54 protein-coding genes and 1 tRNA gene (1 of these 55 cut by a window edge) are annotated in these 56,544 nt (G+C 70.6%); 30 read left to right on the plus strand and 25 right to left on the minus strand.

Annotated elements, in window-relative coordinates; genetic code table 11:
* The first annotated feature begins 62 nt into the window (after window positions 1-62).
* Window positions 63-902, plus strand: a complete 840-nt coding sequence (locus IO36_RS26160) for an EI24 domain-containing protein (RefSeq protein WP_037623420.1) — start codon at window positions 63-65, stop codon at window positions 900-902.
* A 21-nt stretch (window positions 903-923) separates the two neighbouring features.
* On the opposite strand, the gene IO36_RS26165 is transcribed toward IO36_RS26160, so the two are convergent.
* Complete coding sequence (locus tag IO36_RS26165; RefSeq protein ID WP_037623523.1) at window positions 924-1,820, minus strand: LysR family transcriptional regulator; 897 nt, start codon at window positions 1,818-1,820, stop codon at window positions 924-926.
* Window positions 1,821-2,019: 199 nt separating this feature from the next.
* Here IO36_RS26165 and IO36_RS26170 point away from each other — a divergent pair, with 199 nt between their 5' ends.
* Window positions 2,020-2,832: an NAD(P)-dependent oxidoreductase gene (locus IO36_RS26170; RefSeq protein WP_037623421.1), complete on the plus strand. Its 813-nt coding sequence runs from the start codon at window positions 2,020-2,022 to the stop codon at window positions 2,830-2,832.
* 9 nt (window positions 2,833-2,841) lie between these two features.
* The gene (locus tag IO36_RS26175; protein WP_037623422.1) at window positions 2,842-3,237 is read left to right on the plus strand and encodes a RidA family protein; all 396 of its coding nucleotides are present in this window, start codon (window positions 2,842-2,844) and stop codon (window positions 3,235-3,237) included.
* A 92-nt stretch (window positions 3,238-3,329) separates the two neighbouring features.
* Here the strand turns inward: IO36_RS26175 and IO36_RS26180 are convergent, their stop codons facing one another.
* Window positions 3,330-3,905, minus strand: coding sequence for a TetR/AcrR family transcriptional regulator (locus IO36_RS26180; protein ID WP_037623423.1), 576 nt, complete (start codon window positions 3,903-3,905; stop codon window positions 3,330-3,332).
* A gap of 103 nt (window positions 3,906-4,008) precedes the next feature.
* Between IO36_RS26180 and IO36_RS26185 the strand changes: the two genes are divergently transcribed.
* Window positions 4,009-6,477: a beta-glucosidase gene (locus IO36_RS26185; protein ID WP_051900959.1), complete on the plus strand. Its 2,469-nt coding sequence runs from the start codon at window positions 4,009-4,011 to the stop codon at window positions 6,475-6,477.
* Window positions 6,478-6,574: 97 nt separating this feature from the next.
* Here IO36_RS26185 and IO36_RS26190 read toward each other — a convergent pair whose 3' ends face one another.
* Window positions 6,575-7,549, minus strand: a complete 975-nt coding sequence (locus IO36_RS26190) for an aldose epimerase family protein (RefSeq protein WP_037623424.1) — start codon at window positions 7,547-7,549, stop codon at window positions 6,575-6,577.
* A 10-nt stretch (window positions 7,550-7,559) separates the two neighbouring features.
* The gene (locus tag IO36_RS26195; RefSeq protein WP_037623425.1) at window positions 7,560-8,456 is read right to left on the minus strand and encodes an SGNH/GDSL hydrolase family protein; all 897 of its coding nucleotides are present in this window, start codon (window positions 8,454-8,456) and stop codon (window positions 7,560-7,562) included.
* Window positions 8,457-8,765: 309 nt separating this feature from the next.
* On the opposite strand from IO36_RS26195, the gene IO36_RS26200 reads away from it, so the two are divergent.
* On the plus strand, window positions 8,766-9,260 hold the full coding sequence (locus IO36_RS26200) for a DUF3145 domain-containing protein (protein WP_037623426.1): 495 nt from the start codon (window positions 8,766-8,768) through the stop codon (window positions 9,258-9,260).
* Window positions 9,261-9,455: 195 nt separating this feature from the next.
* Here IO36_RS26200 and fabF read toward each other — a convergent pair whose 3' ends face one another.
* The 5 genes from fabF to IO36_RS26225 form a co-directional block, all read right to left on the minus strand.
* The gene (gene fabF / locus IO36_RS26205; protein WP_037623427.1) at window positions 9,456-10,727 is read right to left on the minus strand and encodes a beta-ketoacyl-ACP synthase II; all 1,272 of its coding nucleotides are present in this window, start codon (window positions 10,725-10,727) and stop codon (window positions 9,456-9,458) included.
* A gap of 127 nt (window positions 10,728-10,854) precedes the next feature.
* A complete protein-coding gene (locus tag IO36_RS26210) occupies window positions 10,855-11,103 on the minus strand; it encodes an acyl carrier protein (protein WP_028800941.1) in 249 nt (82 codons plus the stop codon).
* Window positions 11,104-11,178: 75 nt separating this feature from the next.
* Complete coding sequence (locus tag IO36_RS26215; RefSeq protein WP_037623428.1) at window positions 11,179-12,210, minus strand: ketoacyl-ACP synthase III; 1,032 nt, start codon at window positions 12,208-12,210, stop codon at window positions 11,179-11,181.
* Window positions 12,211-12,221: 11 nt separating this feature from the next.
* On the minus strand, window positions 12,222-13,139 hold the full coding sequence (locus IO36_RS26220; RefSeq protein WP_037623429.1) for an ACP S-malonyltransferase: 918 nt from the start codon (window positions 13,137-13,139) through the stop codon (window positions 12,222-12,224).
* Window positions 13,140-13,228: 89 nt separating this feature from the next.
* Window positions 13,229-14,434, minus strand: coding sequence for a PucR family transcriptional regulator (locus IO36_RS26225; RefSeq protein ID WP_037623430.1), 1,206 nt, complete (start codon window positions 14,432-14,434; stop codon window positions 13,229-13,231).
* A gap of 96 nt (window positions 14,435-14,530) precedes the next feature.
* Between IO36_RS26225 and IO36_RS26230 the strand changes: the two genes are divergently transcribed.
* Window positions 14,531-15,187: a pirin family protein gene (locus IO36_RS26230; RefSeq protein WP_037623431.1), complete on the plus strand. Its 657-nt coding sequence runs from the start codon at window positions 14,531-14,533 to the stop codon at window positions 15,185-15,187.
* Between the two features lie 57 nt (window positions 15,188-15,244).
* Here IO36_RS26230 and IO36_RS26235 read toward each other — a convergent pair whose 3' ends face one another.
* Both IO36_RS26235 and IO36_RS26240 read right to left on the minus strand, forming a co-directional pair.
* Window positions 15,245-16,066: a serine hydrolase domain-containing protein gene (locus IO36_RS26235; protein WP_037623432.1), complete on the minus strand. Its 822-nt coding sequence runs from the start codon at window positions 16,064-16,066 to the stop codon at window positions 15,245-15,247.
* A gap of 9 nt (window positions 16,067-16,075) precedes the next feature.
* Complete coding sequence (locus tag IO36_RS26240) at window positions 16,076-16,555, minus strand: GNAT family N-acetyltransferase (RefSeq protein ID WP_037623433.1); 480 nt, start codon at window positions 16,553-16,555, stop codon at window positions 16,076-16,078.
* A gap of 95 nt (window positions 16,556-16,650) precedes the next feature.
* On the opposite strand from IO36_RS26240, the gene IO36_RS26245 reads away from it, so the two are divergent.
* On the plus strand, window positions 16,651-17,127 hold the full coding sequence (locus tag IO36_RS26245) for a MerR family transcriptional regulator (protein WP_037623434.1): 477 nt from the start codon (window positions 16,651-16,653) through the stop codon (window positions 17,125-17,127).
* Between the two features lie 94 nt (window positions 17,128-17,221).
* Here the strand turns inward: IO36_RS26245 and IO36_RS26250 are convergent, their stop codons facing one another.
* From IO36_RS26250 to IO36_RS26260, 3 genes are all read right to left on the minus strand, one after another.
* On the minus strand, window positions 17,222-18,079 hold the full coding sequence (locus tag IO36_RS26250) for a DUF4429 domain-containing protein (protein WP_037623435.1): 858 nt from the start codon (window positions 18,077-18,079) through the stop codon (window positions 17,222-17,224).
* 66 nt (window positions 18,080-18,145) lie between these two features.
* Window positions 18,146-19,354, minus strand: a complete 1,209-nt coding sequence (locus tag IO36_RS26255; protein ID WP_037623436.1) for an alpha/beta hydrolase — start codon at window positions 19,352-19,354, stop codon at window positions 18,146-18,148.
* A gap of 311 nt (window positions 19,355-19,665) precedes the next feature.
* Window positions 19,666-20,445: a TetR family transcriptional regulator gene (locus tag IO36_RS26260; RefSeq protein WP_078943448.1), complete on the minus strand. Its 780-nt coding sequence runs from the start codon at window positions 20,443-20,445 to the stop codon at window positions 19,666-19,668.
* A 121-nt stretch (window positions 20,446-20,566) separates the two neighbouring features.
* Between IO36_RS26260 and IO36_RS26265 the strand changes: the two genes are divergently transcribed.
* Window positions 20,567-22,186, plus strand: a complete 1,620-nt coding sequence (locus IO36_RS26265; RefSeq protein ID WP_037623437.1) for an MFS transporter — start codon at window positions 20,567-20,569, stop codon at window positions 22,184-22,186.
* 218 nt (window positions 22,187-22,404) lie between these two features.
* On the plus strand, window positions 22,405-22,707 hold the full coding sequence (locus IO36_RS26270; protein ID WP_037623438.1) for a hypothetical protein: 303 nt from the start codon (window positions 22,405-22,407) through the stop codon (window positions 22,705-22,707).
* A gap of 200 nt (window positions 22,708-22,907) precedes the next feature.
* Here the strand turns inward: IO36_RS26270 and IO36_RS26275 are convergent, their stop codons facing one another.
* Together IO36_RS26275 and aceE are read right to left on the minus strand one after the other, a co-directional pair.
* The gene (locus tag IO36_RS26275) at window positions 22,908-23,687 is read right to left on the minus strand and encodes a potassium channel family protein (protein WP_037623439.1); all 780 of its coding nucleotides are present in this window, start codon (window positions 23,685-23,687) and stop codon (window positions 22,908-22,910) included.
* A gap of 75 nt (window positions 23,688-23,762) precedes the next feature.
* Window positions 23,763-26,510: a pyruvate dehydrogenase (acetyl-transferring), homodimeric type gene (aceE, locus tag IO36_RS26280; RefSeq protein WP_037623440.1), complete on the minus strand. Its 2,748-nt coding sequence runs from the start codon at window positions 26,508-26,510 to the stop codon at window positions 23,763-23,765.
* A 465-nt stretch (window positions 26,511-26,975) separates the two neighbouring features.
* On the opposite strand from aceE, the gene IO36_RS26285 reads away from it, so the two are divergent.
* The 6 genes from IO36_RS26285 (at window position 26,976) to IO36_RS26310 (ending at window position 31,599) form a co-directional block, all read left to right on the plus strand.
* The gene (locus IO36_RS26285) at window positions 26,976-27,404 is read left to right on the plus strand and encodes a DUF3052 domain-containing protein (RefSeq protein ID WP_037623441.1); all 429 of its coding nucleotides are present in this window, start codon (window positions 26,976-26,978) and stop codon (window positions 27,402-27,404) included.
* A 251-nt stretch (window positions 27,405-27,655) separates the two neighbouring features.
* A complete protein-coding gene (locus IO36_RS26290; RefSeq protein WP_037623442.1) occupies window positions 27,656-28,114 on the plus strand; it encodes a peroxiredoxin in 459 nt (152 codons plus the stop codon).
* Window positions 28,115-28,228: 114 nt separating this feature from the next.
* A complete protein-coding gene (locus IO36_RS26295) occupies window positions 28,229-28,804 on the plus strand; it encodes a TerD family protein (protein ID WP_037623443.1) in 576 nt (191 codons plus the stop codon).
* Window positions 28,805-28,905: 101 nt separating this feature from the next.
* Window positions 28,906-29,481, plus strand: a complete 576-nt coding sequence (locus IO36_RS26300) for a TerD family protein (protein WP_037623444.1) — start codon at window positions 28,906-28,908, stop codon at window positions 29,479-29,481.
* Between the two features lie 135 nt (window positions 29,482-29,616).
* Window positions 29,617-30,765, plus strand: coding sequence for a DUF475 domain-containing protein (locus tag IO36_RS26305; protein WP_037623445.1), 1,149 nt, complete (start codon window positions 29,617-29,619; stop codon window positions 30,763-30,765).
* 96 nt (window positions 30,766-30,861) lie between these two features.
* A complete protein-coding gene (locus tag IO36_RS26310) occupies window positions 30,862-31,599 on the plus strand; it encodes a Tellurium resistance (protein WP_037623446.1) in 738 nt (245 codons plus the stop codon).
* A gap of 46 nt (window positions 31,600-31,645) precedes the next feature.
* Here IO36_RS26310 and IO36_RS26315 read toward each other — a convergent pair whose 3' ends face one another.
* Window positions 31,646-32,554, minus strand: a complete 909-nt coding sequence (locus tag IO36_RS26315) for a TerD family protein (protein WP_037623447.1) — start codon at window positions 32,552-32,554, stop codon at window positions 31,646-31,648.
* A 180-nt stretch (window positions 32,555-32,734) separates the two neighbouring features.
* Between IO36_RS26315 and IO36_RS26320 the strand changes: the two genes are divergently transcribed.
* From IO36_RS26320 to IO36_RS26330, 3 genes are read left to right on the plus strand one after another with little or no spacing between them, the layout of a single operon-like run.
* On the plus strand, window positions 32,735-33,904 hold the full coding sequence (locus IO36_RS26320; protein ID WP_037623448.1) for an HpcH/HpaI aldolase/citrate lyase family protein: 1,170 nt from the start codon (window positions 32,735-32,737) through the stop codon (window positions 33,902-33,904).
* Window positions 33,905-33,948: 44 nt separating this feature from the next.
* Window positions 33,949-36,465 carry a phosphoribosyltransferase gene (locus tag IO36_RS26325; RefSeq protein ID WP_078943454.1) on the plus strand — a complete coding sequence of 839 codons (2,517 nt, stop codon included), beginning with the start codon at window positions 33,949-33,951 and terminating at the stop codon, window positions 36,463-36,465.
* Window positions 36,465-37,304, plus strand: coding sequence for an HAD family hydrolase (locus IO36_RS26330; RefSeq protein ID WP_037623449.1), 840 nt, complete (start codon window positions 36,465-36,467; stop codon window positions 37,302-37,304). Before IO36_RS26325 ends, IO36_RS26330 begins: the two co-directional genes overlap by 1 nt.
* A gap of 555 nt (window positions 37,305-37,859) precedes the next feature.
* On the opposite strand, the gene IO36_RS26335 is transcribed toward IO36_RS26330, so the two are convergent.
* Window positions 37,860-38,087: an FmdB family zinc ribbon protein gene (locus IO36_RS26335; protein WP_037623450.1), complete on the minus strand. Its 228-nt coding sequence runs from the start codon at window positions 38,085-38,087 to the stop codon at window positions 37,860-37,862.
* Window positions 38,088-38,456: 369 nt separating this feature from the next.
* Here IO36_RS26335 and IO36_RS26340 point away from each other — a divergent pair, with 369 nt between their 5' ends.
* From IO36_RS26340 to IO36_RS26350, 3 genes are all read left to right on the plus strand, one after another.
* Window positions 38,457-40,490 carry a transglycosylase domain-containing protein gene (locus tag IO36_RS26340; RefSeq protein WP_051900960.1) on the plus strand — a complete coding sequence of 678 codons (2,034 nt, stop codon included), beginning with the start codon at window positions 38,457-38,459 and terminating at the stop codon, window positions 40,488-40,490.
* A gap of 90 nt (window positions 40,491-40,580) precedes the next feature.
* Window positions 40,581-41,879, plus strand: a complete 1,299-nt coding sequence (locus IO36_RS26345) for a polysaccharide deacetylase family protein (protein WP_037623451.1) — start codon at window positions 40,581-40,583, stop codon at window positions 41,877-41,879.
* Between the two features lie 171 nt (window positions 41,880-42,050).
* On the plus strand, window positions 42,051-43,187 hold the full coding sequence (locus IO36_RS26350; RefSeq protein WP_037623452.1) for an amidase domain-containing protein: 1,137 nt from the start codon (window positions 42,051-42,053) through the stop codon (window positions 43,185-43,187).
* A 151-nt stretch (window positions 43,188-43,338) separates the two neighbouring features.
* Here the strand turns inward: IO36_RS26350 and IO36_RS26355 are convergent, their stop codons facing one another.
* Window positions 43,339-44,772: a hypothetical protein gene (locus IO36_RS26355; protein WP_037623453.1), complete on the minus strand. Its 1,434-nt coding sequence runs from the start codon at window positions 44,770-44,772 to the stop codon at window positions 43,339-43,341.
* A 546-nt stretch (window positions 44,773-45,318) separates the two neighbouring features.
* On the opposite strand from IO36_RS26355, the gene IO36_RS26360 reads away from it, so the two are divergent.
* Window positions 45,319-45,393 (plus strand) — tRNA-Val (locus IO36_RS26360).
* 417 nt (window positions 45,394-45,810) lie between these two features.
* Here IO36_RS26360 and IO36_RS26370 read toward each other — a convergent pair.
* On the minus strand, window positions 45,811-46,566 hold the full coding sequence (locus IO36_RS26370) for a class I SAM-dependent methyltransferase (RefSeq protein ID WP_037623528.1): 756 nt from the start codon (window positions 46,564-46,566) through the stop codon (window positions 45,811-45,813).
* Between the two features lie 417 nt (window positions 46,567-46,983).
* On the opposite strand from IO36_RS26370, the gene IO36_RS26375 reads away from it, so the two are divergent.
* From IO36_RS26375 to IO36_RS26385, 3 genes are all read left to right on the plus strand, one after another.
* Window positions 46,984-47,361 carry a hypothetical protein gene (locus IO36_RS26375; RefSeq protein ID WP_037623455.1) on the plus strand — a complete coding sequence of 126 codons (378 nt, stop codon included), beginning with the start codon at window positions 46,984-46,986 and terminating at the stop codon, window positions 47,359-47,361.
* A 62-nt stretch (window positions 47,362-47,423) separates the two neighbouring features.
* Window positions 47,424-48,692 carry a VanZ family protein gene (locus IO36_RS43355; RefSeq protein ID WP_051900961.1) on the plus strand — a complete coding sequence of 423 codons (1,269 nt, stop codon included), beginning with the start codon at window positions 47,424-47,426 and terminating at the stop codon, window positions 48,690-48,692.
* Window positions 48,693-49,152: 460 nt separating this feature from the next.
* The gene (locus IO36_RS26385; RefSeq protein ID WP_051900962.1) at window positions 49,153-49,530 is read left to right on the plus strand and encodes a cupin domain-containing protein; all 378 of its coding nucleotides are present in this window, start codon (window positions 49,153-49,155) and stop codon (window positions 49,528-49,530) included.
* Between the two features lie 142 nt (window positions 49,531-49,672).
* On the opposite strand, the gene IO36_RS44895 is transcribed toward IO36_RS26385, so the two are convergent.
* Complete coding sequence (locus tag IO36_RS44895) at window positions 49,673-50,143, minus strand: hypothetical protein (protein ID WP_078943450.1); 471 nt, start codon at window positions 50,141-50,143, stop codon at window positions 49,673-49,675.
* Between the two features lie 164 nt (window positions 50,144-50,307).
* A complete protein-coding gene (locus tag IO36_RS26390) occupies window positions 50,308-50,691 on the minus strand; it encodes a hypothetical protein (RefSeq protein WP_037623530.1) in 384 nt (127 codons plus the stop codon).
* Window positions 50,692-51,052: 361 nt separating this feature from the next.
* On the opposite strand from IO36_RS26390, the gene IO36_RS46995 reads away from it, so the two are divergent.
* Together IO36_RS46995 and IO36_RS48375 are read left to right on the plus strand one after the other, a co-directional pair.
* A complete protein-coding gene (locus tag IO36_RS46995) occupies window positions 51,053-51,436 on the plus strand; it encodes a hypothetical protein (protein ID WP_158997514.1) in 384 nt (127 codons plus the stop codon).
* Between the two features lie 218 nt (window positions 51,437-51,654).
* Window positions 51,655-52,146 carry a hypothetical protein gene (locus IO36_RS48375; protein ID WP_245173493.1) on the plus strand — a complete coding sequence of 164 codons (492 nt, stop codon included), beginning with the start codon at window positions 51,655-51,657 and terminating at the stop codon, window positions 52,144-52,146.
* 179 nt (window positions 52,147-52,325) lie between these two features.
* Here IO36_RS48375 and IO36_RS26400 read toward each other — a convergent pair whose 3' ends face one another.
* The gene (locus tag IO36_RS26400) at window positions 52,326-53,153 is read right to left on the minus strand and encodes a DUF2182 domain-containing protein (protein ID WP_037623457.1); all 828 of its coding nucleotides are present in this window, start codon (window positions 53,151-53,153) and stop codon (window positions 52,326-52,328) included.
* 196 nt (window positions 53,154-53,349) lie between these two features.
* Between IO36_RS26400 and IO36_RS26405 the strand changes: the two genes are divergently transcribed.
* Window positions 53,350-54,003, plus strand: coding sequence for a DUF1326 domain-containing protein (locus tag IO36_RS26405; RefSeq protein ID WP_037623458.1), 654 nt, complete (start codon window positions 53,350-53,352; stop codon window positions 54,001-54,003).
* A 51-nt stretch (window positions 54,004-54,054) separates the two neighbouring features.
* On the opposite strand, the gene IO36_RS47000 is transcribed toward IO36_RS26405, so the two are convergent.
* Window positions 54,055-54,198, minus strand: coding sequence for a hypothetical protein (locus tag IO36_RS47000; protein WP_158997516.1), 144 nt, complete (start codon window positions 54,196-54,198; stop codon window positions 54,055-54,057).
* 201 nt (window positions 54,199-54,399) lie between these two features.
* Entirely contained in the window at window positions 54,400-55,368 is a 969-nt protein-coding gene (locus IO36_RS26410; protein ID WP_245173494.1) for a hypothetical protein, read from the minus strand.
* A 121-nt stretch (window positions 55,369-55,489) separates the two neighbouring features.
* Between IO36_RS26410 and IO36_RS26415 the strand changes: the two genes are divergently transcribed.
* Window positions 55,490-55,828 (plus strand): hypothetical protein, encoded by a 339-nt coding sequence (locus IO36_RS26415; protein WP_037623459.1) that lies wholly within the window; start codon window positions 55,490-55,492, stop codon window positions 55,826-55,828.
* A 283-nt stretch (window positions 55,829-56,111) separates the two neighbouring features.
* Window positions 56,112-56,544: the 5' portion of a hypothetical protein gene (locus IO36_RS26420; RefSeq protein ID WP_037623533.1), read on the plus strand. It continues 206 nt past the right edge of the window; the window shows 433 of its 639 coding nt (coding positions 1-433); its start codon is at window positions 56,112-56,114; its stop codon lies beyond the right edge, outside the window.

Raw genomic sequence — 56,544 nt, forward strand, 5'->3', positions numbered from 1 at the left:
GGGGAAGGCCGCCTCCGTCTCCTGTCTCGTGGTCCGGCACGGCGCCCGGATAGGGTCTGACCATGCGCGATCTTGGGGTGGGTTTCGGCTATCTGCTGCGCGGCCAGCGGTGGGTGGTCCGGCACGGGAAGAGTTTCGGGTTCGGGCTGCTGCCCGGACTCATCACGCTCGTCCTCTACGCGGCGGCGCTCGTCGCCCTCGGGGTGTACGGGGAGGGCTTCGTCACCTGGGCGACGCCGTTCGCCGACGACTGGAGCAGCCCCTGGGCGGGTCTCTTCCGCGGCTTCCTCACCGCCGTCCTCTTCGCCCTGGCCCTCCTCCTCGCGGTCCTCACCTTCACCGCGGTGACCCTGCTCGTCGGCCAGCCCTTCTACGAGAGCCTGTCGGAGAAGGTCGACCGCGACGTCTCCCCGGACGGCACGGCCCCCGAGTCGGGACTGCCGCTCTGGCGCGAACTGTGGATCTCCGCGCGGGACAGCCTCCGCATCATCGCCCGGGCCCTGGTCTGGGGCGTCCTGCTCTTCGGGCTCGGCTTCGTCCCGTTCGTCGGCCAGACCGTCGTCCCGGTCCTCGGCTTCTTCGTCACGGGCTTCTTCCTCACCGAGGAACTCGTCGCCGTCGCCCTGCAGCGCCGCGAGATCGACCTGCGGGCCCGCCTCGCGCTGCTGCGCTCCCGCAAGACGCTCGTCTGGGGCTTCGGCACCCCGCTGGGCCTCGCCTTCCTCGTGCCCTTCGTCGCGGTGTTCCTGATGCCGGGAGCCGTCGCCGGCGCCACCCTGATGGCCCGGGACCTGCTCGGCGAGGAGATCCGCGAGGGCGACGCGGACGACGCCGCCGACGAGGACACCGGCACCGAGTCCGCCCCCGAGGGCGCGTCCGGGGAGCGGAGCGCCACCTCCTGACGGCGCCCGTCGCCCACGCGGTCAGCCGGGAATCCGCGCCGCCGCCTCCCCGAGCGCGGCCAGGAACGCCCGGGCCGCCGGGGTCAGGGACCGCCCCCGCACCGTCGCCGCGTACACCGAACGGGCCGGTGCCGCCTCGTCCAGCACCGGCAGGAGCGCGATGTCCGGACGTACGGACTCGGCGGCGAGCGCCGGGATCAGCGTGACCCCGAGACCCGCCGCCACGAAGCCCTGCTTGGCGGTCCACTCGGCGACGACATGGGCCACCCGCGGCCGGAACCCGTGCCGCAGCGCGGCGTCGAGCAGTGTGCCCTCCGGACGCGGGCTGCCCGCTATCCAGTCGGCGTCGGCGAGCTGCGGCAGGCGCACGGACGGCTGCGCCGCGAGCGGGTGGCCGGCGGGGACGGCGACGTACAGCGACTCGTCGAGCAGGTGGTGCAGGGAGTAGGTGTCCAGCGGGGCGCGGCCCGTCGTCGAGACGACCGCCAGATCGAGCCGGCCGGCGCCCAGCAGGTCCAGCAGGACGGGGGTGAAGTCCTGGTGGCGGGTGAGCCGGACGGCGGGGTGCCGGGCCCGGAACGCGGCGATCGCCCGGGGCAGGAGGCCCGCGTCCGCCGTGGCGAAGGCGCCCACCCGCAGCAGCCCGCCCGCCGCCTCCCGCAGCGCCGCCAGTTCGCGCCCGGCCCCGCGCAGCCGCTCCACCACCGCTTCGGCGTGCGGCACGAGGACCCGGCCGGCCTCCGTCAGCCGGACCCCCCGGGGCAGCCGGTCGAAGAGCGGTGACCCGCCGAGCGCCGCCTCCAGGGCGGATATCTGGCGCGAGACCGCGGACTGCGTCCAGCCGAGCGTCCGGGCGGCCACGGTGAACGAACCGTGCCGTGCGACGTCGAGGAAGACCCGCAGCCACACCGTGGACAGATCGGGGGCGGCGGAGGAGTCCGTGCCAGGCAACTCCGCGTCCCCGCGGCCCACTTCGTCCCGGAGCGGTTCGCCGGGTGCCCCGGGCGCGGTGCCGTGCGGAGCGCGGCCGGGAGCGGAGTCGTCATGCTGATGCGGCATGGCAGGCATGCTAGACATTCGCTTGTCGCATCACGGGGCCGGGTCTAGCGTCCCCCGCATGGAAAAGATCGCCTTTCTCGGACTGGGGCACATGGGGTCCGCCATGGCCCGCCGACTCCTCGGCGCACGGCACCCGTTGACGGTGTGGAACCGCACTCCCGCGAAGGCGGAGGCGCTCGTCGCCGCCGGCGCCGTGCTCGCCGCGTCACCCGCCGAGGCGGTACGGGACGCGGACGTCGTGATCACGATGCTCACCGGTCCCGAGGCGCTCGCCGCGGTCGCCGGGTCCGCCGCCCCCGAACTGCGTCCCGGCACCTGCTGGGTGGAGATGTCGACGGTCGGTCCCGAGGCGATCGCGGAGCTGGCCGCCCGCCTCGGGGCGGGCGTCACCCTGGTCGACGCCCCGGTCATGGGCAGCACCGACAGGGCCGCGTCCGGCCGGCTCGACGTCCTCGCGGGCGGTGACGTCACCCGCGTCGAACCCGTCCTGAGCCTGCTCGGGAAGGTGACCCGGGTGGGACCGGCCGGCTCGGGCGCCGCGCTCAAGCTGGTCCTCAACGCCGCCGTCCTCGGCGGTGTGGCCGTTGTCGCCGAGGCCCTGGTCCTGGCCGGGACCCTGGGCGTGGACGAGGACGCGGCACGCACCGCGCTGGCGGCCGGCCCGCTCGGCGGCGTGGTGGGCCGCGCCTTCGCCGAGGGCGTCCACTTCGCCACGGCGCTCGCGGCGAAGGACCTCGCCCTCGCCGTGGACCGGGCCCCGCTCCCGGCCCTGGAGGCGGCCTCGGGGCACTTCCGGCGCGCCGCCGAGGACCCGTCCCTGGCCGCCGAGGACATCTCCCGGGCCGTCACCCGTATCCGCCGCACCGCCTGAGGGAGCATCATGCGCGTCGCACTCGACAGCCCGGCCTCCGCGCCGCAGCCCGCCAACTCCTACTACTCCCAGGTCGCCCGAGTCGAACTCCCGGGCGGCGGAGCCCTCCTGTACCTCTCCGGCCAGGTCGCCGACGGCCCGGACCTCGCCACCCAGAGCCGGGGCGTCTTCGAGACCATCGCCGCGCTGCTCGGGGCGCACGGCGCCGGACTCGACGACATCATCAACATCCGCACCTATCTCACCGACATCGGCAGGCTCGGCGAATACGGCGCCGTACGCCGGGAGTTCCTCACCGGGACCGCGCCGACCAGCATGACCTTCGAGGCCGCGCGCCTGTTCAAGCCGGACGCCCTCGTCGAGGTCGAGGTCGTCGCGGCGGTGGGCACCCGGGCCGAGGCCTGAACAGGGCCCGTACGTCCTTTGGAGTCCCGAGGCCCGGTCCCCGAGTCCGGTGCTCCGCGAGGGCGCGCCCCCGCCCGCTGCTCCCGGGCGGCTCAGTCCTCGCCCAGCAGGGTCAGGAAGTCCCTGAACGCGGCCGGCATGTCCACCGACTCCGGGTCGAGGAGCCACTGGTACTGCAGTCCGTCCATCACCGCGACGAGCAGGGGAGCGGCGCGCTCGGGGGTGAGTCCGCTCGGCAGCCGTTCCCCGTACTCGGCGCGCAGCGCCTCGGCCATGTGCGCCCGCACCGTCGTGTAACGCCGGGTGAAGAACGCGCGGGCCGGATGCCCCTCCGTGACGCTCTCGCCGAGCAGGGCCGAGAAGGTCTGGATGATCCCCGGCCGCATGGCGTTGTACTCGACCAGCGCGACGAGCAGCTCGGCGCGCCACTCGGTGCCCGGCAGCGCGTCCCACTGGTCCCGTTCCCCGAGGACGGCGACCAGCAGGGCCTCCTTGGTGGGGAAGTGGTGCAGCAGGCCCTGCTGGGTGAGGCCCACGCGCTCGGCGACCGCGGCGAGGCTCGCGCCCCGGTAACCGCGCTCGGCGATCACCTCCAGCGTCGCGCGCACGATCTCGGCGCGCCGCTCCTCGCTCCGGGTCCTGGCCGTCATGGCGTCACCGTACGGCATCCCCTCACCCCGACCGTAACGGCAGGATAACGAAACCTACCGCTCTACAGGTGGGCGATGCACGATGAGGGGGACCGACGGCTTTCAACGAGGAGGTGCCGCCATGGCGGAGACCACGGTGGGAACGGCGAAGGACCATCAGGACGCGCACGCGGAGGCGGACGCGGCCCGCGAGGCGGTCGTCGAGGCGGCTCTCGCCCGGCTCGACCTGGACGCGAAGGCCCGGCTGCTGTCCGGGCGGAACATGTGGACGCTGCCCGCGCTCCCCGTGATCGGGCTCGCGTCCCTGGTCATGTCCGACGGTCCGATCGGCGTCCGCGGCGTCCACTGGAGCGCCGACGACCCCTCCGTCGCGCTGCCCTCGCCCACCGCGCTCGCCGCCGCCTGGGACCCCGAACTGGCCCGCCGCGCGGGCGTGCTGCTCGCCCAGGAGGCCCGCCGCAAGGGCGTCCACGTCCTGCTCGCCCCCACCGTCAACCTCCACCGCTCACCGCTGGGCGGCCGCCACTTCGAGGCCTACAGCGAGGACCCGCTCCTGACCGGGGCGATCGGCGGCGGCTACGTCCGGGGCGTGCAGTCCGGCGGAGTCGCCACCACCGTCAAGCACTTCGTCGCCAACGACGCCGAGACCGACCGCTTCACGGTGAACAACCTCGTCTCCGAACGCGCCCTGCGCGAGCTGTACCTGGCGCCCTTCGAGGCCATCGTCGCCGCGGCCCGCCCGTGGGGCGTGATGACCGCCTACAACTCCGTCAACGGCACCACGATGAGCGAGCACGGCCGCCTCGTGAACGAGGTCCTGCGCGGCGAATGGGGCTTCGACGGGTTCAACGTCTCCGACTGGATGGCCGCCCGCGACACCCGTGCCGCGATCGAGGGCGGCCTCGACGTCGCCATGCCAGGCCCCCGGACCGTCTACGGCGAACCGCTCGCCGCCGCGGTGCGCGCGGGCGAGGTCGCCGAGGCCACGGTCGACGCGGCCGTGCGCAACGTGCTGCGGCTCGCCGCCCGCGTCGGCGCCCTGGAGGGCGCCGAACCCGTCGTGACCGAGCCCCCGGCGACCGTGGACGGGCGGGCGCTGGCCCGCGAGGTGGCCCGCCGCGGCTTCGTCCTCGTCCGCAACGAGGGCGCCCTGCCGCTCCCCGCGGAACACCGGGTCGCCCTCATCGGCGCCGCCGCCCGTGACGCCCGGGTCCTCGGCGGCGGCTCCGCCACCGTCTTCCCCGCCGGGATCGTCTCGCCCCTCGACGGCCTCACCGCGGCCCTCCCCGAAGGGGCGGTGACCTACGCCGTCGGCGCCGACCCGACCGTCGAACTGCCCGCCGCCGGAAAGGGCTTCGAGCTGCGCGCGGTCTGCCGCGACGCGGCCGGCGAGGTGATCGCCACCGCCTCCGCCCCGAACGGCCAGATCCAGTGGATGGGCGACGACCTGCCCGAGGGCGTCACCTACGACAACCTCCACAGCGTCGAGCTCACCGGCACCTTCACCCCGCGCGACTCCGGCGCGCACACCTTCGGCATCAAGGGCCTGGGAGCCTTCACCCTCACCGTCGACGGGACGACGTACTTCGACGACGTCCAGGGCACCGACAAGGACGACCCGTTCGTCACCTTCTTCGGCGCCCCGGTACCGCGCGGCCAGGCCGAACTCGTGACGGGCGAGCCGGTGGAGGTCTCCCTCACCCATGTCGTCGCCTTCCCCGAGGACGTCCCGATGAAGGTCGTCGGCTTCACGCTCGCCCACCAGGAGCCGGTGCGCGACGCCGACGAGCTGATCGCCGAGGCGGTCGCGGCCGCCCGCGCCGCCGACACCGCCGTCGTCGTGGTCGCCACCACCGACCGCGTCGAGTCCGAGGGCTTCGACCGGGCGGACCTCCGCCTCCCCGGCCGCCAGGACGAACTGGTGCACGCCGTCGCCGCCGCCAACCCGAACACCGTCGTGGTCGTCAACTCCGGCTCCCCGGTAGAACTCCCGTGGCGCGACGAGGTCGCCGCCGTGCTCCTGAGCTGGTTCCCGGGCCAGGAGGGCGGCGCCGCCCTCGCCGACGTCCTCACCGGCGCCCACGAGCCCGGCGGACGCCTCCCCACCACCTGGGGCTCCCTGGCCGACGCCCCGGTCACCCGGGTGCGCCCCGAGGGCGGCGAACTCCCTTACACCGAGGACGTCTTCATCGGCTACCGCGCCTGGGAGAAGGAGGGCAGGACCCCCTCGTACCCCTTCGGGCACGGCCTCGGCTACACCGACTGGACGTACGAGTCCATCGAGACCGACGGCAGCACGGTCACCGTCCGCGTCCGCAACTCCGGCACGCGGCCCGGGCGCGAGGTCGTCCAGGTCTACCTCGCCCCCGTGGAACCCGGCACCGAGCGGCCCCTGCGGATGCTCGCCGGCTTCGCCGGGGTCGAGGCCGCTCCCGGCGAGAGCGTGGAGGCCGTCGTGGAGCTTCCGCGCCGCGCCTTCGAGATCTGGGACACCGCGACGGAATCGTGGGCGTTTGTGAAGGGTTCGTACGAGATTCAGGCAGGCCGTTCCCTCACGGACCACCGCCTGCGCACGATCATCGAGGCGTGAACGACGCGCCCCCTTTCGGTCGGCCCCGGCCCGGAACCTGACCTCCGGACCGGGGCTCGCCGTTGCCCGCGTGCACAGCCCCTAGGGCCTGTCTGCCTCAGGGCCGCACCGAGAACCCGTACACCGTCTCGGAGCGGAACACCTCGCCCGGGGCCAGGCGGGTGCTCGGGAACTCCGGGCGGTTCGGAGAGTCGGGGAAGTGCTGGGTCTCCAGCGCGATGCCGTCGTTCGGGGCGAACGGCTCGCCCAGGTGGTCGGCGGTGTAGAGCTGCAGCCCCGGTTCGGTGGTCGCCACCGTCAGCACCCGGCCGGACGCGGGGTCGTACAGCTCGGCGACCTCCACGGGGGCGGCGGTGAGCCCCTTGTCCAGCACGTAGTTGTGGTCGTAGCCCGCGCCGGTCTTGCGGGGCTCGCGGAAGTCGAAGCGGGTGCCCTCGACCGCGTCCAGCTCCCCGGTCGGGATCAGGTCCCCGTCCACCCGCGTCAGCCGCGACGCGTCGAGCCGCAGTTCGTGCCCCAGCGCGCTGCCGGAGCCGCCGAGGTTCCAGTACGTGTGGTTCGTCAGGTTCACCACGGTCGGCGCGTCGGTCACCGCCTCGTAGGCGATCACCAGCGCGCCCCGCTCGTCCAGCGTGTACGTCGCCGAGAGCTCCAGACGGCCCGGGAAGCCCTCCTCGCCGTCCGGGCTGACCCGGGAGAGCCGGACCCCGTGCTCGACCGGCTCCGCGTCCCACACGCGCTTGTCGAAGCCGCCGTCGCCGCCGTGCAGCGAGTTGGGCCCGTTGTTCGGCTCCAGGGTGTACGTCACCCCGTCCAGCGGGAAGCGCGCACCCCCGATCCGGTTCGCGTACCGCCCGACCAGCGCCCCCAGATACGGCTCGGGGTGCGCCGTGTACCCCTCCAGGGCGGGGAAGCCCAGCGTCACGTCCACGGCCCGCCCGTCCCGGTCCGGCACCTCGGCCGACTGCACGATCCCGCCGTACGTGAGCACCCGCACCCGGACCCCGGCGCGCTCCAGCGTCCAGCGGTGCACCCGGGTGCCGTCCGAAAGTGTGCCGAAAAGTTCACTCATGAGAGAAACCCTAGGTCACGGGTTCGCGTGCCGTGACCGTTCGGTAGGCGATCTCCGCGAGCCGGGCCTGTCCGTCCCGGCTCGGGTGGAACCAGTCCCAGTGGCTCAACTGGTCCGTCCCGAAGCGGTAGTCGAAGACCGCGTTCCCGTCGAAGCGGCAGCGCCGGTCCTTGGCGCACACCTCGCGCAGCACCTCGTTGTACGCCTTCACCCGGTCGAACACCCGCCCGCGCCGGAGCGTCGCCGCCGCGTTCAGCGAGTCCGCGTCACCGAGCATCGACGGACAGATGCCGAGCTTCCACACCTGCTTGCCCAGCGGATTGCCGCGCCCCTCCGACCACAGCCGCTTCAGGTCCGGCACGCTCGACACGTACACCTGGGCCTTGGGCAGCGCGCCGCGCAGCGTGTCCATCGCCTCCTGGAACTCCGCGCGGAAGTCGTCCACGGACGTCATCGCCGAGGCGGACGAACGGCAGGCGTCGTTGGCGCCCGCCATCACCGTGACCAGCGCCGGCCCGCGCGTCGCCGCCTGGGCCATCTGCCCGGGAAGGTCGGCCATCCGCGCGCCGGTCACCGCGTAGTTCCAGCTGCGCTCGGCGGCACCCGACGGGCCGAGCAGTCGCACGGCGAGCGAGTCGACCCGCGGATCGCTGCCGGTCGCCCACGACACCTCGGGACAGTCGGACAGCACGCTGCAGGCGTCGAAACCGCGGGTGATGGAGTCGCCGACCGCGGCCATGGAGTCCGGACTGCGGTCCCAGACCGGGGTGGGCCTCGGGGACGGCCGGACCTCCGCTCTCCCGCCGGACGCGGAGGAGCCGCCGGCGTCGCAGGCGGCGGTGCCCAGGAGGGCCGCCGCGGCCGCGGCGGCGAGGACGGCCCGCGAACGGTGGCTGCGATTCCGCATCCCCTGGTCTCCTCGCTCGTTGTACAGGGTTGGTCGGCACCCGCTCCGCGCGGTGGGTCGCACCACGTCGTACACGGCCGGTCGCACCGTGTGTCCCACGGTGCGGCCTGCTCCGCCCGGGAGGCCGGCCCGTACCCCCGACAGGGAGTCCGGACACGTCCCGCCGGGTGAAACCTCGGCGGTTCACGGCGCTCGGACCGACGGTACGTCACACTCCTTGCGCCGCCGCAGGGTAGCCTCGCCACGTGGCCGCCCTGCCACTGCCGTTCCGCTAAGTTACAAGATGTCTCGCTCTGTCCGGAGGCCCCAGTGACGACACGTGGAGTTCTCTACGTGCACTCCGCGCCCCGCGCGTTGTGTCCGCATGTCGAGTGGGCGGTCGCGGGGGTGCTCGGCACACGCGTCAACCTCGACTGGATCCGGCAGCCCGCCGCGCCCGGCACCTGGAGATCCGAGTTCTCCTGGAAGGGCGAGGCCGGCACCGCCTCCAAGCTCGCCTCCGCGCTGCGCGGCTGGCACCTGCTGCGTTTCGAGGTCACCGCCGAGCCCTGTCCCACCGCCGAGGGCGAGCGCTACAGCTGCACGCCCGAGCTCGGCATCTTCCACGCCGTCACCGGCATCCACGGCGACATCCTCATCCCCGAGGACCGGCTGCGCGCAGCGCTGCTGCGCTCCCAGCGCGGTGAGAGCGACCTGGAGGCCGACCTCGCCAAGCTCCTCGGCAAGCCCTGGGACGACGAGCTCGAGCCCTTCCGCTACGCGGGCGAGGGCGCCCCGGTCCGCTGGCTGCACCAGGTGGTCTGACCCGCCCGTCCCGCACGCCCCGCCCGGACCCTGCGCGCCCGGACCTGCGCGCCCCGCCCGACGGGACCGCCGTGACGGGACCGGCCCGACGCCCCGTCGGCACCGCCCGTACACCGCCCAAGCACCTACGACGTGTGGCCCGTACCCCCGTGATCAGGGGGTGCGGGCCACACGTCGTACGGAGGGGACGCGGCGTCAGACCGAACGGAACGCCAGCACCACGTTGTGCCCGCCGAAGCCGAACGAGTCGTTCAGCGCGGCGATACGGCCCTCGACGGGCAGCTTGCGCGCCTCGCCGCGGACGATGTCGGCGGCCGCCTCGGCCTCGGGGTCGAGGTTCTCGACGTTGATGGTCGGCGGGGCGAGCCGGTGGTACAGCGCGAGCACGGCCGCGACCGACTCGACACCGCCGGCGCCACCGAGGAGGTGACCGGTCATCGACTTCGTGGCGGACACCGCGAAGTGGTCGGCCTCGTCGCCGAACACCTTGCGCAGCGCCTTCAGCTCGGCCACGTCACCGGCCGGCGTCGAGGTGGCGTGCGCGTTCACGTGCACGATCTCGGCCGGGTCCAGGTCGGTGTTGTCGAGCAGGTTCTGCAGGGCGTGCGAGATGCCGCGGCCCTCGGGCTCCGGCTGCACGATGTCGTGCGCGTCGGCGGAGATGCCCTGGCCGACCGCCTCGGCGTACACCCGGGCACCGCGCTTGGCGGCGTGCTCGGCGGACTCCAGGACCAGGACGCCGGCGCCCTCGCCGAGGACGAAGCCGTCACGGGCGACGTCGTAGGGCCGCGAGGCACCCTCGGGGTCCTCGTTGTTCTTGGACATCGCCATCATGTTGCCGAACGCGGCGATGGGAAGCGGGTGGATGGCCGCCTCGGTGCCACCGGCGACGACGACGTCGGCGCGGCCCGTGCGGATCATCTCGATGGCGTAGCCGATGGCCTCGGCGCCGGAGGCGCAGGCGGAGACCGGGGTGTGCACACCGGCGCGGGCGCCCACGGCGAGGCCCACGTTGGCGGACGGACCGTTCGGCATCAGCATCGGGACGGTGTGCGGGGAGACCCGGCGGACGCCCTTCTCCTTCAGCACGTCGTACTGGTCGAGCAACGTCGTCACACCACCGATGCCGGAGGCGATGACCGTGCCCAGCCGGTCGGGGTCGACACTCGGGTCCTCGCCCGCCTTGTCGGTGAAACCGGCGTCGGCCCAGGCCTCCTTGGCCGCGATCAGCGCGAACTGCGCCGAGCGGTCCAGTCGGCGGGCCTGCGGGCGGGGAATGACCTCGCCCGGCTCCACGGCGATCTGCGCCGCGATACGGACAGCCTGGTCGGCGGCCCACTCCTGCTCGAGCGGGCGGACGCCGGAGCGTCCGGCGATCAGGCCCTCCCAGGTAGAGGCTGCGTCGCCACCCAGCGGTGTGGTTGCGCCGATACCGGTGACGACCACGGTGCGATTGGTCGGGCTCACGGGAATTCTTTCTCCAACGGATACGAGGATTCAGCGGCGCCACCGCCGGGTGGCGGGGCATCAGCCCGGGGGAACCGGGGCGCGCGGCCCCGGTGCACCCAGGCGGTCGGCCCAGGTGATCGGAAGATCAGGCCTGGTGCTTGAGGATGTAGTCGGTCGCGTCGCCGACGGTCTTGAGGTTCTTGACGTCGTCGTCCGGGATCTTGACGTCGAAGCGCTCTTCGGCGGCGACGACGACCTCGACCATGGACAGCGAGTCGACGTCCAGGTCGTCGGTGAAGGACTTGTCCAGCTGGACGTCCTCGGTGGGGATCCCGGCGATCTCGTTGACGATCTCGGCGAGACCTTCGACGATCTCTTCCTGAGTGGCGGCCATGTCAGGCGCTCCTTCGGTGTGTTTCCAGAGGGGTGGCGATAATCCGTACGGACCGGATGATCCGGTACGGAGTGCCTAGGGGAGGGTAACGACCGTCGCGGCGTACACGAGACCCGCCCCGAAGCCGATGACGAGCGCGGTGTCGCCGCTCTTCGCCTCACCGGTCGCCAGGAGCCGCTCCATCGCGAGCGGGATCGAGGCGGCCGAGGTGTTGCCGGTGGTGCGCACGTCACGCGCGACCGTGACGTGCCCCGGCAGTTTCAGCGTCTTCACCATCGAGTCGATGATCCGCTCGTTGGCCTGGTGGGGAATGAAGACATCCAGGTCGTCCGGGCTGATCCCGGCCGCGTCCAGCGCCTGCTGAGCGACCTTCGCCATCTCGAACACGGCCCAGCGGAACACCGCCTGGCCCTCCTGCGTGATGGCAGGGAACTTGATCTCGCCCTTGGAGTCGAGCGGAAGCTGGGAGACGTCGCCGACCTTGAAGCGGTCCCACGGGACCGTCTGCTTGATCGTGCCGGCCTTGTCGCCCTCGCTGCCCCAGACCGTGGGGCCGATGTGCGGCTCCTCGGAGGGGCCCACGACGACCGCGCCCGCGCCGTCGCCGAACAGGAAGGCCGTCGCACGGTCCTCCAGGTCGGTGAGGTCGCTCAGCCGCTCCACGCCGATGACGAGGACGTACTCCGCCGAACCCTCGACGACCATGCCCTTGGCGAGGGTCAGACCGTAGCCGAAGCCCGCGCAGCCGGCCGAGATGTCGAAGGCCGCGGCCTTGTTCGTGCCGAGCTTGTCGGCGATCTCGGTGGCGATGGCCGGGGTCTGGGCGAAGTGCGACACGGTGGAGACCACCACGGCGCCGATCTGCTCGGCGGTGATCCCGGCGTCGGCGATGGCCTTGCCGGACGCCTCGACCGACATCGCGGCCACGGTCTCCTCGTCGGAGGCCCAGTGCCGGGTCTCGATGCCCGAGCGCGAGCGGATCCACTCGTCGGACGAGTCGATCGTCTCCAGGATCACCTCGTTGGGCACCACCCGGACGGGGCGGTAGCCGCCGACGCCGAGGATGCGCGCGAACGGAGCGCCCTTGGGTGCCTTGATCTTCGACATGCTCGGGCTCCTCAGGCCGCGCCGTGCTCGGCGATGAGCTCGCGAGCCGCGTCCAGGTCGTCGGGGGTCTTCAGCGCCAGCGTCGTGACGCCGGGCAGCGCGCGCTTGGCCAGACCGGTCAGCGTGCCGCCGGGGCACACCTCGATCAGCGCGGTCGCGCCGAGCTTCTGGAAGGTCTCCATGCACAGGTCCCAGCGGACCGGGTTGGCGACCTGGCCGACCAGACGGGAGACGACGTCGGCACCGGAGGCGACGGCCTGGCCGTCACGGTTCGAGACGTAGGTGACCCGGGGGTCCGCCGGCGTCAGGTCCTCGGCCGCCTTCGCCAGCGCGTCGACCGCGGGGGCCATGTGGTGCGTGTGGAACGCGCCCGCCACCTTCAGCGCCACGACCCGCCGGACGCCCTCGGGCTTGTCCGCCTCCAGGGCGGCCAGCTGCTCCAGCGTTCCGGCGGCCACGATCTGGCCGGCGCCGTTCACGTTCGCCGGGGTCAGCCCCAGCTTCTCCAGGTGCGCGACCGTCGTGTCCGGGTCCCCGCCCAGCAGTGCCGACATACCGGTCTGCGTGATGGCGGCGGCGTCGGCCATCGCGAGGCCGCGCTTGCGGACGAGGGTCAGCGCCGCGGTGTCGTCCAGCACGCCCGCGAACGCGGCGGCGGTGATCTCGCCGACGCTGTGCCCGGCGACGGCACCGGGGGTGACGTCACCGAGTGCCGCGGCCGACAGGAGACCGGCGGCGACCAGGAGCGGCTGCGCGACAGCCGTGTCACGGATCGCGTCCGCGTCGGCCTGCGTGCCGTAGTGGGCAAGGTCCAGCCCGATGGCGTCCGACCACGCGGCGAGGCGTTCGGCGGCACCGGGGAGGTCGAGCCAGGGAGTCAGGAAGCCGGGCGTCTGAGCGCCCTGGCCGGGAGCGACGAGTACGAGCACTCTCACACTCTCTCTTGTGGACGGCCACGGCCGCCCGTGGGGACAGGGACGAAGAACACGAGGGGGAATTGTAGGGCCCCGACAAAAGCCTATGTTTGTGGATCTCCATCGGCCAGACGCCCCAGGATCAGCGCGATCCGCAGCGTGAACGCCGACCGGACATCCGAGGGCGACCAACCGGTGACGTCAGTCACACGTCGGAGCCGGTAGCGCACGGTGTTGGGGTGGACGAACAGCATCCGGGCCGCCCCTTCGAGGCTGCTCGCCTGTTCCAGATAGACGCTGAGCGTCTCCAGGAGCGCCGAGCCCGCCTCCTCCAACGGTCTGTAGATCTCCTCCACCAACTGCTCACGGGCGGCCGGGTCTCCGGCGATCGCGCGCTCCGGCAGCAGATCGTCCGCCAGAACCGGGCGCGGGGCGTCCTGCCAGGCGAAACACGCCTTCAGCCCGGCCGCCGCGGCCTGCGCGGACCGGGTCGCGGCCAGCAGGTCGGGCACGATCGGCCCGGCGACGACCGACCCGGCGGCGAACGGGCCGATCAGCGACTTGGCGACGGCGAGCGGGTTGTCGCTGCCGCCCGCGATGACGACCAGCCGGTCCCCGAGCACCCCCGTCAGCACCTGGAGCTTGGCGTGCCGGGCGGCCCGCCGGATCGCCTCGACCGTCAGCTCGCTGTCACCGTCGGGCGCCGTGCCCAGCACCACGCAGACGTGTTCGGGGGAGTTCCACCCGAGCGCGGCGGCCCGGGAGACGGCGCCCTCGTCGGCCTCGCCGGAGAGCACCGCGTTCACGACGAGCGACTCCAGCCGGGCGTCCCAGGCACCGCGTGCCTCGGCCGCCTGCGCGTACACCTGGGCGGTGGCGAAGGCGATCTCGCGCGCGTAGACCAGGAGCGCCTCGCGCAGCACCGACTCGTCGCCGGGTGCCGCCACCTCGTCGATGGCCGATTCCATGACCTCGATTGTCGTCCGCACCATCTCCACCGTCTGGCGCAGCGTGATGGCCCTGGTCAGCTCGCGTGGCGCGGTGCCGAAGACATCCGTGGAGATGGCCTGCGGCGCGTCCGGGTGCCGGAACCACTCCGTGAAGGCCGCGATACCGGCCTGGGCGACCAGCCCGATCCACGACCGGTTCTCCGGTGGCATGGCCCGGTACCAGGGCAGAGTCTCGTCCATCCGCGTGATGGCCTGGGCGGCGAGACTGCCGGCCGACTTCTCCAGCCGCTTGAGGGTCGCGGTGTGCGAGTCGACGTCGTGCGCGGGGCGCTCGGTGTTGCTGGCTTCGGGTTCGGGCACGGGACAAGACTGCCTTATCCGGACGCGGCCGTGCGGCGGCGGGTCGCAAGTATCGGGAGGAGCGGCAGCCGGGCCCGGAGCTACCGTGGTGGGGTGATGGACGTCCGCCGCGCCGACGAGCGCTACCGCGGAGGGGACCCGGCGGCCGGGATCTCCTCGCTCCACGCCTTTTCCTTCGGCCCGCACTACGACCCCGACAACCTCCGCTTCGGCGCGGTGATCGCCTGCAACGAGGAGCGCCTGGAGCCCGGCGCGGGTTTCGACGAGCACCCGCACAGCCACACCGAGATCGTCACCTGGGTGGTGGAGGGCGAGCTGACCCACCGCGACTCGGCGGGGAACGAGTCGGTGCTGCGCCACGGGGACGTCCAGCGGCTGAGCTCGGCGGGCGGTGTCCGCCACGTCGAGCGCAACGACGGCGAGGTGCCGCTGGTCTTCGTCCAGATGTGGCTGGCGCCGGTCGAGCCGGGCGGAGACCCCGCCTACGAGACGGTCCGCGGCATCGCCGACTCCACCCCGTACGCGGTGCCCGAGGCGGGCGCGATGCTCCATGTGCGCCGGCTGACCGCGGGCGAGCGCACGGCCATACCCGACGCGCCCCACGTCTACGTCCACGTCGTGCGGGGTGAGGTCCGGCTGGACGGAGTGGAACTGGGGGAGGGGGACGCGGCCCGGGTCACGGACGCCAAGGACCTGGAACTGGTCGCGGGCGCCCCGGCGGAGCTGCTGGTGTGGGAGATGTCGGTCGTCTGAACCCGGACCGCGGCCCCGGGGCGCACCGGCGGTCCCGGGCCTCCCCGGCCTCCCGGGTCAGGAGGCGAGGTCGGCCAGCACCGCGTCCGTGAACGGGGTCCACGCCTCGACCGCCCAGGGGCCGAAGGCACGGTCGGTCAGCGCGACACAGGCCGCGCCGGCGACCGGGTCCACCCACAGGAACGTACCGGCCTGCCCGAAGTGGCCGAAGGTGCGCGGCGAGGACGAGGTGCCCGTCCAGTGCGGCGCCTTGGAGTCGCGGATCTCGAAGCCGAGCCCCCAGTCGTTGGGGTTCTGGTGGCCGTAGCCCGGCAGGACGCCCTTGGTACCGGGGTACTGCACGGTCATCGCCTCCGCGACCGTGCGCGGGTCGAGCAGCCGCGGCGCCTGGAGCTCGGCGGCGAAACGGACGAGGTCGTCCACCGTCGAGACGCCGTCCTTCGCGGGCGAACCGTCGAGCGTCGTCGCGGTCATGCCGAGCGGTTCGAGGACCGCCTGGCGCAGATATTCGGCGAAGGGCATGTCCGCCGCCTTGGCGATGTGGTCCCCGAGCACCTCGAAGCCGGCGTTGGAGTACAGCCGCCGCTCACCGGGGGTGAAGGACACCCGGTGCTCGTCGAAGGCCAGGCCCGAGGTGTGCGCGAGCAGATGGCGGACCGTCGAACCCGCGGGCCCGGCGGGCTCGTCGAGTTCGATCGCCCCCTCCTCGTACGCGACGAGCGCGGCGTACGCGGCCAGCGGCTTGGTGACGGAGGCCAGCGCGAAACGGTGCCCGCCGGGGCCGAGCGATCCGGCCACCGTGCCGTCCGCGCGGACGACCGCCGCGGCGGCGGTGGGAACGGGCCAGTTCGAGATCAGCGCCAGGCTCTGCAAGGACATGCCCCGAGCCTAAGCGGACGGCAGGGTCAGCCGCATCGAGGGGTCGCGCTTGCGGACGAAGCCGAGAGCGGCGTACAGCGGCTCCGCCTCGGCGGACGCGTTCAGGTCGACCTGGGCGGCGCCGCGTTCCCGGAACCAGCCGAGGAGCGCCTCCATGCAGGCGCGGGCGTAACCGCGGCGCCGGGCGTCCGGATCGGTGGCCACGCTGAAGACGTGGCCGACCGTGCCGTGCGGATTGTCCGCCCGCCCGATCCGGTACTCGACCGTGCCCGCGACGAGCGCCGCGAGGGCGCCCGGGCGGTCCGGGTGGTCGATCACGAAGGCGGCGAACGAACCCCCGGCATCGGAGAGCTTCGCGCGTACGGTGGGCAGCGACTCGGCGTGCCACTCGCTGGAGGAGTCCGCCGCGAACACCGAGTCGATCATCACCTGGCGCAGGCGCAGCAGTTCGGGAGCGTCCTCGGGCGTGGCACGGCGTACGAGACTCATGTTCCGCAAAGTAACCGGCGTCCCTCGGCCATGTCCTGGCATTTTCAGCCGGTTCGGCTTGCCTGGAGCGCACTCCAAGGTTTTAGCGTGGGGGCATGACCGTGATGGAGACGACAGCCGAGGCCACCGGGACCGACACGGACGTCTGCGTCGCTCCACCCGAGGGGGAGCTCCGGCGCCCGGACGGACGGGACAACTACACGATCAGCGAGGTCGTGGCCTTCACCGGCCTCAGCGCGCACACCCTGCGCTGGTACGAGCGCATCGGGCTGATGCCGCACATCGACCGCTCGCACACCGGCCAGCGGCGCTACAACAACGGCGACCTGGACTGGCTCGGCCTCGTCGGCAAACTCCGGCTCACCGGGATGCCGGTCGCCGACATGGTCCGCTACGCGGAGATGGTGCGCGCCGGCGACCACACCTACCGGGAGCGCTTCGAACTCCTGGAGGCGACCCGGCGGGACGTCCGCGAGCGGATCGCGGAGCTCCAGGACACCCTGGCCGTGCTCGACCGGAAGATCGCCTTCTACGGCGACGCGGGCCGCGCGCTCGCCTCGGAGCGCGCCTGACGCCTGACGCCGGACACCTGACGCCGGACACCGAACGCCTGACGCCGGCCCGGCCTGCGGCCGGGCTCGGCCCGCACCCCGGGAGCGCGGGCCGCTACAGCTGGGCGAGCAGCTCCGCCTTCTTGACGGAGAACTCCTCGTCCGTGACGAGCCCGGCCTCGTGCAGTTCCCCGAGATGCCGGATCCGGTCGGCGATGTCCGCCGGGTCGCGGTGCGGCGCCGCGACCACCGGCGCGGGACTCGAGGTGCGGCTGGCGGCGAGCACGGCCGCCGCGAACGGCAGCGACTCGTGGACGGGCCCGTACCCGAGCCCGAAGACGACCGCCGCCGGATCCTGGTCCGCCTGCGCGGGATGCGCCGGAGCGGGCTCGCGCCGCAGCAGCCGCAGATGCCCCTCGAACACCTCGGGGGAGCGCCACTCCACCCCGCACAGCTCGGAGACGGGGAAGCTCTGGTCGCCGGCCTTCCACTTCGCCGAGGACGCGCCCGTCCAGAACCAGCGGAAGGACACCGTCTTGCCGTCGAAGGACGCCTTCCCGTCGTAGGCCTTGAAGGTCAGCGGCCCCTCGGGCGGCTTCACCAGGAAGCGCTCGGCGGGCTCCTCGTCGGCGGTCAGCGCTCCGCGCAGCTCGTCCGCGTAGTACTCGGCGAGCGTCTCGCGGTCGGCCGGCAGTACCAGCCGGTAGGGATCGCACCCCTCCTTGAGCTGTCCCGCGGCCGCCTCCATCAGCGGATCGGCGCCGGGTCTCGGCACCGCACGCAGAACGACCGTGCCTCGCTTCCCGGGCGTCAGCGTCACCGCCGCGATCGCCTCCAGGGGGATACGGCGTTCACCGAGCGCCTGGAACAGCTTCGGTGTGCGGATCCCCCGTTCGAAGCGGATGAGCACGGAGTCGGACTCGAACTCCCAGGCGGCATGAAAACCGGCCAGTACGTCACCCATGCGGGCCATCGTATGCGGCACGCAAGCCTCCGTCGCCTCTCTGGACGTACCGCAGTTTTTCGTCCTCTACGCGCGTCAGACCGACGCGCCGGCGGACAAACCCGTCCGGCAGGCGTCATCATCGCGCGCGCAGCTGACAGCGCGGTACGCGCCGATCCCGATCTCCGCGAAGTTGCGAAGACTCTCCGTGCCCGGCTCGAAGTAGCCGGCGTGACCCTTCGCCCCCTCGGCGGACAGGACCCGCGCCCCGAACCCCTTGGACACCGGGTCCGCGCCGTGCCCGAGGCCGCCGAGCTCCATGTGCGGCACGTCCTGGATCCAGTCGTCCGCGTCGCGCATCGCCCAGACGCGGGCGCCGGTGTGCAGGTTCGCCGCCTTCGCCGTCCGCATCCCGGGGCTGCCCGCCACCGCTATGTCGGAGACCCGGGAGGGCAGCGAGGAGGCCGCGACCCCGCACAGGACCGAGCCGTAGCTGTGGCAGTACAGCGCCACCTCGGAGCTGCCGGGAAGCGCCCGCACCAGGGCGTTCAGCCGGACCGCGCCCTCCTCGGCCCGCATGGCGGTGGCCGAGTCGATGCCGAGCCCGCTGGGTGCCGTGTAGTCGGCCCACGCGATCACGGCCGTCCGCGCGGCCGGGTCCGCGTCGCGTTCCGCCCGGTACAGCGAACCCGCCATGCCGACCGGCGCCGAGTACTGCTTGTACGTGCGCTGGAAGGTGAGCAGGTCGGTGTCGACGCCGGGGACCACGACCGAGACGCGGCGGGCCGTGTCGAGGTCGCCGAACACCTCGGCGACCCGCCCCGAACCGTTGGGGTCGAAGGCGAGGATCTTGCGGCCCTTGTCCATCAGCGCGTCGTAGCGGTGCATCCGGCGGCCCGCGTCGTACTGGCCGAGCGAGGACAGCCGGTTGTCGTGCATGCGCTTGCGCTCCACGGAGCGCTCGTGCTTCAGCGCGAGACGGTTCGCCGAGTAACGCAGGGTCACCGGCGCGCCGTTCATGTTGCCGACCGCGAGCGGATAGCGGTGCGCGAGCTCCGAACGCTGCTGCGCGTCGAGCGAGCCGAAGAAATGCGTCAGCAGACCCGGAGCGGAGTCCGGGTCCGGCAGCTTGCGTCCGGCGAGGCTGCCGTGCTCCCACGCGGAGCGGGACGCCTGGAGCGGGGACGGTGCCCGGTGGCTGTGGAGCGCGGTCCAGCCACTGGTGGCCAGCATCACGAACACCACGGCCAGCGCGAGCAGTGCGCGCCAGACGTTGAGTTGGGGGGTGGTGTCGAAGGAAGTCACTGAGAGGACACCCTAGGAGAAGTGAGGAGCCTCCCGTTAAACGAGTGACCGGGATCACGTTTCTCGTGGGGCGATTGGGGCAAACCGGGTTCAGTTTGAGTTAAATGGTGACACTCTGTACGTGCATTTCTGCGACGCGTGTGCGATATGTGACGCTCCGTGCAAGGGTGTTGTGATTCCCCGGGCGGCTTTCACGGAGCGGCGCGCGTCGGCGTCCTCCGTACAACGAGCGCGGGTGTGCCCGGGGTTCCGTGACGGACGTGTGTCCGGTTTCCGTGGGTGACGCCGGGTCACCGGAGGGCAGCCCGCCGTCACCGCGGCGCGGGGCCCCACTTCTCCGCCAACGCGGGCCCCACCTGGTCGAGATAGGCCGCGGTCAGCTCGCGGATCGCCTCGACGCCCGTGTCCTCGCCGGCCCCCCACTGCCGGCCCGTGACCCGCATGACCCCGCCGAACACCGCGACCGCGATGCGCGGGCGCGGGTCCCTGTCCACGTCGAGTCCCTCGCGCTCGGCGATCAGGTGCGCGATCTCCTCCTCGATCTCCTCCGAGCGGCGCAGATGCGCGGCGAGCAGGGCCGGGGTCGATTCGATCAACCGGTACGTGCGCATGTGCAGTTCGATCGGCACCACCTCCTCGATCGCCTCGCCGATGGTGTCCCAGCTCTCCAGGACCGCGCGTCGCAGCGCCTCCAACGGGGCCTCGTGGGCCGGTCGTTCGCGTACGGCGGCGATGAAGTGCGACTCGGCGAGACGCTGCAGGAACAGGGCGGCGTCCTCCTTGCCGGCGAAGTAGCGGAAGAAGGTGCGCTGGGAGACGTCGACCGCCTCGGCGATCTCGTCGACGGTGGTCCGCTCGTACCCCTGCGACAGGAAGAGTTCGAGGGCGGCCCGCAGCAGCGCGTCCCGGGTGCGCTGCTTCTTGCGCTCGCGCAGTCCCGGGCGCGGGGCCGCCTTCGGCTCCCCGGGGGCCGCAGTACCGGCCGTCCCGGGGGCCGCAGTACCGGCCGGCTCCGTCGTCCCCGGCGCTCGGGCCGGCTCGCCCGCCGAGGCCGCTGCGGCCGTCCCGGCCGTGTCCACCGTCTCCGTCATGGTGTCGTGATCTCTCCCAACCGAACTGTTCTCCCAGTTCAGACTATCTGTGAGTGACGTGACAGTTACCGACTTGTGAATCGGTTTGTCATTTGTCAGTGGCTGTCACTAGCCTCGAAAAATGACTAGTCAGACCACCATCGACAAGACGGGCCCGGAGGACAAGACTCCGGTCTCCCCGTCGGACGGGGCTCCGTCCACGGGCCTGCGCGGCCATCCGTGGTTCACCCTCATCACCGTGGCCGTCGGGGTCATGATGGTGGCCCTCGACGGCACCATCGTGGCCATCGCGAACCCGGCCATCAAGGACGACCTCGGCGCGACCTTCGCCGACGTCCAGTGGATCACCAACGCCTACTTCCTCGCCCTCGCGGTCTCCCTCATCACCGCGGGCAAGCTCGGCGACCGCTTCGGCCACCGCCAGACCTTCCTGATCGGCGTGACCGGTTTCGCCGCCGCCTCCGGCGCGATCGGCCTGTCGCACAGCATCGCCTTCGTGGTCACCTTCCGCGTCTTCCAGGGCCTCTTCGGCGCGCTGCTCATGCCCGCCGCGCTCGGCCTGCTGCGGGCGACCTTCCCGGCCGAGAAGCTGAACATGGCGATCGGCATCTGGGGCATGGTCATCGGCGCCTCCACCGCGGGCGGCCCGATCCTCGGCGGTCTGCTCGTCCAGCACGTCAGCTGGCAGTCGGTGTTCTTCATCAACGTGCCCGTCGGCCTGATCGCCCTCGCGCTCGGCGTGCTGATCCTGCTGGACCACCGCGCCGAGAACGCCCCGCGCTCCTTCGACCTCGTCGGCATCGTCCTGCTGTCCGGGGCGATGTTCTGTCTGGTGTGGGCCCTCATCAAGGCCCCGACCTGGGGCTGGGGCGACACCAAGACCTGGCTCTTCATCGGTGTCTCGGTCGTGGGCTTCGTCGCGTTCTCCTTCTGGGAGACGCGCGTGAAGGAACCGCTGATCCCGCTCGGCCTCTTCCGCTCCGTCCCGCTGTCGGCCGGTGTGGTGCTGATGGTGCTCATGGCCATCGCCTTCATGGGCGGCCTGTTCTTCGTGACGTTCTACCTCCAGAACGTGCACGGCATGAGCCCGGTCGACGCGGGTCTGCACCTGCTCCCGCTCACCGGCATGATGATCGTCGGCTCCCCGCTCGCGGGCCTGGCCATCACCAAGCTCGGCCCGCGCATCCCGCTCGCCGGCGGCATGGCGGCCACCGCGATCGCCATGTACGGCATGTCGACGCTGGAGGCCGACACCTCCAGCGGTCTGATGTCCATCTGGTTCGCCCTGCTCGGCCTCGGCCTCGCGCCGGTCATGGTCGGCGCCACCGAGGTCATCGTCGGCAACGCCCCGATGGAGCTCTCCGGTGTCGCGGGCGGTCTCCAGCAGGCCGCCATGCAGATCGGCGGCAGCCTCGGCACCGCCGTCCTCGGTGCCGTGATGGCCTCCAAGGTCGACAGCGACCTCCCGGGCAACTGGACCGCGGCCAAGCTGCCGCCGCTCACCCCGGCCCAGCTCGACCAGGCCTCCGAGGCGGTCCGGGGCGGCGTCGCACCGGTCACCAAGGACACCCCGGCCGCGATCGCCGCGCAGATCACCGACGTCGCCCACGAGACCTTCATCTCCGGCATGAGCCTCGCCTGTCTCGTCGCGGCGGGCGTGGCCGTCGTGGCCGTCTTCGTCGCACTGCTGACCAAGCGCGGCGAGAACGCCGAGGCGGGCGCGGGCGTCGGCCACATCTGACGGACCCCGTACGCCGGACGCCGACCCGTCCTGCCTGCGGACGAGCCCGCCGGAAGATCCCTCTCAGGGGCCCTCCGGCGGGCTTTTCCGTGCCACCGGCCCCCCGACTCGGCCCCCGCCCGGCCCCGGCCGTGGGACGGGCAGGCCTGTCGGCGTGGAACGGGGGTACCCGGTCTTCGACCCGAACCGACCGACAGGTCACGGGAGTTCAGGAGTTGATGATGGCGGGCTTCGGAAACGGATCGCGCGGATACCCCCGGTCACGTGGCCGTACGGGATCACGGACCGGGCCGGACAGCGCGACCCTGGGGATCATCGGCACCGTGTGCGCGGTGGCCGGATTCTTCACCCTGGGGATCCTCCTCGGGCCGGCCGCGATGGTCTGCGGCTGGCTCGCGATGGGCCGCCGCTGGACCGGCTCGGGGCCGGTGCCGGCGCTGATCGCCCTCGTTCTGGGAGCGATCGACACGCTCCTGGCGGTCATCTGGCTGGCCGGGGGAGCGGGCGGCGGCCCGCTCTGACACCGGCGCGGCCGACACCGGATGAGGGCCCGCACGCCGTCCCGCGGCGCGCGGGCCCACCGGTGCGCGGGGCCGTTCCCCCGTTCCTCGGCTCACCGGTGTTCGGCCCGACCGCCTCCCGGCCGACGGATCACGTCCCCGGCCCACGGAGCCCTCGCCGCCGCGCCCCGGCCCACGCAGCCTTCGTCGCCGCCCCCGGGCTACGTCGGGAAGTGCTCCTCCGCCCCCGGTGACAGCGGGTGCGGCAGGATCCCCTGGGTGCCCTTCATGGCGGCCACCTCCGCGCGCAGCGCCCGCACCTCCGCCGTGAGCGCCTCGATCGCCGCGGTCTGCCGCCGTTCCTCCACGTCGTCCTTCTCGAACCGGGAGATGAACCAGGCGGCGATGTTCGCGGTGACCACACCGAGGAGCGCGATCCCGGACAGCATCAGGCCGACCGCCAGCACCCGGCCCATCCCCGTCGTCGGGGCGTGATCCCCGTACCCCACGGTCGTCATCGTCGTGAACGACCACCACACCGCGTCACCCAGCGTCTTGATGTTCCCGTTCGGCGAGTCCCGTTCCACCGACAGCACGGCCAGCGAGCCGAACATCAGCAGACCGACGACCGCCCCGCCGACGTAGGTCGTCAGCCGGATCTGCGAGGCCATCCGGGCGCGCCGCCCCACCAGCATCAGCGTGGAGACGAGCCGCAGCAGCCGCAGCGGCTGGAGGATCGGCAGGATCACGGCGCACAGGTCGAGCCAGTGACCGCGGACGAAGGACCGCCGCTCCGGGGCCAGGGCGAGCCGCACGAGATAGTCCGTCGCGAACGAGCCCCACACGACCCACTCCACCAGCGTGCAGGTCAGCGTCACCGGACGGCCGGCGTCGCTGTCCACGATCGGGACGGCGTACCCGAGGGCGAACGCCACCGCGAGGACGAGCAGGGGCCGCTGGGTGCGCCGCTCCCAACGGGCCTGCGCGGATTCTTCGCTCATGCCCGCATCGTAGAAAGAAAACGGGTGGGGGGCGGCGGGCCCACGGCCCGCCGCCCCCCACCCTCCTGCCCCTCGCTACGCGTCGCCGCCGGCCGGGCCCGGGTCGGCCGCCCGTACGTCGAGCAGCTGATACCGGTCGACCGCCTGCTTGAGCACCGAGCGGTCCACCTTGCCCTCACGGGCCAGTTCGGTCAGCACGGCCACCACGATCGACTGCGCGTCGATGTGGAAGAAACGCCGGGCCGCGCCGCGCGTGTCCGCGAAGCCGAAGCCGTCCGCCCCGAGGGACTGGTACGTGCCCGGCACCCACCGGCTGATCTGGTCGGGGACCGAGCGCATCCAGTCCGAGACGGCCACGAACGGCCCCTGCGCCGAGGACAGCTTCTGCGTCACGTACGGGACGCGCTGCTCCTCCTCGGGGTGCAGCAGGTTGTGCCGCTCCACCTCGACGGCCTCGCGCCGCAGTTCGTTCCAGGAGGTCGCGGACCAGACGTCGGCCCGGACGTTCCACTCCTCGGCGAGGATCTTCTGCGCCTCCAGGGCCCAGGTGACCCCGATGCCGGACGCCATGATCTGCGCGGGGATCGTGCCCGCGCTGCCCTCGCTGAAGCGGTAGAGGCCCTTCAGGATGCCCTCGGCGTCCACGTTCTCCGGCTCGGCCGGGTGCTGGAGCGGCTCGTTGTAGACGGTGAGGTAGTAGAAGACGTCCTCGCCGTGCGGGTGCTCCTCGGACGAGCCGTACATCCGGCGCAGACCGTCCTGGACGATGTGCGCGATCTCGAAGCCGAACGCCGGGTCGTAGGCGACGCAGCCCGGGTTCGTGGAGGCCAGCAGCTGGGAGTGGCCGTCAGCGTGCTGGAGACCCTCACCGGTCAGCGTCGTCCGGCCGGCGGTCGCGCCCAGGACGAAACCGCGCGCCAGCTGGTCGGCCATCTGCCAGAACTGGTCACCCGTACGCTGGAAACCGAACATGGAGTAGAAGACGTACACCGGGATCAGCGGCTCGCCATGGGTGGCGTACGCCGAGCCCGCGGCGATCAGCGAGGCCGTGCAGCCCGCCTCGGAGATGCCGTCGTGCAGCATCTGGCCGGTCGGCGACTCCTTGTACGCGAGCAGCAGTTCACGGTCCACCGACTCGTACTGCTGGCCAAGCGGGTTGTAGATCTTCGCGCTCGGGAAGAACGAGTCCATTCCGAACGTGCGGTACTCGTCGGGCGCGATCAGCACGAACCGCTTGCCGATCTCCTTGTCCCGCATGAGGTCCTTGAGCAGCCGGACGAACGCCATGGTCGTGGCGATCGACTGCTGGCCCGAACCCTTCTTCACGGTCGCGTACGTCTTGTCGTCGGGCAGAGCCAGCGGCTTCGACCGCACGAGACGCGTCGGCACGTACCCGCCGAGGCCCTTGCGGCGGTCGTGCATGTACTGGATCTCCTCCGAGTCCCGGCCCGGGTGGTAGTACGGCGGCGCGCCGTCCTCCAGCTCCTTGTCGGAGATCGGCAGGTGCAGCCGGTCGCGGAAGCCCTTGAGGTCGGCGACCGTCAGCTTCTTCATCTGGTGCGTGGCGTTGCGGCCCTCGAAGTTCGGGCCGAGCGTCCAGCCCTTGACCGTCTGCGCCAGGATCACCGTCGGCTGGCCCGCGTGGGCCTTGGCCGCCGAGAACGCCGCGAAGATCTTCTTGTGGTCGTGACCGCCGCGCCCCAGGTGCAGGATCTGGTCGTCGGTCATGTTCTCGACCATCGCGCGCAGCCGGTGGTCGTCCCCGAAGAAGTGCTCGCGGATGTACGCGCCCGTCTCCGTGGCGTACGTCTGGAACTGGCCGTCCGGCGTGGTGTTCAGCCGGTTGACGAGCACCCCGTCGCGGTCCTGCGCGAGCAGCGGGTCCCAGGTGCGGTCCCAGACCAGCTTGATCACGTTCCAGCCGGCGCCCCGGAACTGTGACTCCAGCTCCTGGATGATCTTGCCGTTGCCGCGGACCGGGCCGTCGAGGCGCTGGAGGTTGCAGTTCACCACGAAGGTCAGGTTGTCCAGGCCCTCGCGCGCGGCGATCGACAGCTGGCCGAGCGACTCCGGCTCGTCCATCTCGCCGTCGCCGAGGAACGCCCAGACGTGCGACTTGGAGGTGTCCGCGATGCCGCGCGCCTCCATGTAGCGGTTCATCCGCGCCTGGAAGATCGCGCCGAGCGGGCCGAGGCCCATCGACACCGTCGGGAACTCCCAGAAGTCCGGCATCAGCCGCGGGTGCGGGTACGAGGACAGTCCGTGGGGCGCCTTCGACTTCTCCTGGCGGAACGCGTCGAGCTGCTGCTCGGAGAGCCGGTCCAGGAGGAACGCGCGGGCGTAGATGCCCGGCGAGGCGTGCCCCTGGAAGAAGATCTGGTCGCCGCCGTCGCCCTCGTCCTTGCCCCGGAAGAAGTGGTTGAAGCCGACGTCGTAGAGGGAGGCCGAGGAGGCGAAGGTCGCGATGTGGCCGCCCACGCCGATACCCGGGCGCTGCGCCCGGGAGACCATCACGGCGGCGTTCCAGCGGGTGGCGTTGAGGACCCTGCGCTCGATGTCCTCGTTGCCGGGGAAGAACGGCTCGTCCTTGGTGGCGATCGTGTTGACGTAGTCCGTGCTGCGCATCTCGGGCACGGCCACGCGCTTCTCACGGGCTCGCTCGATCAGCCGCAGCATCAGATAGCGGGCCCGCTCGCGGCCGCGCTCGTCGACGGCCGCGTCGAGGGAGTCGAGCCACTCCTGAGTCTCCTCAGGGTCGAAGTCCGGGACCTGGCTGGGAAGGCCGCCAATGATGATCGGGTTGCGATCGGATCCGGAAGCCACGCTGTTCCTTCGCTGTCAGAGGGCTGTCTTCGGTGGGTTTCCCTGCGTCTGCACCGATCCCCATCGTGTACCCCGAGAACGCGTACGTCATCTCTACCAGGGGGTAACCGGGTCCCTCGTGCGGACCGTTGGGACGGTCCCGACCAAAACGTAACGATACGCTCAGGGCGTGACGCGTTCCGCAAAGTCGTTCGGCTTTCGCACGCCCCGAGGGTTCCGAAGGGAACAAATGGGGCAGAAGTGTGTGGTGCCCGTCACGTGGCGTCATGATGGCCCGCAGGGAGTTGCGTCGGCACTGCCAGGATCGTCACCGTTTCGGCGGTCTCGACGGCCGGGTACTTGCGCGATCCGCTCCGCCCGTGTGGACTACGGCCAACGCTTCGCGTACGCGCGTGGCTGAGATCCCCCGGCTCCGGACGAGCCAGGGGGACACCCCCATTCCGAAACATGATCAGGAGGCAAGCCGTGAGCGCGACCGCGGACCACGCGGAGGAGCGGACCAACCCGGCCGCCAGGCTGGGGTTCGAGCCCGGACAGGTGGTCCAGGAGATCGGCTTCGACGACGACGTTGACCACGAGCTCCGTGAAGGCATCGAATCGCTGATCGGCCAGGATCTGGTCGACGAGGACTACGACGACGTCGCAGACGTGGTGCTGTTGTGGTTCCGGGACGAGGACGGCGATCTCACGGACGCACTGGTGGACGTCATCGGTTTCCTTGAGGACGGCGGCAACATCTGGCTGCTGACCCCGAAGACCGGCAGGGACGGTTACGTCGAGCCCAGCGACATCAGCGATGCCGCACAGACAGCCGGCCTCTCCCAGACGAAGAGCATCTCCGTCGGCAAGGAATGGTCGGGCACCCGCCTGGCCACCCCCAAGTCGAAGCGCTGAGCTGCAGCCCCGTCTGCCAGCAGAGCATGTGTGAGGCCCCCGCCGAGCCACCTCGCCGGGGGCCTCACGCATGCCCCGAAACACCCCGGAGCGGCCCCGGCCCGCCCCGGTCCGACGTCCGGTTCGTCCCGGCGGGAGGGGCCGGCGCGCGCAGCCGGGGGACCTCGCGGGGGTCGCGCCGCCGCCCCGGGGCGATCACTGCGTAGGCTGGTCGTCACCCGAACAGACCCGTGGAAGGGAAGCGAGTGACTATGGCCATCGAGGTCGGCACCAAGGCACCGGACTTCGAGCTGAAGGACAACCACGGCGCGACCGTGCGGCTGTCCGACTTCCGTGGTGAGAAGAACGTGGTGCTGCTCTTCTACCCCTTCGCTTTCACCGGCGTGTGCACCGGCGAGCTGTGCTCCCTGCGCGACAACCTGCCGCAGTTCACGGACCGCGACACGCAGCTCCTCGCCGTGTCCAACGACTCCATCCACACCCTGCGCGTCTTCGCCGAGCAGGAGGGCCTGGAGTACCCGCTTCTCTCCGACTTCTGGCCGCACGGCAACATTTCGCGCGCCTACGGCGTCTTCGACGAGGACAAGGGCTGCGCCGTGCGCGGCACGTTCGTCATCGACAAGGAGGGTGTCGTCCGCTGGACCGTCGTCAACGCGCTGCCGGACGCGCGTGACCTGAACGAGTACGTGAAGGCGCTCGACACCCTGTGATTCATCGGTTCCAAGCCCTGCAAGGCACGGGAACCCGTCACTAGGATCGAACCGTTGATCCGATACCAACGCACCTACGGGGCTCCCCGCCCCTGAACACCATTGGGAGGACTCGTGGGAGTCAGCCTCAGCAAGGGCGGCAACGTATCGCTGTCGAAGGAGGCCCCGGGACTGACCGCGGTCATCGTCGGTCTGGGCTGGGACGCCAGGACCACCACCGGCGTGGACTTCGACCTCGACGCCAGCGCCATCCTCACGAACGCGGACGGCAAGGTCAGCACCGACCAGAACTTCGTGTTCTTCAACAACCTGAAGAGCCCGGACGGCTCGGTCGAGCACACCGGCGACAACATCACCGGTGAGGGCGAGGGCGACGACGAGCAGATCAAGGTCAACCTCGCCGCCGTCCCCGCCGACGTCGCCAAGATCGTGTTCCCGGTCTCGATCTACGACGCCGAGAACCGCCAGCAGTCGTTCGGCCAGGTCCGCAACGCGTACATCCGCGTGGTGAACCAGGCCGGCGAGGCGGAGATCGCGCGTTACGACCTCTCCGAGGACGCCTCGACGGAGACCGCCATGGTCTTCGGCGAGCTGTACCGCAACGGCGCCGAGTGGAAGTTCCGCGCCATCGGCCAGGGTTACGCCTCGGGCCTGCGCGGCATCGCGCAGGACTTCGGCGTCAACGTCTGAGTCACCGCCTTCGGGCAACCCGGTCCGGTGCCGCACCGCCTCGGTGCGGCACCGGACCGGCCGTACCAAGTGAAGATCGAACCTCGGGGAGGACCAGCATCATGGGCGTCACGCTCGCCAAGGGGGGCAATGTCTCCCTCTCGAAGGCCGCACCCAACCTCACAAACGTCATGATCGGGCTCGGCTGGGACGCGCGCTCCACCACCGGAGCCGACTTCGACCTCGACGCCAGCGCCCTGCTGTGCAGCGGCGGCCGGGTGCTCGGGGACGAGTGGTTCATCTTCTACAACCAGCTGAAGAGCCCGGACGGCTCCGTCGAGCACACCGGCGACAACCTCACCGGCGAGGGCGACGGCGACGACGAGACGATCCTGATCGACCTGTCCAAGGTCCCCGCCGTCGTCGACAAGATCGTCTTCCCGGTCTCGATCCATGACGCGGACAACCGCGGCCAGACGTTCGGCCAGGTCGGCAACGCCTACATCCGGGTCGTCAACCAGGCCGACGGCCAGGAACTCGCCCGCTACGACCTCTCCGAGGACGCCTCGACCGAGACGGCGATGATCTTCGGCGAGGTCTACCGCTACAACGCCGAGTGGAAGTTCCGCGCGGTCGGCCAGGGGTACGCGTCGGGACTGAGGGGTATCGCCCTGGACTTCGGGGTCAATGTTTCCTAGACCCACCTGTATCAGCTGAAGGCGGCCCCTTAGACTTCGTGGTCAACAGTAGGTAAAGCCGAGTACGGCACGGGGTTGCGCACTCTCCGAGCCACCGCTTGGGGGTGCCCCCACCTCACGATGATTGGGTAGCCAGTGCTTCTGAAAACCTTCGGCTGGTCGTTCGCGATCACCGCGCTCGGCCTGGCGGCGGCGGCCGCCTACGGCGGCTGGACCGCGTTCGGCATCGTCGCGATCCTCGCCGTCCTGGAGATCTCGCTGTCCTTCGACAACGCGGTCGTCAACGCCGGAATCCTGAAGAAGATGAATGCCTTCTGGCAGAAGATCTTCCTCACGATCGGTGTGCTGATCGCCGTCTTCGGTATGCGCCTGGTCTTCCCCGTCGTGATCGTCGCCATCAGCGCCAAGATCGGCCCGATCGACGCGGTCGATCTCGCGCTGAACGACAAGGACAAGTACCAGCAGCTGGTCACGGACGCCCATCCGTCGATCGCCGCGTTCGGTGGCATGTTCCTGCTCATGATCTTCCTCGACTTCATCTTCGAGGACCGGGACATCCAGTGGCTGCGCTGGATCGAGCGTCCGCTGGCCAAGCTCGGCAAGGTCGACATGCTGTCGGTCTGCATCGCCCTGATCGTCCTGCTGATCACCTCCATGACCTTCGCGGTCCACGCCCACCAGCACGGCGGCGGCCACGTCGACAAGGCGCAGACGGTGCTGGTCTCCGGCATCGCCGGTCTGATCACGTACATGATCGTCGGCGGACTCTCCGGCTACTTCGAGGACAGGCTCGAGGATGAGGAGGAGCGCGAGCACGAGGCCGAGGAGGAGGCCGAGCGCAGCGGCAAGCAGAAGCCGGCCATCGTCCTCGCCGGCCAGGCCGCGTTCTTCATGTTCCTGTACCTGGAAGTCCTGGACGCCTCCTTCTCCTTCGACGGCGTCATCGGCGCCTTCGCCATCACCAACGACATCGTCCTGATGGCGCTCGGCCTCGGCATCGGCGCCATGTACGTCCGGTCCCTGACCGTCTACCTGGTCCGCCAGGGCACCCTCGACGACTACGTCTACCTGGAGCACGGCGCCCACTACGCCATCGGCGCCCTGGCCGTGATCCTCATGGTCACCATCCAGTACGAGATCAACGAGGTCATCACCGGCCTCGTCGGCGTCGTCCTGATCGCCCTGTCGTTCTGGTCCTCCGTACGCCGCAACAAGGCACTCGCCGACGCCGAGGGAAAAGCCCCGGCCTCGGACGAGAAGGCTGAGGTCTCGTCCGGGGTGTGACACCCCCCTGGCTGAGGAACGCTCTGAGCGGGGCGGCCGTCGAGGACGAGTCCTCGGCGGCCGCCCCGTCGCATACCGACCGACGTGGGGGGCCGAATGGGCATCTGGCAGGACCTGTGGCGCGGCCGCTCGGCCGACTTCGACTCCGGCAGCGCGGCCACCAACTCCATCGAAATGACCAAGCGCAACCACACCGTCTCGCTCACCCGGCAGGGCGCGGCCGGCGGGAACCTCCGCATCAACCTGTCCTGGCGGATGCGCACCTCCGACATCGGGGGGCCCGAGCGGGGCAGTCTGCTGCGCAACCCGCTGCGCACGTTCAAACCGGAAGTGGTCCAGGCGCACACCCAGAGCATGGTCAACGTCGACCTCGACCTCGGTGTCATGTACGAGCTGACGGACGGCACCAAGGGCGTCGTCCAGCCGCTCGGCAGCTTCTTCGGCGAACTCAACGCCCCGCCGTACGTCAAGCTCAGCGGTGACGACCGCTTCGGCTCCGGCTCGGGCGAGACGGCGTTCGTCAATCTCGACCACCGCGACGACATCAAACGTCTGCTGGTCTTCGTCTACATCTACGACAAGACCCCGGCCTTCGACCGTACGCACGCCATCATCACGCTCTATCCGAGCAACGGCCCGCGCATCGAGATCGGCCTGGAGGAACGCCATCCGCAGGCCCGCTCCTGCGCCGTCGTCATGATCGAGTGCGACAAGGGCGAGGTGACCGTGCGCCGCGAGGTGAAGTTCGTCTACGGCTTCCAGGCCGAACTCGACCGGCTCTACGGCTGGGGTCTCGCGTGGGGCCGCGGGTACAAGTCGAAGGCCGACCGTTAGCCGCCGGCCGGCCCCGGACGGCGGGCGCCGCGTGCGCCCGCCGGACTCAGCGGCTCATGAACTGCGGACCCTGCGGCGGCAGCCGGAAGTCGGGGTCCGGACCCGAGCCCACCGCCTGCGGGAAGCCGTACGCGGGCTGCGTCGCCGGCGCGCTCTGCGGCTGCGGATAGCCGTAGGCGGAAGGATCCTCCGCCCGGCCCGCCGGCTGCGGGTAGCCGTACGCAGGGCCGGTCGCCGCGGCGGCGGGCCCCGGATAGCCGTAGGCGGGCTGCTGCGGGACGGGGGCCGGCTGCTGCGGGGGCGGGGCGGACTGCTCCGGCGGCAGCGGCAGCGAGGTCTCGGGAGCCGTGGCGGGCGAGGCCCAGGCGGTCGTCTCCGGCACCGCCCCGGCGTCGGACGCCGCGGCGGCCTCGGACTCGTCCACCGAGATCCCGAAGTCGGTCGCGAGCCCCACCAGGCCGTTCGAATAGCCCTCGCCGAGCGCCCGGAACTTCCAGCCGTCCCCGCGCCGGTACAGCTCGCCGCAGATCAGCGCGGTCTCCGCACCCGTCTCCGGCTTGATGTCGAAGTACGCCAGCGGTTCACCGTCCGCGACGGCCGCGTCGTACAGCAGAATGCGCAGATCGCGTACGTGGTCGAAGGTGACGTCGTCGGCCGATGCGACCAGGAGAATCTGTCCGACGCCGGGCTCGACACCCGTCAGATCCGTCTGGATCGTGTCGGTGAGGCCCTCGGCACCGCGCTTCTTGCCGAGCCGCCACACCTTGCCCGAAGGGTGGCGGGGCTGGTTGTAGAAGACGAAGTCCTCGTCGGATCGCACACGACCGTCGGGGCCGAGGAGCAGCGCGGAGGCATCGACATCGGGGACACCCTGGCCGGGAGTCCAGCGCAGGACGGCGCGCACCGCTGTGGCGTCCAGCGGGACGTTCGACCCTTTCAGCATCGCGTGCGTCATGCCGTCATCCTGCCCTGTCGGTCCTGGTCACGACAATGTGGGGTCGTTCCTGAACCGGCCGGTGATGGACACGGCGGAGTTACCTGTTCTTCACGCCCGGTGGGAATCGATGTCATGGATCCATACGTACTATTACCGGCCACATCACATTCGGCCATCTAGCCGCCGCGGGGGAGTCCCATGCGTCATTTCGGTCACGTCACCCCGGAGGAGCGGCAGCGCCTCTTCCACCGGGAGCCCGGCGTCTTCACCTCCGACTCGCCGGCCAGAGTACTGGCCGCCGCCCTCGGAGCGACGCTCTACAGCCCGGCCACCCGGCCCACGCTCGCCGACGACATCGTCAAGCAGACCACCCGAGGCGTCGTCTCCATGGTGCTGTGCCTGGAGGACTCCATCGACGACGCCGAGGTCACCGGCGCCGAGGAGAACCTCGTCCGCCAGTTCACCGACCTCGCGTCCCGCCCCGAAGCCGGCGAACTGCCGCTGCTCTTCGTACGGGTCCGCTTCCCCGAACAGATCCCCGACCTCGTGCGCCGCCTCGGCCCCGCCGTCCGACTGCTGTCCGGGTTCGTGATGCCCAAGTTCACCGAGGAACGCGGCACGCCGTTCCTGGAAGCGCTCGCCACCGCCGAGGCGGACAGCGGCAGGCGTCTGTTCGCCATGCCCGTCCTGGAATCACCCGAACTGCTCTACCGCGAATCACGGGTGGAGACCCTCGAGGGCATCTTCCGCGCCGTCGACAAGTACCGCGACCGCGTCCTCGCGCTGCGCCTCGGCGTCACGGACTTCTGCTCCTCCTACGGGCTGCGCCGCGCCCCCGACATGACCGCCTACGACGTCCAGGTCGTCGCCTCCGTCATCGCCGACGTGGTCAACATGCTCGGCCGCGCCGACGGCAGCGGCTTCACCGTCACCGGGCCCGTCTGGGAGTACTTCCGCGTCCCCGAACGCATGTTCAAGCCGCAGCTGCGCCGCAGCCCCTTCCTGGAGGGCCAGGCCGACGAACTGCGCGAGCGGCTCCTCGAGCACGCCATGGACGGACTCCTGCGCGAGATAGCACTCGACCAGGCCAACGGCCTGATGGGCAAGACCTGCATCCACCCCTCGCACGTACCGCCCGTCCACGCACTCTCCGTGGTCAGCCACGAGGAGTTCAGTGACGCCCAGGACATCCTCAGGCCGGAGCGCGGCGGCGGGGGTGTACTGAGATCGGCGTACACGAACAAAATGAACGAGGTGAAGCCGCACCGCGCCTGGGCCGAGCGCACCCTGCTGCGCGCCGAGGTCTTCGGGGTCGCCCGCGAGGACATCGGCTTCGTCGACCTGCTCCTCGCCGGAATCCCGGCGTGAGCCGGCCCGGCCGAGCGCAGCGCACCCCCGACAGCAAGGAACAGATGAACACCCCAGCAGCGCAGGACCCGAACCACCCCAGCGGCAGCGGCGGCCCGGACGGCCCGGACCGGCCCGGCGCCCCGCGGGACCCGGTGTGGAGCGGCACCTGGGTCGCCGAACGGCTCGGCGTCGAACTCGTCGGCGACGAGGAGCTGAGCGGCCTGCTGGGCCTCGCCCTGCGGCGCAACCCCAAGCGCGCCCACCTGCTCGTCTCGAACGTGCTCGGCAAGCACGTGCCGCAGTCGCCCGCCGTCGTCCACGGCTACGGCGTCGAGCTCGGCCGGCGGGTGCGCGAACTGCTGGGCGCCGAGGACACCCGCGCGGCCGTCGTCCTCGGGTACGCCGAGACCGCCACCGGCCTCGGCCACGCGGTCGCGGACGGCACGGGCGTCGCGCCCTACCTCCACTCCACCCGGCGCCCGGTCGCCGGGGTCCGGCAGGCGGGCGGCTTCGAGGAGTCCCACTCCCACGCCACCTCGCACCTCCTGCTGCCCGAGGACCCGGGGCTGCTCGCCGGCTCCGGCCCGCTCGTCCTCGTGGACGACGAGTTCTCCACCGGCAACACCGTCCTCAACACCATCCGCGACCTGCACCGGCGCTACCCGCGCGAGCGGTACGTCGTCGTCGCCCTGGTCGACATGCGCTCGCCGGCCGACCACGCCCGCTTCGAGAAGTTCGCCGGCGACATCGGCGCCCGCGTCGACCTGATCGCCGCCGCCTCGGGCACCGTGCGCCTGCCCGAGGACGTCCTCGCCAGGGGAACCGCCCTGGTCGCCCGGCACGAGTCCGCCACGCCCGCCGCCCCCGCCCCCAGGACCGCCGCCCCGGCCGTCCGCGTCGACCTCGGCTGGCCCCACGGCCTCCCCGACGGCGGACGGCACGGATTCACCCCCGGACACCGAATACGCCTGGAGGCGGCCCTGCCCGCCATGGGGGCACGCCTCGCCGACGCCCTGCCCGACGGCGCCCGCCGCGTCCTGGTCCTCGGCTTCGAGGAACTGATGTACGCGCCGCTGCGGCTGGCCGGAGAACTGGAACGGACCCTCCCCGCCGAGGTGCGCTTCTCCACCACGACCCGCTCCCCGGTGCTCGCCCTCGACGACCCCGGCTACGCCATCCGCAGCCGCATCGCCTTCCCGGCCCATGACGACCCCGACGACGGACCCGGCGAGCGCTACGCCTACAACGTCGCCGGAGCCGGCTTCGACGCCGTCGTCGCCGTCGTCGACTCCACCGCCGACACACCCGCGCTTCACGCGCCCGACGGCCTGTTGGCACAGTTGGCGGCCCACACCCCGCACGTCCTGCTAGCCGTCGTGCCCAGCCACGTCCCCGCACGGCCGTCCACCGAAAGGCCCTCCATGCTGCCCGAGCCCCTCCGCGGCCCCGCCTTCTCCTCGTACGCCCCCGACGAGGTCGGCTGGCTGCTGCAGGACCTGTCGGACGTCACGCTGGAGGCGCCGACCGAGGAGCGCGAGGAGGCCATCCAGAGCGGCGGCGCCCACTACGCCGAGTCGCTGCCGGTCGAGTACCAGCCGAGCACCGCGTACCAGGAGCTGTTCCACGCGGCCCTCGACGCCTCCGCCGCCCGGATCGCCGAGGCCGTCGGCGCCGTGACCGAACTCGTGCTCGCCGACCGCTCCCCGAGCCCCGTCCTGGTGTCCCTGGCCCGCGCCGGCACCCCCGTCGGCGTCCTCATGCGCCGCTGGGCCCGGCACCAGCACGGCCTCGACCTGCCGCACTACGCCGTCTCCATCGTCCGCGGCCGCGGCATCGACGCCAACGCGCTGCGCTGGCTCGCCGCCCACCACGACCCCGCCGACGTCGTCTTCGTCGACGGCTGGACCGGCAAGGGCGCCATCACCCGCGAACTCACCGACGCCATCAAGGAGTTCGAGGCGGCCGAGGGCATCACCGGCTTCGACCCCGAGATAGCGGTGCTCGCCGACCCCGGCTCCTGCGTGCGCACCTACGGCACCCGCGAGGACTTCCTGATCCCCTCCGCCTGCCTCAACTCGACCGTCTCCGGACTCATCTCGCGCACCGTCCTGCGCGCCGACCTGGTCGGCGAACACGACTACCACGGCGCGAAGTTCTACCGCGAGCTGGCCGGCTCCGACGTCTCCGTCGAGTTCCTCGACACCGTCGCCGCCCACTTCCCCGACGTCGCAGAAGCGGCCCGCGACCGGGCGAAGGAACTCCTCGCCGCCGACCGCACCCCCACCTGGGAGGGCTGGGCGGCCGTCGAGCGCATCAGCGAGGAGCACGGCATCCACGACGTGAACCTCGTCAAGCCGGGCGTCGGCGAGACCACCCGGGTCCTGCTGCGCCGCGTCCCCTGGAAGATCCTCGCGCGCGCCGGAGCCGGCGCCGACCTCGACCACGTACGTCTCCTCGCCGCACAGCGCGGGGTGCCCGTCGAGGAGGTCGACGAACTCCCGTACAGCTGCGTGGGGTTGATCCACCCGAAGTACACGCGCGGTGCGACCGGTGCCGACGGCAAGGCGGTGACCCTCTGATGTCCCTGCCCAAGGCCCTCGTCGCCAGCGACCTCGACCGCACCCTCATCTACTCCGCCGCGGCCCTCGCGCTCACCATGCCCGACGCCCGCGCGCCCCGGCTGCTCTGCGTCGAGGTGCACGAGAGCAAGCCCCTCTCCTACATGACGGAGACGGCCGCCGCGCTGCTCACCGAACTCGGCGACATCGCGCACTTCGTGCCCACCACGACCCGCACCCGCAAGCAGTACCAGCGCATCAACCTGCCCGGTCCGGCCCCCGAGTACGCGATCTGCGCCAACGGCGGGCACCTGCTCGTCGACGGTGTCTCCGACCCCGACTGGCACCGGTCCGTGAAGGAGCGGCTCGCCTCCGAGTGCGCGCCGCTCGACGAGGTGCGCGACCACCTGGAGGCGACGGCCGACCCGGCCTGGCTGCGCAAGCACCGTGTCGCCGAGGACCTGTTCGCCTATCTCGTGGTGGAGCGGGAACTGCTCCCCGAGGAGTGGGTCAAGAACCTGGCCGTCTGGGCGGAGAACCGCGGCTGGACGGTCTCTCTCCAGGGCCGCAAGATCTACGCGGTGCCGAAGCCGCTCACCAAGAGCGCGGCCGTGCGTGAGGTGGCCCGCCGCACCGGGACCTCCCTCGTCCTGGGCGCCGGGGACTCGCTGCTCGACGCCGACCTGCTGCTCGCCGCGGACCGCGGCTGGCGTCCGGGCCACGGCGAACTCGCCGAGGCCGACTGGACGGCGCTGGCGATCACCGCGCTGCCGGAGCGGGGCGTTCTGGCGGGGGAGCGGATCCTGCGGGAGTTCGTCAGTGCCAGTACGGGCTTCGGCACCGGTCCGACGGCGGTCTGACCAACCCAGGCCCGGGGCCGGGACCGGCGACAACCGCCCGGTCCCGGCCCCGGCCCCGGCTTTCCGCCGGGTCCCGGCCCGACCCCAAGCCTGCCCGGCCCGACCCCAAGCCTGCCCGGCCCGACCCCGAGCCTGCTCCCGGGCCGGACCCCGAGCCTGCTCCCGGGCCGGACCCCGAGCCTGCTCCCGGGCCGGACCCCGAGCCTGCTCCCAGGCCGGACCCCAAGCCTGCTCCCAGGCCGGACCCCGAGCCTGCTCCCGGTCTCGGCCTTCGGCCCGGTCCGGTCGCCGTTCCGGTCCTGGATTCGGGCCTGCTCGATCGGTATACCGAACTCCGTTCGGAAACCCGGTAAACGGAATGGCGAACTCCGCTTCATTCCCGCGGAGTCGGGAATCCATGACAGCCGCCCCCGCGATGTGCCCGGTTCGGCGGAAATCGGGTCACGTGTGCAACTTGGTCCCGATGCGGCCCTGTTGGGGGCACCGGGACCGTTCCGTCACGACACGCCGGAGCCGAACCCGAGGCGGCTGAAGAGTTGGTGAGAAATCCCGCGCTCAGCCGCAGCAACCGCCGCCGCAGCACCCGCCCCCGCCGCCGTTCGGGCGCGGCGCGGGCGCCGGCGCGGAGCCCGCGCCGCCCCTCGCGACGGCGACCGCCGACAGCAGTTTGACCGTGTCGTCGTGTCCGGCGGGACAGGCCGCGGGGGAGGCCGACTCGGCCATGGGGCGGCTCAGTTCGAAGGTGTCGCCGCAGGTCCGGCAGCGGTATTCGTAGCGAGGCATGCCCCCAGGTTAGCCGGAAGGGGCCGTCCTTCAGAGGGCTCCGCGCCGCCGGCCGCTCGTGGCGGTCCGGGGCCCCCGGGGCGGGCGTGACGGCTGGTCGCGGAGGGCCGTCGAGGGACGCCAGTTGACCTCTGAACTTTTTTGTCTCGTTGCTGATCGAAGGGATTGCGTTGGTCGCTGATAATTTAATAGGGCCGCGACGAGCCGCAAGGTCGGGGAGGGGGGCTCGCAGCCGCGAAAGCGGCCGCTGCAACTACCCGCGCGCGCAATTCCGAAGTGCGGAGGGAGACGCAGTCGTGACCAGGACAAGGCATCCCGGCGGTGCCCGAAATCCCCTGTCCCTGGGCCGCCCGTGCGCGGGGGTGCGCCATGGCTGACACCCCGGCACCGCAGCGCGGCCGCGGAAGCCGGCGCAAGCCCTCGAAGCCCTCCGCCCCGGCCCGGCTGGCCACCCGGCTCGCACCGTACGCCCGCCGCCTCAAACCCGCCTACCCGCGCCCCGGACGGACCGGACTGCGGCGCTGGGTGCCCTCCTGGCGGCAGTGGCTCGGCGCCTTCGCGCTGTCCATAGGCCTGAGCGGCTCGCTGCTCGTCATCGCCTACGCGGCGACCGACGTACCCCAGAACCTCAACACGTACGCCACACAGCAGGACAACGTCTACTTCTGGTCCGACGGCACCCCCATGGCCCGTACCGGCTGGGTGCGCCGCCAGGCCATGCCCCTCAAGGACATTCCCGAGGACGTCCGTTCGGCGGTCCTCGCGGCGGAGAACGAGAGCTTCTACAGCGACCCCGGCATCTCCGCCAAGGGCCTGGCCCGTGCCCTGGTGAAGACGGTCGGCCAGGGCGACACCCAGGGTGGCTCCACCATCACCCAGCAGTACGTCAAGAACGTCTACCTGAACCAGAACCGTTCGGTGACCCGCAAGTTCACCGAGGCCATGATCGCCCTCAAGCTCGACAACCGGATGAGCAAGGACAAGATCCTCGAGGGCTATCTCAACACCAGCTGGTTCGGACGCGGCACCTACGGCCTCCAGCGCGCCTCGCAGGCCTACTACGGCAAGGACGTGAGCCACCTCGACGCCAGCGAGGGCGCGTTCCTCGCCTCGCTCCTCAAGGGCGCGGGCCTCTACGACCCCACGCTGAGCAAGGCCAACCACAAGCGTGCCGTGGAACGCTGGTCCTGGATCCTCGACCGCATGGTCAAGACGGGCAAGCTCTCGGCGTCCGAGCGGGCCAAGTACACGAAGTTCCCCGAGCCGATCAAGCAGAGCGGCAGCTACGACACCGGCAAGCAGAGCGACTACCTCGTCGAGCTCGCGACCCAGTACGCCAAGAAGGCCGGGCACATCTCCGACCGTGACTTCGACCTCGGCGGCTACCAGATCTACACGACCTTCGACCGCCGGCGCGAGACCGCCCTCACCGACGCGGTGACCAAGGCCCGCAAGGCGACGAAGAAGAGCGACCCGGGCAACGCGAAGGCCGCCCACTACGGCGCCGCCTCGATCGCCGACGACGGCCGGATCCTCGCCGTCTACGGCGGCCCCGACCATCGCGAGCAGGGCTACAACGAGTCCAACGCGACCACCGTCCCCGCCGGTTCGGCCTTCCTGCCCTTCGTCTACGCGGCCGGCCTGGAGAACGGCGTCCACAAGACCCGCGAGGGCGCGGCCACCCCCGTCGGCCCCGAGTCCCTCTACGACGGCAACGACGGCGTCCCGGTGAGCACGCCCGAGGGCCCCTACTGGGACCGCGGCGGCAAGAAGGTCGCCGCCCACAACGAGGGCAACAAGAACTACGGCCAGATCACCCTGCGCGCGGCCCTCGCCTCGAACGTGAACACCCCGTTCATGCAGCTGGGCATGGACGCCGGACTGGACAAGGTGCGCGCGACCGCCGAGGCCTCGGGCCTGCTCTCCTCCAGCATCGGACCGCAGGTGCCGAGCATGTCGCTCGGCGCGGCCACGCCCAGCGCGATCCGCATGGCCAGCGCCTACGCCACCTTCGCGGCCGACGGCACGCACTACGAGCCGTACTCGGTGCACCGCATCACCCGCAACGGCTCCCGCGTCCGGCTGGACATGCCCGCACCCCACCGCGCGATGCGCGCGGAGGTGGCCCGCCAGGTCACCGACGCCCTCGCGGACTCCTTCCGCATCAGCCACCCCGGCGCGGCCCCCGCGACGGCCGAGGTGGCCGCCAAGCGCGGCTTCACGATGGACGACAAGGCCGCCTGGTACGTGGGCTCGAACGACTCCGTGTCGACGGCCGTCGTCCTGTATCGCATCGACCTGACCAAGAGCCTCGAACCGCTGCCGCTCAAGGGGATCGCCGGCACACCGCCCGCCGACGTGCCGTACGGCATCTGGTCGGGTGCCATGAGCCCGCTCCGCTGATCCTGTCGGCCGACCGCGCTCGGCCCCCGCCGCCGGCCACCCGGTGGCCGCGCCACGCTCCGCCCGTCCCCCTCGCAGAATGTGCCCCGTATGAACTCGAAGCACAGCCGGCGCCGACGCCGCGAGTCCGATCCGGTTTCCGCCGCAGCCTCGGCACGCCAGGGCTTCGCGGCCATGACGGCCTTCCTCGTCGTCACGTCCACGGCCGCCACCTACCTGGCCCTGAACACCGACCACACCACGCCGGCCGCCTCCGCCCGCGCCCACGGGCCCGGCGCCGCGAAGGTGAAGAAGGAACCGGCCTGGGACGGCAAGACCCATGTGCTCGGCGACGGCTCCACCTCCTACACCGGGCCGCAGAAGGGCGAGCTGAAGGCCGTACCGCTCAAGCCCGGCGAGAAGCCGCCCCAGTTCGTCGTCTTCTCCTGGGACGGTGCCCTCCAGGGCGACGACCAGCTCTTCTCGCACTACCGGGAGCTGGCCCAGCAGTACAACGCCCACATGACGTTCTTCCTGACCGGCATCTACCTGCTGCCCAAGGACAAGAAGAACCTCTACGAACCGCCGATGCACTCGCCGGGCTCGGCGGCCATCAGCTACGCCACCGACGAGCACATCCGCACCACGCTGGAGGAGCTCGGCAAGGCGTGGAAGCAGGGCAACGAGATCGGCACCCACTTCAACGGCCACTTCTGCGGCGACAAGGGCGGCGGGGACTGGAGCGTCACGGAGTGGGAGAGCGAGATCAACCAGTTCTTCTCCTTCGTCGAGAAGTGGAAGACCAACACCGGCTACTCCGACATGCCGGCGCTCCCCTTCGACCCGGCCCGTGCCATCAGCGGCGGGCGCGCGCCCTGCCTCGAAGGGCAGAAGAACCTGCTCCTGGCGATGAAGGCCACGGCCAAGAAGTACAACTGGCGCTACGACGCCAGCTCCGCGGGCGACTTCCAGATCTGGCCCAAGAAGAAGGAGGGCGTCTGGGACTTCCCGCTCCAGATGCTCCCCTACGAGAACGGCAAGTACCAGGGCCTGTCCATGGACTTCAACTTCCTCTACAACCAGTCCGACGGCGAGACCGAGGGGGACCCGGCGCAGTACCCGCAGTGGGAGCAGCAGACGGTCAACTCCTACATGGCCGGCTTCAACCGCGTGTACTACGGAAGCCGGGCGCCGCTGTTCGTCGGCAACCACTTCGAGGACTGGAACGGCGGCATCTACATGAAGGCCATCGACCAGGTCATCAAGAACGTCTGCACCAAGAAGGGCGTTCGCTGTGTGTCCTTCCAAGAACTGTCGAACTGGCTCGACGTGCAGAAGCCCGAGACGCTGGAACGCCTGCGCGGACTCGACCCCGCCCAGTCGCCGGACTGGTCGACCGTGGTGAAGTAGGCCCCGTCGCCGGGCCGGTGGCCCTCCGGCGATGCATCGAGATCAACTTACCTGCGACATATGGGACTTGGTTGTACCGGACGCCAACTCCCCCCAGAGTCACCACACTTGAGGGGGACATGTAAAGATTCCCTTCCCTGGAGTCCGACCGGGGATCAAGGAGAATCGCCAGTGACACCGAAGAACTTAAGCCGCAGCTGTTCCGTCGTAGGGGCGATCACGCTCTCCGCCCTCCTGCTGCCCCTGTCCACCGCGCAGGCGGCGGCCCCCGTCTCCCCGCGGGTGACCGCGTCCACCGCCGACGCCTTCGGCCGCGTGGCCGACGCCGTGTTCACCGACCGCACCGCCGCCCTGCTGGACCGGGCCCCCGCGGAGCGCACGGCCCTCGGGGCGACCACCGCCGGCATCCGCGTGCCCGCCGCCCTCACCCGCACCGAGAACACCGCGCTCACCTCGCTGCACGGCACCCGGTCCCGCCTCGCGGCCCTCGGCGAGGCCTACAGCGCAGCCGACACGAAGGTCACCGTGAACCGGACCCGGGTCAAGGGCCCGCTGGCCACGGCCTGGGTCACCGAGACCACCACCCTCACGTACCGCAGGATCCGCGGCGACGAGCCTCCCACCACCGGCTTCCGCGCCCACCACGTCCTGACGTTCGCCGCCCTGCCGGACGGCACCTGGAAGCTGCTGAGCGAACGCTCGACCGACAAGGGACCCCGGCAGGTCAACGAGCCCGTCCCCACGACCCTCCGCAGGGCCCCGATGGCCGCTGTCGACGCCCCCCGGGCAGCGACCACCTACCCCGCCCCCGCCAACCCCAAGACGCTCACCGGCGGCCCGTACGACTACGCGGCCATGGCCACGTACGCCGAGACGTACTGGAAGAACTACAACCCCGCCTACCGCAGCTTCAACTCCGTCGGCGGCGACTGCACCAACTACCTCAGCCAGTCCCTGAAGGCGGGCGGCTGGACCACGGTCGCGAGCTCGGGTGAGGAGTACGGCACCTGGAACTACACGGCCTCCACCCAGACCGACACCTGGGTCGGCGTCAACGAGTGGTCCTGGTTCACCCAGACCGCCAAGCGCTCCACGCCGCTGGCGAACATCTACCAGATGGACGTCGGCGACGTGATGCAGATGGACTTCGACAAGGACGGGTCCAAGGACCACTCCATGATCACGTCGTACCGCAGCGCGAGCGGGGTGCCGTACGTGACCTACCACGATACCGACACCTACCGCCGCTCGGTGTCCAGCCTGCTGGCGGCGTACCCGACCACGGCGTATTACGCGTACCGGACGTGATCGGGGTCTGACCGGAGGCTGCCCCGGAGCTCCTGACCTGCGGGGCGGTTCCGGGGGTGTGCCCAGCGCACATCCCCGGGACCCCCTGCGGGCCTCCCTGCCGGTTGCCGCGGCGGACCTTCCCCGGGCCCTCCGTGAGGCTTCAGGCGGCTCAGGCGCCCCCGCGCTCCTCGCGGATCTGCGCGACCACATGGGCCACCGTCTGCCGCACGGCCTCCGTCTCGGTCAGGAAATGCCAGTAGTCGGGGTGCCGGCCCTCCAGGGTGGCCACGGCCCGGTCGAGCCGGCCGACCGAGTCGTCGAGCGGGCGGGCGTGCCGGGGCTCGGGCGTCGTACGGCCCGACATGGCCAGCCGCTGCGCGTCCCGGATCGCGAACCGGGTCCGGTCGATCTCCTGCTGGGGATCCTTCTGCACGGCGTTCAGCCGCCGCAGCCGGTCACCGGCCGCGGACACGGCCTCGTCCGTGCCGTTCAGCAGCGCCCGTACCGTCGTCAGCAGCGAGGTCGCGTCCGGCCAGCGCTGCGCCTCGCGCGCGGCCCGTGCCTCCCGCAGCTTGGCCTCCGCCTGCCGTACGTTCTCCGCGGCCTGGTCCGGCACCTGCTGGAGGTCCTGCCAGCACGCAGCCGAGAACCGCCGCCGCAGCTCGCTCAGCACGGGTTCCACCTGCCCCGCGCGGGTCGTCAGGGCCTGCGCCCGGGTCCGCAGCGAGACGAGCCGGTGGTCGATCTCGGCGGCCCGCTCCGGCAGCCGCTCCGCCTCCGAGGCCACCGCCGCGGCCTCACGCGAGACCCGCTCGGCACGCTCCACCGTCTCGGGCACGCCGTGCTGCCCGGCGCCCTGGTTGAGCTTGGTCAGCTCGGGGCCGAGCGCGGCGAGCCGGGCGGCGAGATCGTCCGCCTTGAGGCCGGTCTGCCGTACGGCGTCGAGGGCGTTCGAGGCGGCGAGCAGGGCCTGGCGGGCGCGCTCGACGGCCGGGGCCAGCCGGGCGAGCTGGGTCTCCGCCTTGCCGAGCAGCGGCGCGAGACTCTGCTCGAACCGGTCCAGATCGGCCTTCACCCGGACCAGTTCGTCCTTGGCGGCCACGAGCTCGGTACGGGCCCGCACCGCGACCGAGGCCTCCAGTTCGTCCCGGTCGAGATCGTGGGCGTCGACGGCGGTGATGTACTTCTGGCTGGCCTCGTCGATCCGCCGCCCCAGCGCCCCGAAGTCGGCGACGGCGCGCCGGGCGGCGGGGGAGTCGTCCACGGCCGTGATCGTCTCGATCGAGATCCGCAGGTCGCGCTGGGCGGTGTCGAGTTCGTAGAACGCCGCAGCGGCCGCGTCCTTGGCGGCCTGAGCCTCGGCCCGCTGCCCCTCGGACCGCCCACCGAACCAGCGCCGCGTACCGCCCCCGGCGAAGGCGGCGGGCAGCGCGAGGGCGGCGATGAGGGGGAGGGCGACGAGTGTGAGCACGTCACGGGTGGCGGAGGAGCGCGGGGTGGAGGGGTGTGGGGCGGGGCGGCGGGTACTGGCACCCCGTGCCGGACGCGCGGGCCGCTGCACCGGCTCACGCCGCTCCGGCGAACCGGGCTGCTCCGGCGCCACCGTCCGCTCCCGCCGGGCGGGCCGTTCCTGCGGGGCAGGCCGTCCGGACCGCTGAGGCTGCCTGGGCCACCCGGAGTCCATGGCCCCGGTCGACGAGCCGGACGAGCCCGATGACCCGGAAACCCGGGGTGAAGTCGATGAGCCGGCCGAAGTCGCCGGGCTGCTCGGGCGTGGTGGCGGGAGAGCCCGCTGAACGCCACCGAGGGGGTGTGCGGGCCGCGTGGGCCCCGCGAACGGCGAATACGGCTGCGAAGGTGTCGCCGTCACATCCCTCTCCCGTGCTGTCATCCGCCTTGCCCGGCTGTCATTCTCCCACCGCTTGAAGACGAACACACGAGCCGGATAGTTCGCTTTCCGTACCGTGATCTTTCCGTCGGGGGCGAACGGACCCCGCCGGAGGCGGGAACCGTCGCGCGGCCCGCCCACCTGGACACCCGAACCAGTCCGCCTCCGCTCCCACCCACCCTGTCCCCCTCCACCTCCACACACGCCCGATACGGGTTTGCGGGGCAGCCCCCCGGGCAAGGTAGGCTGTCGCATCGTCCTGGGCGCGTAGCTCAGCGGTAGAGCGCCGCCCTTACAAGGCGGATGTCGGCGGTTCGAAACCGTCCGCGCCCACCAGTCTCAGGACACGAACAAGGCCCAGGTCAACCGGTGCGAATCCGGATGCCTGGGCCTTGATCTTTCTCGGCTGCTCTTGGGCCCTTGGCCGTGAGGCCGTCCGTCCGGGTCTCGGAGTACGAGCGGCGGACGGAGACGGTACGGGCCTCCAGGTCGATGTCCCGGCGCTGGAGCGCGGCGAACGCGGTCAGGAGCACTTGGACGCGGCAGTGAGGTGGGACGGCGTCGGCGAGCCGGTACACCTCGGGTACGGAGAGGAACGGCCGCTCGGTGTGGGTGACCGTGCCCGCGCCCTTGACCCGGCAGTTTTTGGACCGACCCGTCTAAAGGGTGTTGCACAAGGTCTTTCACCGATGAGAGGGCGCAAGCGTCCTGCGAGCAACCGCGTGGTCCGGCCAGGGACTGAGAGTCCGGTGTTCATACCTTGCTCGCGACCACCATGTAGTTCTCGGCCTCAAGATCGAAGGTGCTCACTTCCGTCTGGAGTCCGACCCGGTGCAGCTCGACTTCGAGTTCCTCGTACCGGTAGGGCCAGCAGGACAGCAGTTCCGAGCGGACAAGCACCAACCCGGTCGCATCAACTTGCGCGATTGCAATCTCGATGTGGTGCTCCTCCTCCCAATGCCGTGCAATCTCCCAGCGGTAGACCACGACGGCGTCGCGACCGTTCCGGCGGACGAGCCGGTCACTGATCTCCAGCCGGGAACCTCTGGCCCTCACACGTTCCCAAGTGCGGGATGTGAGTACCAAGTGCCCGCCGGGGCGCAGAAGCCGTGACATCGATTCCAGAGCAGCACCCCTGCCTGTCGCGCCCGCGGCATGGTGAAGCGAGTTGCCGACGCAGAACACCATGTCGAACGTGTTGTCCTGGAAATGGTCGGGCAACTCTTCCCAGTTCGCCCGTACGGCCCGGACGGATGCCCCGAACTCCTCGGACAACTCTGCAGTCCGACGAACCATCGCCTCGCTGGCGTCAGTTGCGACAACCTGCATGCCACGACCGGCGAGGCCAACCGCCAACTGTCCGGTTCCGCATGAACAGTCGAGGACGTGAGCGTTCGACGGCAGGAGATCGAGGACGTCGTCGAACGACGCAGCGAACTCGGCTGGAGGCAACTTTGCATCCGAGATGAGCCATTCGTACACCTCGGCAAGCACGCCATAGCCTGTCAAAACCACTACCTCCGTCACGCGGCAGACTCGCGGTAGGACTTCAGTCCATCAGCGGAGCAAGCCGGGCACCAATGGTTTTCACAAGGATGGCTCTGACGGTGTTCGTGGGTTGTCGGCTCATCTTGAGTCATCTGCCGATCGGCGGGATAGAACGTTCTCTACTTCATCAAGCCCCGACTGCGCTCCGCTCCGCCGGGGGCGCTCCCGGCTCCGCGCCGGGCGCCGCTCCAGCCTTCGGCCCGCTCCGCCTGCGCTGAGCCAACGCGCGCCCACATGTGGATAGAGCCGTTGCATTTGAGCCACTAAGATCAAGTCACATTGTCATGATCTGATCATTTCCCGTATCCTTCGCGACATTGATCTTGCCATTGGGCAAGGTCGGACCATTCGCAGGGGGAATCGATGAGGATGAAGAGAGTGGCAGTCGCAGCGGTCACCGCGCTGCTCGTATTCAGCGGAGCGAATGCTTACGCATATGGCACCAAGAGCACGAGCCTGAGCAACGGAACGCTGTACATCCACGGGGATGACGGCTGTCTCGTCAGTAACAACTGCTCGCTGTACTACTCCGCCACGGAGTACAAGAAGACGGGCGGCAGCAGGGTCACGATCCAGCTCGCCATGACCACGGGAGAAGAGCTGTTCCTCGACTCCCAGAAGACCGCAGTGGACGGCTCAGACATCAAGCACAGCTGGGGCGGCAAGAAGAAGTCCGCGGTGCCGGACTGCTCGATCGCCGGCTACATGAAGGCCAGCACTGGCAACTACTACACGCCGAACCTCAGCGTCTGCTGAACCCGGCACGCGACAGCCGGGGCGCTCAATGAAGCGCCCCGGCCCGTCTCTAGGGACCTTCCGTGATCGAAGCGTCAATCTCCGCCGTGCCGGGCCTGGTGGCAGCCTTCCTGGTCTTCGGTGCGCTGTTCGCCCTGCCCACGGTCTTCCTGCTGAAAGCCCGAAGCAAGCCATGGCGACTGCCGACCGCCCTCGCCGTATACGTGGCCGGCATCCTTTCCGTTACCACGCTGCCGGGCAGTGCTGGCCTGGAGGCCGCACAGTGCGATATGGGTGCGCCGATCCATCTGTTCACCGACGAAAGCGCACTGCTGAATGTTGCGCTTTTCGCTCCCGGAGCCTTCCTCGCTGTTCTCGCCCTGCGGCGCCCGGTGACTGTCGCAGCCGCCTTCGTGTGCCTCAGTGGAGCGGTTGAACTCATACAGTCGCTGGGGCACCTGGGGCGTTCGTGCACGCTGACGGATCTCGCAGCCAACGCGACCGGATCGGTCCTCGGGGCGGGTGCTGGGGCGGTCTGGTGCCTGATTCGCCCAACCCCCTTATCTCGCCCCAAGCGAGACGTCGCGTGGGGGGTATCCGTACTTGTTCTCGTCGGCGGCTTGTGCGCTGCCCTGTTCCTGACCCGCATCGAGTCAGTCGACATCGTTGCTAAGGATGACGCTCGCGAGCGGCGGGCCGACGTGGCGGTCGACGCGAACGAATGGCTTTCCACAGCAGCGAAAGCAACCTTCGGCGCCGACACTGAAGTCGTCAGCAGCAGTGTGAAATTCATCGGCGGCAAGCAGAAGGTCACCGCTGAGACCAGTCGCGGCAGTATCGCGGGATGGTGGCCTGAGAAGCACCTCGAAACTGCCTGGGCCAAAGACAACCGCGGCGACAAGGGAACCGCAAGCCAGAAGGATGCGGTGGCCACGGCCGATCGATTCGCCCGGAAATGGTTCCCTGGCAGCGTCGACGGAAGTACACAAAAGGTCCGTGTGCTAGGCGAAGGTCCGACTCGCGCCTACATGGTGACGTATCGGCGGTACAAGGGCGGCGTACTGATGCCCATGCGCCTGGACATCACGATTACTACCGCGAAGCGCATCCTCGGTTTCAACGCTCGAACGTTGGCAGACCCGAAGCTTCCCAGTGTCACCGTGAACGAGGAGAGGGCGCGTGAACTCGCACACGACGCCACTGGTAAGGCCACCGAATCCACGCTGCTCCTGGCGCAGCAGATAGCAGGCGCGTGGCGCCCTGTCTGGCTAGTTGGTGCCGGCAGTCAGGATATTGTCATCGATGCCTCAACAGGACAGCGAATAGTCAGCTCATCACCCTCCGGAAGCTGAAGCGGACGGGTGCCGGATAGGGGCACCGCGGCAGAACGCAGAAGATTCAGGGGTGTCGGGTGGCTCAAGGTGCGGTTCGCTCCGCAGGAGCCACCTCGGCCGTAACGAACCCCGGGCCCTGTCCAATGCGTGTCGAGGGCTGGCCAGAGGGGCGTCGGGGTGAGGGAGTGGTGCAAGTCAGAGACATTGCTCCGTGCGACGCACCAGGGGCCTTCAAAACGCCCGATCGTTCGGAACGTGCCACAGCCGTGCCACATCGTGCGGAAAAAGGCCCCCAGTCGATCATGGCTGGGGGCCTTTGACATCCGGATCTGACATCAGTGCCGTCGCTGCTCGCGCCGCAGTCGCCGCCTGAGCAGCCGATCCATGTGTCTGACGGCCTCGCGCTGCTTCAAGCTCGGTTCACTCTGAAGGGCCGTCCAGCGGGTCGGGGCGCGCGATCTATGGTCTCGTCTCAAATATGCCCAAGATCTCCAAAATCACTGCATCCCGGGTGCTGGAGTTCGGTCCGGTGACCGACCGGCGCGAGGACATGGACGGTTACACGGTCGAGTTCGTTTCTTTTGCCGCGGACGCCGACCTCGATGGCCCGCTCAAGGCCCTGCCCGGGAGTCACTGCCCCTGCCCTCACTGGGGCTACGTCTTCGCCGGACACGTGCGCTTCGTCTTCGACGACCACGAGGAGGTGTACGAGACCGGTGATGCGTTCTACACCCCGCCTGGTCACCGGCCCTACGTCGATGCCGGCACCGAACTCCTGCAATTCAGCCCGACCGACCAGCTCGCCGAACTTGAGCAAGCCATCGCGGATTGGATGAGCCGGCAGCAAGGCGGCTGAGATATCGCTGGGGGCGACCAGCACGGTAGGTGTCTTGTGCGCCGGCGGTCCGGTCACTCGGCCTGAGGCCCGCCACCATGAGACGGCTCGGGCTCTCGTCCCGGGACTTCCGTGGAGAACCAGGAATTCGGCGCCCCGGAGTTCAGCGCAGAGCCCGACGCTCGTCTACACGGCGTGCCGGCACACCCAGAAACACGTCGGGTGCCGCAGAGCCGTAAACGATGTTGAACGTTTCCAGTCGGTAGGACCAGGCGCCGTCACAACGGCCGACGAACCGGTGGTTGATCTGCCATTGCAGCCATTGGCCGGGAGCCAGACGAACGGCAGGCGGGCGCCGATCGCGTCGTGGCATGGCGAACATGCTCACCTCTGGCGGATCCACGCGCAGCAGCCCGTCAACCTCGCGAAGAATCATCCCGGGTGCCGACAGATCCCGTACTTGCACGCGAGGTTCGAAGGAGTCGGACTCCTGCATGGCGACCTCGTGAAGGGCGGCATTCAAGCGCCGGGGCAGCGCGAAGGCCGTCGGTGCGGCATTTCTGCGCGCAGCTCCAAGGCCGCCGCGCGACTTCTTCGTCCACGACGTCCGTATCCGCTGAACGACAACATCCATGGGACCAATCATCAGGTGGGACGCCGCACCGCGGCCACAGAGTTACGTGCCGTGCCAGAACCGTGCCGGATCGAGCGAGGAACCACGGGGAACAGTGGCGGGCGGCAGGCACCTCGAAGCGATCGGCACCTCTAAGCGGTCGCCCACGGCCCGGAAGGCGCAGCTCACGGCGCACCCTCCCCACCTCGCTCCTCGAGCGGTGGTTTCTTGACGAGCGGCAGCGGCCAGCCGGCGCAGGCCAGGAGTGCGCTGCCGTCCTCGGTGAGGAAGAGCAGGGTGGTCCATGTCCGATCGACGGGATCGATCAGCCCGGTACGCCCGGGCCGGCCATGTTCAAGGACGAGCCGCACCGCTCGTTCCAGCCCAAGCGGTTCGAGTCCGTGCATCCGCATGCGCTGAAGTCGGCCCCTGAAGACTCCGGCATGCACGCCGGCGGGTTGCGCCTTGTCTGCCACCCAGTGGGTGGCGCCGCTGCGGAGGGTGGCCAGAGCTGTCACGGACGCCTCGTCATCACCGGTCAACAGCGATTCCAGCACATGCCGTTCCATGGTCACCCCCGTCTGGATCCTGCGGTACAGCAGCCAAGTACCGCAACCCCGGCAACCGCCCCCGCACGGTGGCGTTCCTCTGGGCCTCTGGGCCTCGGGGCAGCCGGTGGCCGGCACTCGTCGATCCGGCTATAGCCACGGATCAGAAGGCCGTGTGCCACAGCCGTGCCACGTCGTGCGGTCGACCACGGTCGACGACGGCCGGCCGCGGTCGACATGCGCCGTCACACGGGCCGCCGCTGCTTGAATCGGCCCACGACGCATCGCCGGATCGACTCGGGCGTTGAGACTCGACCGGGTGCGCCCGTATCTCCGTGCCAGGTGCTTGCGCAGATGTTGTCTGCAACTGTTCGATGCCTCCGTGACGCAGCGATCTTCTGTGGGCGCGTTCAAACGCCGTTTCAGCCCGCATCCCACTCAAGTGCCCCGAACGACTTGGCAGAAATTCGTCAGAGCCAAAACGGATTCCGGCTGGCCACTGCTGGTACTCAATTTTCTTGCATCTGCCCTTTTTGTTGCAATTTTCATACACTTGGCACTCGCTGCCCATGTGCTGTCGGTCATCTATTGGTGGTTGAGCGTCGGCTGCGTCCTTGATCTTCTGCTGACTGGACACGTGATGGTCTGTGTCGCCAGAGGCCAGGCGGGACGGCTCGCACCAGAAGCGCCCGGAACTTCACCGGACCGTGGCATGCGGCAGGGCCGGCGCACCAGTTTTGGCGGGTACCCGGGCAAGCACACCTGAGGTCCGTACGCGCCCGGAGTTCACCCCTGTTCCCCGGGGCGGGCGGGAACGAGCCGACACGAACCCGCTCGCCCTCCGGGGAGTGCCGTATCCGCCGTTCCTATGGCGGTCCCCTGGTGCTCAGCTGCCCAAGATCTCAGCACGGCGAGGGGACTTGGTCGCAGCACCGGGACGCTGCCGACGGCGGAGACCGGGTGGAAGTACTGGGAGACTTCATCATGATCTATTCGAAGTCCCGGGCTTGCCTTGCCGTGTGTGCTGTGGCGGCGTCGGTGTTCCTGCTCGCCTCGTGCACCTCCAGTAAGGGAGAAGGGGAAGCCCACAGCGCGCCGGCGTCGCAGACCGTGCCGAGCGCGTCCCCGACGGCAACCGGGGCGTCCGAGAAGAAGCTCACCGAGCAGGTCCAGGCGGCCCTGGCCACCGTCCACAGCGGGACGATGGTCGAGGCCGGCGTCGAGCGGGTGAGCGACGGAGTCCACACCGAGCCCGCCCTCGGCGAGGGCAGGACCTACAAGCTCGATCTGGTCTGCTCCGGCAGCGGCAGCGCCCGGCTGACCTTCGTACCGACGAGCGCCGGCAAGGAGACCGAGGTGCCGTGCGATCGGTCGGTGGTCCAGCAGCGGATCACCACGCGCGAGCGCGTACACATCGATGTCGACGGCACCCAGGGATCGACCGGCATGGTCGCCTGGCAGATAGACGCACTCTGATCCGGGAGTCCCAGTGCGTCGTCCAGCACCTTCGCTGGACGGCCTTCGGTCCGCTTCGGGGTGCCCGCCGGTCTCAAGACGCGAAAGGGTTCAGGTCAGCCCCTGTGATTCCGGTGATCTGGGCCCCTGCCGTCCCGCTTCGGACGGAGACAGCCCGGCGGTGGCCCGGCGGCGCTGGATCAGGGGCGGAGCATCTCCGTCATGGGGGACTCCGGCGGGGTCAGGCCCGGCAGCAGCCAGGGCTGGAAGAGGCTCAGTACCGCGAGTACGACGAAGGCCGCCCCGACCACCTGCGAGAAGACGGGGCCCAGCCGCCAGAGCTTCTCGACGAAGACGACCACGGCCACCGCGGCCATCGCCAGGACGTTCATGACGCCCAGCGGGACGAGGACCACCATCAACCCCCAGCAGCAGCCCACGCAGTACGCCCCGTGGTGCGCTCCGACGCGCAGATCGCGGGCCCGGGGCCGGAAGCCCGCGTAGCGCACGAGCTGGCCCATCGGGCTTCGGCAGTGCCGCAGGCAGAGGTCCTTCCACGGGCCGAACTGGTACAGCCCGGCGAGCAGGAAGGCGCCGGCGCCGATCCAGCGTCCGGCGCCGGGGTGCTCGTCCACCAGGGCCCCGGTCCAGGCGAGGAGCCCGTAGGCGATGAGGCCGAAGACCGTCCAGGCCAGGAGGTATCCGCAGAGGAACTGGGCGGTACGCAGCACCCGCACGGCAGCGGTGGGCGACTGGCGCCCGATGGCCCGCGTCCAGGTCAGGGCGACCGGGGCCACCGACGGCACCATCATGGCGATCATCATGACCAGCCACAGCAGCAGGAACAGCGGGACGTCCATGCCCATCGTTCCCGGCTCGACCCCCATGTCACGGGCCTGGTCGACCACCAGCAGCCAGGCGAGGAGGGCGATCGACGCCATCAAGGACCAGGCGAACGCGAGCTGCCGGGCCGACAGGAGATTCGCCGGACGCAGAGGGGGTGACAGGGCCTTCCGGTCGAGGCGCACACCTCCAGCACATCACGGCGGACCGGCACGTGCGCGCGGAAACGCATGTATGCGGAACGTACCCTTCCGGGCGACCCCTGCGGTGGGAGAATCAGGGTGTATATGCCTAACCCGGGCTTGGGTCCGAGATGGCTCCCGGGGGTTCTGCCGTCCTCACGAGACCGATGTCCCGGCACGGTCAGGAGGAGGCTGGACGATGTCCGAGACGACGGCGACGGTTCCGCGGTGGCACGCGGCGGGCGACTGGTTCGACACCTGCAAGTGCAACGTGCCGTGCCCCTGCTCGTTCGCGCAGCTGCCCACTCACGGCGACTGCGACGGCATCCTGGCCTGGCACATCCGCGAGGGCCACTACGGAGACGTACGGCTCGACGGCCTGAACGTGCTGATGGTGGCCTCGTTCGTCGGCAACATCTGGGCCGAGCATTCGGACGCGTATGCCGCCGTCTTCGTCGACGAGCGCGCCGACGAGCCCCAGCGCGGGGCGATTCAGATGATCTTCGGTGGTCAGGCGGGCAGTTGGCCCGCCGAGATGGTGAGCATGATGGGCGCCGAGATGCGGGGCATGGAGTTCGCGCCCATCGAGATCGACGTCGCCGACGACCTCGCGAGCTGGCGGGCCGTGGTACCGGGCCGGATCGAGGCGAGCGCGGTTGCGCTCACGGGACCCACGACCCCGGAGGGCGCCCGCGTCCAGTCGACCAACCTGCCGGGTGCGGAGACCGGACCGGGCCAGGTGGCGACCTGGGGCCGTTCGACGGCCGACCGCGCCGATACCCACGGCTTCCTCTGGAGTCGCGAGGGCCGGTCCAGCAAGCACATCACCTTCGACTGGACGGGGCCCGACTGACCAGGTCGCCCCAGTGGCGGTGATCTGGCTCCGCTCCAAATGGACGCGCCGTCAGACGTCCGAGTGGTAGCGGGCGTCAGGGGTGGGCCAGCTGCGGGGCAGGAAGGGGGGTCGGTCCGTGCGGTCGAAGCAGCGGACCAGGAAGTCGCTGAAGGTGCCCGCCGTTTCGAACCAGTCGTTGGACTCGCTGCCCACGACGATGCGCCACTCGTCAGGGTCCGGCTCGAGCGCCAGGAAGTAGTACTCGTTGCCGCGGCCGGGCCCAGCCCCATGTCACCGGTTCCCCCAGCAACGCCCTGAGACGGTCGAGCGAGGACGACATGGCTTTCCATCCTTTCCGTGGATCCCGAGGCCGCACGGTGCACCACGAGGCGTGGTGATCCGGTCGGCGTGGTCTCAGCAGTCGTAGCGGTGCGTGTACGGGGTGTCCGGGCAGGTGCGGCAGACGAAGAAGTACATGCCGCCGAGGTCGCCCAGGTCCATCTCGTGACCGAAGGTGTCGAGGAGAGCGGGATCGGCCTCGGCCCGCCAGGACGGCACCGGGGGCCCGTTCTGGGGGACCCGGTCGTCCAGGGGAAGCCAACGGCCCCCGCCCGGCTCGCTCGCCGTGACGCTGAGCAGGTGCTCCATCCGGGTCCCGCACCCCGTGCAGTCGGGCCAGTTCGGCGGCTGAGTCCACCCCGGGTAGCCGCCGACCTTGCTCTGCTGCGTGGTGGCCACCTGGAAGTAGTCGTAGCCCCGTTCCCTTTCCATCTCCTCGAACCGCTCCGCGAGTTGGGCACCGAGTCCGTCGGGCATGTCCCCGTTCGGGTACTCCACCGTCGGCGTGGGGGACAGCGTGCACGGGCGGGGCATGAAGTCCTCCTCGACGGTGTGCGGGCGGGGCGGGTCCCCGGCGGCGGCACCCTCGGCCGTCGGCGCCGCGCTGCGCCAGCGCAGTCGGGGGGCCGCCGTGTACTGGCCGCCGTCATGGACGAGCGGGCACCAGAGGATCTGCAGCAGGTCCGTGCCGGCGGGAAAGACCAGGCCGGGCACGTCATGGGCGTAGAGCTGGACCACCGGGACCATCGCGACCGGCTCGGGGCCGACCGGGTTGTAGTGGTCCGCTTCGGTGCACATCGGCCAGGGCTCGTCGGCCGGCCACAGCAGGGGGCCGCCGATGGAGCTGTCACCAGGGCCCGGCTCTCCGGCCCGTGGGTACAGGAGAGTCACCTCGCGAGCGGTGCCGGTCAGTTCGGGGAAGACGGCCTCGACGTCGAACGGGATCGGCGCCAGCTGACGGGGGCCGGTCGGTCTGCCGCCGGTCGGCCGGTCTCCGGTCGGTCGGCTGCCGCCCGTGTTCTGCTGCGCGTGCTCCGACGGCATGGGTCCCCCGGGTGTCGAGCGGTCGTCCGGCGCCGACCCTAACTCCCGTCTCCGACAGCCGCGATGTCGGCCGGGGCGGCTAGAGTGCGGCGTCGTCGATCATGGAGGAGGGGGACGCGACATGGCGAACGCTCGGTCGGTCGACGACGAGGCGGTGGCGGCGCTTCTCACCTACTGCGCCCTGCTGGACATCCGCAGCATGGCGCGCCGCCGCAAGGCCTTGAACACCTGGCCCGACGACGACTATGTCGCCTGCATCGCCTGGCTCGCGGACCTGGTGCACAACATCGCGCTGGGCCAGAGCCGGGAGCCTCGGTGGATGCCGTGGCGCAAGCGGCGCCGTCGTATGCGGTGGACCTGGCGAACCGCGGACCCGGCCGGACGAGCATGGATCCTCGCCACCCTTGAGAAGTACGGGATGGCAGCCTGGGTCCCTCCGCTGGACGCCGATGAGGGATGACGGCCGTTCTGGACCGGTCTCGTGGCCGGCGCAGGCGGATCCGGGACGACCCGCCCCGCCCCGGCCCGACTGGGCTGAACCGGGCCGAAGCGATCAGACCCCGGCCGCCCTGATCCGGCCCCCGCCAACCCGAGCCCGAGCAGCCGAGCCAACCCGAGCCGAGCAACCGAACCGAGCCGCCGGAGGGCGGCTCGGCGACCGAACGACATGGCCTTCCCAGGCCCGCCGATCCGAGGACCAACTCTTGATCCACCACCGAGCGTCAACGCCGACCCTGATCCTGGTGCTCACAGCACTGATGCTCCCGGGATGCGCCCCGAGCTCATCCGCGCCGGCGAAGTCAGGCCCGCAGATGGTCCGCGACCGGCTGGCCGCGGCCGACGACGCCCCCTACTCGGCCGCACTCGACGCCGTCACGCTGTCCGGGACCAGGCAGCTCCAGCACATGACCGGACGGGTCAACCTCAACGCGCCCTTCACCGGGCGCACGAAGGACGAGACCGAGCAGTACACCGAGGACGTCGTGATCACCCGGCAGAAGGTGTACCGGAGGGCGACCGGCTCCCGCGGCGCGTGGCAGGAGTTCCCCGCGTCCGCGGCCAAGGGCGGCACCCCTGTGGACCGGCTCCCTCAGTACGTGGCGCTCATCCTCGAACACGGTGGCTCGGTGCACCGGGGCAGCGAACCCGTCCGCGTGTCGGGCCACCTCACCCCGA

Source organism: Streptomyces aureus (assembly GCF_000725495.1).
Taxonomy (GTDB): domain Bacteria; phylum Actinomycetota; class Actinomycetes; order Streptomycetales; family Streptomycetaceae; genus Streptomyces; species Streptomyces aureus_B.

Bases quoted from the DNA above. Each gene is read 5' to 3' on its own strand.
- IO36_RS26160 (WP_037623420.1), top strand. From the start codon at position 63: ATGCGCGATCTTGGGGTGGGTTTCGGCTATCTGCTGCGCGGCCAGCGG.
- IO36_RS26170 (WP_037623421.1), top strand. From the start codon at position 2,020: ATGGAAAAGATCGCCTTTCTCGGACTGGGGCACATGGGGTCCGCCATG.
- IO36_RS26175 (WP_037623422.1), top strand. From the start codon at position 2,842: ATGCGCGTCGCACTCGACAGCCCGGCCTCCGCGCCGCAGCCCGCCAAC.
- IO36_RS26180 (WP_037623423.1), bottom strand. From the start codon at position 3,905: ATGCCGTACGGTGACGCCATGACGGCCAGGACCCGGAGCGAGGAGCGG.
- IO36_RS26185 (WP_051900959.1), top strand. From the start codon at position 4,009: ATGGCGGAGACCACGGTGGGAACGGCGAAGGACCATCAGGACGCGCAC.
- IO36_RS26190 (WP_037623424.1), bottom strand. From the start codon at position 7,549: ATGAGTGAACTTTTCGGCACACTTTCGGACGGCACCCGGGTGCACCGC.
- IO36_RS26195 (WP_037623425.1), bottom strand. From the start codon at position 8,456: ATGCGGAATCGCAGCCACCGTTCGCGGGCCGTCCTCGCCGCCGCGGCC.
- IO36_RS26210 (WP_028800941.1), bottom strand. From the start codon at position 11,103: ATGGCCGCCACTCAGGAAGAGATCGTCGAAGGTCTCGCCGAGATCGTC.
- IO36_RS26215 (WP_037623428.1), bottom strand. From the start codon at position 12,210: ATGTCGAAGATCAAGGCACCCAAGGGCGCTCCGTTCGCGCGCATCCTC.
- IO36_RS26230 (WP_037623431.1), top strand. From the start codon at position 14,531: ATGGACGTCCGCCGCGCCGACGAGCGCTACCGCGGAGGGGACCCGGCG.
- IO36_RS26235 (WP_037623432.1), bottom strand. From the start codon at position 16,066: ATGTCCTTGCAGAGCCTGGCGCTGATCTCGAACTGGCCCGTTCCCACC.
- IO36_RS26240 (WP_037623433.1), bottom strand. From the start codon at position 16,555: ATGAGTCTCGTACGCCGTGCCACGCCCGAGGACGCTCCCGAACTGCTG.
- IO36_RS26245 (WP_037623434.1), top strand. From the start codon at position 16,651: ATGACCGTGATGGAGACGACAGCCGAGGCCACCGGGACCGACACGGAC.
- IO36_RS26250 (WP_037623435.1), bottom strand. From the start codon at position 18,079: ATGGCCCGCATGGGTGACGTACTGGCCGGTTTTCATGCCGCCTGGGAG.
- IO36_RS26260 (WP_078943448.1), bottom strand. From the start codon at position 20,445: ATGACGGAGACGGTGGACACGGCCGGGACGGCCGCAGCGGCCTCGGCG.
- IO36_RS26265 (WP_037623437.1), top strand. From the start codon at position 20,567: ATGACTAGTCAGACCACCATCGACAAGACGGGCCCGGAGGACAAGACT.
- IO36_RS26270 (WP_037623438.1), top strand. From the start codon at position 22,405: ATGATGGCGGGCTTCGGAAACGGATCGCGCGGATACCCCCGGTCACGT.
- IO36_RS26275 (WP_037623439.1), bottom strand. From the start codon at position 23,687: ATGAGCGAAGAATCCGCGCAGGCCCGTTGGGAGCGGCGCACCCAGCGG.
- IO36_RS26290 (WP_037623442.1), top strand. From the start codon at position 27,656: ATGGCCATCGAGGTCGGCACCAAGGCACCGGACTTCGAGCTGAAGGAC.
- IO36_RS26300 (WP_037623444.1), top strand. From the start codon at position 28,906: ATGGGCGTCACGCTCGCCAAGGGGGGCAATGTCTCCCTCTCGAAGGCC.
- IO36_RS26310 (WP_037623446.1), top strand. From the start codon at position 30,862: ATGGGCATCTGGCAGGACCTGTGGCGCGGCCGCTCGGCCGACTTCGAC.
- IO36_RS26315 (WP_037623447.1), bottom strand. From the start codon at position 32,554: ATGACGCACGCGATGCTGAAAGGGTCGAACGTCCCGCTGGACGCCACA.
- IO36_RS26320 (WP_037623448.1), top strand. From the start codon at position 32,735: ATGCGTCATTTCGGTCACGTCACCCCGGAGGAGCGGCAGCGCCTCTTC.
- IO36_RS26325 (WP_078943454.1), top strand. From the start codon at position 33,949: ATGAACACCCCAGCAGCGCAGGACCCGAACCACCCCAGCGGCAGCGGC.
- IO36_RS26330 (WP_037623449.1), top strand. From the start codon at position 36,465: ATGTCCCTGCCCAAGGCCCTCGTCGCCAGCGACCTCGACCGCACCCTC.
- IO36_RS26335 (WP_037623450.1), bottom strand. From the start codon at position 38,087: ATGCCTCGCTACGAATACCGCTGCCGGACCTGCGGCGACACCTTCGAA.
- IO36_RS26340 (WP_051900960.1), top strand. From the start codon at position 38,457: ATGGCTGACACCCCGGCACCGCAGCGCGGCCGCGGAAGCCGGCGCAAG.
- IO36_RS26345 (WP_037623451.1), top strand. From the start codon at position 40,581: ATGAACTCGAAGCACAGCCGGCGCCGACGCCGCGAGTCCGATCCGGTT.
- IO36_RS26385 (WP_051900962.1), top strand. From the start codon at position 49,153: ATGCCCAAGATCTCCAAAATCACTGCATCCCGGGTGCTGGAGTTCGGT.
- IO36_RS44895 (WP_078943450.1), bottom strand. From the start codon at position 50,143: ATGGATGTTGTCGTTCAGCGGATACGGACGTCGTGGACGAAGAAGTCG.
- IO36_RS26390 (WP_037623530.1), bottom strand. From the start codon at position 50,691: ATGGAACGGCATGTGCTGGAATCGCTGTTGACCGGTGATGACGAGGCG.
- IO36_RS48375 (WP_245173493.1), top strand. From the start codon at position 51,655: ATGATCTATTCGAAGTCCCGGGCTTGCCTTGCCGTGTGTGCTGTGGCG.
- IO36_RS26405 (WP_037623458.1), top strand. From the start codon at position 53,350: ATGTCCGAGACGACGGCGACGGTTCCGCGGTGGCACGCGGCGGGCGAC.
- IO36_RS26410 (WP_245173494.1), bottom strand. From the start codon at position 55,368: ATGCCGTCGGAGCACGCGCAGCAGAACACGGGCGGCAGCCGACCGACC.
- IO36_RS26415 (WP_037623459.1), top strand. From the start codon at position 55,490: ATGGCGAACGCTCGGTCGGTCGACGACGAGGCGGTGGCGGCGCTTCTC.